Origin of the sequence: Marinobacter sp. ST-43 (genome assembly GCF_030541085.1) — a bacterium.
Lineage (GTDB): Bacteria > Pseudomonadota > Gammaproteobacteria > Pseudomonadales > Oleiphilaceae > Marinobacter > Marinobacter nauticus.
Window position 1 is genome coordinate 1 of the sequence record NZ_JASSVO010000024.1, and the last position, 47,151, is coordinate 47,151.

The 47,151-nt window shown below is 56.1% G+C and carries 40 protein-coding genes and 2 pseudogenes; 32 read left to right on the forward strand and 10 right to left on the reverse strand.

Translation table 11 applies throughout. The features are described 5' to 3' along the window. Window positions 1–198: 198 nt before the first annotated feature. Window positions 199–1,239, reverse strand: coding sequence for a cyclopropane-fatty-acyl-phospholipid synthase family protein (locus tag QPL98_RS17625; protein WP_278350034.1), 1,041 nt, complete (start codon window positions 1,237–1,239; stop codon window positions 199–201). A 185-nt stretch (window positions 1,240–1,424) separates the two neighbouring features. Here QPL98_RS17625 and QPL98_RS17630 point away from each other — a divergent pair, with 185 nt between their 5' ends. The 14 genes from QPL98_RS17630 to QPL98_RS17695 all read left to right on the forward strand — a co-directional run bounded on the left by QPL98_RS17630 (window position 1,425) and on the right by QPL98_RS17695 (window position 17,308). Continuing rightward, window positions 1,425–1,658, forward strand: coding sequence for a DUF2933 domain-containing protein (locus QPL98_RS17630; protein WP_303293695.1), 234 nt, complete (start codon window positions 1,425–1,427; stop codon window positions 1,656–1,658). A gap of 13 nt (window positions 1,659–1,671) precedes the next feature. Further along, on the forward strand, window positions 1,672–1,944 hold the full coding sequence (locus QPL98_RS17635) for a DUF5676 family membrane protein (protein WP_091854502.1): 273 nt from the start codon (window positions 1,672–1,674) through the stop codon (window positions 1,942–1,944). Between the two features lie 40 nt (window positions 1,945–1,984). Continuing rightward, complete coding sequence (locus QPL98_RS17640) at window positions 1,985–4,339, forward strand: cation-translocating P-type ATPase (RefSeq protein WP_303293696.1); 2,355 nt, start codon at window positions 1,985–1,987, stop codon at window positions 4,337–4,339. A gap of 169 nt (window positions 4,340–4,508) precedes the next feature. Beyond that, window positions 4,509–4,967 (forward strand): ATPase, encoded by a 459-nt coding sequence (locus QPL98_RS17645; RefSeq protein WP_303293697.1) that lies wholly within the window; start codon window positions 4,509–4,511, stop codon window positions 4,965–4,967. A 46-nt stretch (window positions 4,968–5,013) separates the two neighbouring features. Further along, window positions 5,014–6,528, forward strand: coding sequence for a thymidine phosphorylase family protein (locus QPL98_RS17650; protein WP_303293698.1), 1,515 nt, complete (start codon window positions 5,014–5,016; stop codon window positions 6,526–6,528). Then, complete coding sequence (locus QPL98_RS17655) at window positions 6,525–7,445, forward strand: ribose-phosphate diphosphokinase (protein ID WP_264995195.1); 921 nt, start codon at window positions 6,525–6,527, stop codon at window positions 7,443–7,445. Before QPL98_RS17650 ends, QPL98_RS17655 begins: the two co-directional genes overlap by 4 nt. Further along, entirely contained in the window at window positions 7,442–8,797 is a 1,356-nt protein-coding gene (locus QPL98_RS17660) for an MBL fold metallo-hydrolase RNA specificity domain-containing protein (protein ID WP_303293699.1), read from the forward strand. Before QPL98_RS17655 ends, QPL98_RS17660 begins: the two co-directional genes overlap by 4 nt. Before the next feature lie 175 nt (window positions 8,798–8,972). After that, entirely contained in the window at window positions 8,973–9,935 is a 963-nt protein-coding gene (locus QPL98_RS17665; RefSeq protein WP_199451730.1) for an HlyD family secretion protein, read from the forward strand. 6 nt (window positions 9,936–9,941) lie between these two features. Further along, on the forward strand, window positions 9,942–11,672 hold the full coding sequence (locus QPL98_RS17670) for an ATP-binding cassette domain-containing protein (protein ID WP_199451729.1): 1,731 nt from the start codon (window positions 9,942–9,944) through the stop codon (window positions 11,670–11,672). Beyond that, window positions 11,669–12,763 (forward strand): ABC transporter permease, encoded by a 1,095-nt coding sequence (locus tag QPL98_RS17675; RefSeq protein WP_008172528.1) that lies wholly within the window; start codon window positions 11,669–11,671, stop codon window positions 12,761–12,763. Before QPL98_RS17670 ends, QPL98_RS17675 begins: the two co-directional genes overlap by 4 nt. Continuing rightward, window positions 12,763–13,866 (forward strand): ABC transporter permease, encoded by a 1,104-nt coding sequence (locus QPL98_RS17680; RefSeq protein WP_199451728.1) that lies wholly within the window; start codon window positions 12,763–12,765, stop codon window positions 13,864–13,866. Before QPL98_RS17675 ends, QPL98_RS17680 begins: the two co-directional genes overlap by 1 nt. 6 nt (window positions 13,867–13,872) lie before the next feature. Then, the gene (locus QPL98_RS17685; RefSeq protein ID WP_175497454.1) at window positions 13,873–14,025 is read left to right on the forward strand and encodes an MBL fold metallo-hydrolase RNA specificity domain-containing protein; all 153 of its coding nucleotides are present in this window, start codon (window positions 13,873–13,875) and stop codon (window positions 14,023–14,025) included. A gap of 97 nt (window positions 14,026–14,122) precedes the next feature. Next, entirely contained in the window at window positions 14,123–16,498 is a 2,376-nt protein-coding gene (locus QPL98_RS17690) for a xylulose 5-phosphate 3-epimerase (protein WP_303293700.1), read from the forward strand. A gap of 141 nt (window positions 16,499–16,639) precedes the next feature. Beyond that, window positions 16,640–17,308: an isoprenylcysteine carboxylmethyltransferase family protein gene (locus QPL98_RS17695; protein WP_136631561.1), complete on the forward strand. Its 669-nt coding sequence runs from the start codon at window positions 16,640–16,642 to the stop codon at window positions 17,306–17,308. Between the two features lie 84 nt (window positions 17,309–17,392). Here the strand turns inward: QPL98_RS17695 and QPL98_RS17700 are convergent, their stop codons facing one another. Next, window positions 17,393–17,758, reverse strand: a complete 366-nt coding sequence (locus tag QPL98_RS17700) for a metalloregulator ArsR/SmtB family transcription factor (RefSeq protein ID WP_320108782.1) — start codon at window positions 17,756–17,758, stop codon at window positions 17,393–17,395. 138 nt (window positions 17,759–17,896) lie between these two features. On the opposite strand from QPL98_RS17700, the gene QPL98_RS17705 reads away from it, so the two are divergent. From QPL98_RS17705 to QPL98_RS17725, 5 genes are all read left to right on the forward strand, one after another. Continuing rightward, window positions 17,897–18,100 (forward strand): DUF2892 domain-containing protein, encoded by a 204-nt coding sequence (locus QPL98_RS17705; RefSeq protein WP_053113999.1) that lies wholly within the window; start codon window positions 17,897–17,899, stop codon window positions 18,098–18,100. Window positions 18,101–18,118: 18 nt separating this feature from the next. After that, entirely contained in the window at window positions 18,119–20,581 is a 2,463-nt protein-coding gene (locus tag QPL98_RS17710) for an RND family transporter (protein WP_303293701.1), read from the forward strand. After that, the gene (locus QPL98_RS17715; RefSeq protein ID WP_303293702.1) at window positions 20,578–21,426 is read left to right on the forward strand and encodes an outer membrane lipoprotein-sorting protein; all 849 of its coding nucleotides are present in this window, start codon (window positions 20,578–20,580) and stop codon (window positions 21,424–21,426) included. The genes QPL98_RS17710 and QPL98_RS17715 overlap by 4 nt, the downstream gene beginning before the upstream one ends. A 31-nt stretch (window positions 21,427–21,457) precedes the next feature. Beyond that, complete coding sequence (locus QPL98_RS17720) at window positions 21,458–22,867, forward strand: hypothetical protein (protein ID WP_303293703.1); 1,410 nt, start codon at window positions 21,458–21,460, stop codon at window positions 22,865–22,867. 75 nt (window positions 22,868–22,942) lie between these two features. Then, the gene (locus tag QPL98_RS17725; RefSeq protein ID WP_053114006.1) at window positions 22,943–23,329 is read left to right on the forward strand and encodes a DUF302 domain-containing protein; all 387 of its coding nucleotides are present in this window, start codon (window positions 22,943–22,945) and stop codon (window positions 23,327–23,329) included. Between the two features lie 111 nt (window positions 23,330–23,440). Here the strand turns inward: QPL98_RS17725 and QPL98_RS17730 are convergent, their stop codons facing one another. After that, on the reverse strand, window positions 23,441–24,556 hold the full coding sequence (locus QPL98_RS17730; protein WP_303293704.1) for a phosphatidylserine/phosphatidylglycerophosphate/cardiolipin synthase family protein: 1,116 nt from the start codon (window positions 24,554–24,556) through the stop codon (window positions 23,441–23,443). Between the two features lie 2 nt (window positions 24,557–24,558). After that, the gene (locus QPL98_RS17735) at window positions 24,559–25,599 is read right to left on the reverse strand and encodes a type II glyceraldehyde-3-phosphate dehydrogenase (protein WP_053114010.1); all 1,041 of its coding nucleotides are present in this window, start codon (window positions 25,597–25,599) and stop codon (window positions 24,559–24,561) included. Between the two features lie 374 nt (window positions 25,600–25,973). Here QPL98_RS17735 and QPL98_RS17740 point away from each other — a divergent pair, with 374 nt between their 5' ends. From QPL98_RS17740 to dmeF, 4 genes and pseudogenes are all read left to right on the forward strand, one after another. Continuing rightward, window positions 25,974–28,274 carry a copper-translocating P-type ATPase gene (locus QPL98_RS17740; RefSeq protein WP_303290815.1) on the forward strand — a complete coding sequence of 767 codons (2,301 nt, stop codon included), beginning with the start codon at window positions 25,974–25,976 and terminating at the stop codon, window positions 28,272–28,274. Between the two features lie 99 nt (window positions 28,275–28,373). Then, window positions 28,374–29,381 carry a hydroxyacid dehydrogenase gene (locus tag QPL98_RS17745; protein ID WP_091854530.1) on the forward strand — a complete coding sequence of 336 codons (1,008 nt, stop codon included), beginning with the start codon at window positions 28,374–28,376 and terminating at the stop codon, window positions 29,379–29,381. A 229-nt stretch (window positions 29,382–29,610) separates the two neighbouring features. After that, window positions 29,611–31,194, forward strand: a complete 1,584-nt coding sequence (locus tag QPL98_RS17750) for a BCCT family transporter (protein WP_008169995.1) — start codon at window positions 29,611–29,613, stop codon at window positions 31,192–31,194. Window positions 31,195–31,447: 253 nt separating this feature from the next. Beyond that, window positions 31,448–32,170 (forward strand): annotated as a pseudogene (gene dmeF / locus QPL98_RS17755) (CDF family Co(II)/Ni(II) efflux transporter DmeF); the annotation flags it as partial. 45 nt (window positions 32,171–32,215) lie between these two features. Here dmeF and QPL98_RS17760 read toward each other — a convergent pair. Further along, a pseudogene (locus tag QPL98_RS17760) lies at window positions 32,216–32,317 on the reverse strand (metal-sensing transcriptional repressor); the annotation flags it as partial. A gap of 80 nt (window positions 32,318–32,397) precedes the next feature. Between QPL98_RS17760 and QPL98_RS17765 the strand changes: the two are divergent. The 3 genes from QPL98_RS17765 to QPL98_RS17775 are packed head-to-tail and all read left to right on the forward strand — an operon-like array spanning window position 32,398 to window position 34,275. Further along, window positions 32,398–32,781, forward strand: coding sequence for a hypothetical protein (locus QPL98_RS17765; protein ID WP_273085705.1), 384 nt, complete (start codon window positions 32,398–32,400; stop codon window positions 32,779–32,781). 48 nt (window positions 32,782–32,829) lie between these two features. Next, on the forward strand, window positions 32,830–33,564 hold the full coding sequence (locus QPL98_RS17770) for a HupE/UreJ family protein (protein WP_303293705.1): 735 nt from the start codon (window positions 32,830–32,832) through the stop codon (window positions 33,562–33,564). 15 nt (window positions 33,565–33,579) lie between these two features. Then, the gene (locus QPL98_RS17775; RefSeq protein WP_303293706.1) at window positions 33,580–34,275 is read left to right on the forward strand and encodes a hypothetical protein; all 696 of its coding nucleotides are present in this window, start codon (window positions 33,580–33,582) and stop codon (window positions 34,273–34,275) included. A 156-nt stretch (window positions 34,276–34,431) separates the two neighbouring features. Here QPL98_RS17775 and QPL98_RS17780 read toward each other — a convergent pair whose 3' ends face one another. Next, a complete protein-coding gene (locus tag QPL98_RS17780; protein WP_228285604.1) occupies window positions 34,432–35,391 on the reverse strand; it encodes a hypothetical protein in 960 nt (319 codons plus the stop codon). 726 nt (window positions 35,392–36,117) lie between these two features. Between QPL98_RS17780 and QPL98_RS17785 the strand changes: the two genes are divergently transcribed. The 3 genes from QPL98_RS17785 to QPL98_RS17795 are packed head-to-tail and all read left to right on the forward strand — an operon-like array spanning window position 36,118 to window position 37,958. Beyond that, a complete protein-coding gene (locus QPL98_RS17785) occupies window positions 36,118–36,339 on the forward strand; it encodes a DUF2933 domain-containing protein (protein ID WP_081467492.1) in 222 nt (73 codons plus the stop codon). Next, window positions 36,332–36,982 (forward strand): isoprenylcysteine carboxylmethyltransferase family protein, encoded by a 651-nt coding sequence (locus tag QPL98_RS17790; RefSeq protein ID WP_058091979.1) that lies wholly within the window; start codon window positions 36,332–36,334, stop codon window positions 36,980–36,982. The genes QPL98_RS17785 and QPL98_RS17790 overlap by 8 nt, the downstream gene beginning before the upstream one ends. Before the next feature lie 43 nt (window positions 36,983–37,025). Further along, window positions 37,026–37,958, forward strand: coding sequence for a DMT family transporter (locus QPL98_RS17795; RefSeq protein ID WP_273046292.1), 933 nt, complete (start codon window positions 37,026–37,028; stop codon window positions 37,956–37,958). A gap of 360 nt (window positions 37,959–38,318) precedes the next feature. Here QPL98_RS17795 and QPL98_RS17800 read toward each other — a convergent pair whose 3' ends face one another. Beyond that, complete coding sequence (locus tag QPL98_RS17800; RefSeq protein ID WP_303293707.1) at window positions 38,319–38,528, reverse strand: hypothetical protein; 210 nt, start codon at window positions 38,526–38,528, stop codon at window positions 38,319–38,321. Between the two features lie 481 nt (window positions 38,529–39,009). On the opposite strand from QPL98_RS17800, the gene QPL98_RS17805 reads away from it, so the two are divergent. The 3 genes from QPL98_RS17805 to QPL98_RS17815 are packed head-to-tail and all read left to right on the forward strand — an operon-like array spanning window position 39,010 to window position 44,803. After that, a complete protein-coding gene (locus QPL98_RS17805; RefSeq protein ID WP_303293708.1) occupies window positions 39,010–40,329 on the forward strand; it encodes a TolC family protein in 1,320 nt (439 codons plus the stop codon). Window positions 40,330–40,334: 5 nt separating this feature from the next. Continuing rightward, window positions 40,335–41,681 carry an efflux RND transporter periplasmic adaptor subunit gene (locus QPL98_RS17810; RefSeq protein WP_199451538.1) on the forward strand — a complete coding sequence of 449 codons (1,347 nt, stop codon included), beginning with the start codon at window positions 40,335–40,337 and terminating at the stop codon, window positions 41,679–41,681. After that, on the forward strand, window positions 41,678–44,803 hold the full coding sequence (locus QPL98_RS17815; RefSeq protein ID WP_303293709.1) for an efflux RND transporter permease subunit: 3,126 nt from the start codon (window positions 41,678–41,680) through the stop codon (window positions 44,801–44,803). The genes QPL98_RS17810 and QPL98_RS17815 overlap by 4 nt, the downstream gene beginning before the upstream one ends. 434 nt (window positions 44,804–45,237) lie before the next feature. Here the strand turns inward: QPL98_RS17815 and QPL98_RS17820 are convergent, their stop codons facing one another. The 3 genes from QPL98_RS17820 to QPL98_RS17830 form a co-directional block, all read right to left on the reverse strand. After that, a complete protein-coding gene (locus tag QPL98_RS17820) occupies window positions 45,238–45,489 on the reverse strand; it encodes a hypothetical protein (RefSeq protein WP_228152694.1) in 252 nt (83 codons plus the stop codon). A gap of 293 nt (window positions 45,490–45,782) precedes the next feature. Further along, entirely contained in the window at window positions 45,783–45,842 is a 60-nt protein-coding gene (locus QPL98_RS17825) for a hypothetical protein (RefSeq protein ID WP_248185651.1), read from the reverse strand. Window positions 45,843–46,394: 552 nt separating this feature from the next. After that, the gene (locus QPL98_RS17830; RefSeq protein ID WP_303293710.1) at window positions 46,395–46,934 is read right to left on the reverse strand and encodes a hypothetical protein; all 540 of its coding nucleotides are present in this window, start codon (window positions 46,932–46,934) and stop codon (window positions 46,395–46,397) included. Between the last annotated feature and the right edge of the window lie 217 nt (window positions 46,935–47,151).

The window sequence follows — 47,151 nt, forward strand, 5'->3', positions numbered from 1 at the left end:
ATGGGGAAATCAGGCAGCCTGCCAGGGTGGCAGCTTTGCCGTGGAATCAGTGGCAGCTTTCGCGTGGAATGGGTGGCAGGCTTCGTCTGGAATCAGTGGCAACCTTGGTCTGGAATACGCAACAAGGAGGGGCGGAATCGATCGTTCATGGTTGTTTCCTTTTATCGATTAATGATTCCTGCAATCGACGGACACGCGTTAACCGGTTGTGGCATCGGTGCCTATCTCCAACACATTGTTATCAAGATATTGATGTGGTGGAATAATCAGGTTGGTGGGTGCCCGCAAAAAGTCGTTGCCGGAGCGATACCGCTCAAATCGCTCCTCGGCAATGGTAATGGTTTGTATCAGTGCCTTGCCGCCGGGTCTCAGATAATCGTGTACATCCTTCATGTAAGTGGGCCAATAGGTCTCGCCCACGTGTTCAAACATCCCGATTGATACCACGAAATCAAACGGACCCGACAGTTCCCGATAGTCCTGTAAACGCACCTCGGTATTTCCCTCCAGTCCGGCGGACCGGAGTCGTTGGCGGGCACAATCCGCCTGTTCGCTGGACAAGGTTGCCCCGGTTACATGGCACCCGTGTGCAGTTGCCACTTCCATAAAACCGCCCCAGCCACAGCCTATTTCCAGGATGCGGCTTCCCCGTTCCGGTGCCAGTCGCTGAAGGATCCGCTCATATTTCGCTTGCTGTGCCTCGTAAAGCGAGAGGGACTCGTTGCCACCAAACAGGGCGCAGGAGTAGGTCATGCTCTTATCCAGCCATAGCTGATAAAAATCGTTGCCTAAGTCGTAGTGCTCATGGACGTTTTCACGGCTGCGCTTAACCGTATTGGAAAACAACCGATGCTTGAACCAATGCCATAACCTGAGCCCCACGCTGGAGCGTAAAGCGCGGTCAAAAACGACTATGTTCACCGTGACAAGGCGCATTAGGGCAAGCAAATTGGGCGTGGACCATTTGCCTGCCATGTAGTCTTCTCCCAGTCCCACATCACCGTGGGTGATCAGACGATCAATGACATGCCACTGCAGGATTGTCATTTCTGCATGTACACCGTCTTGCTTCCCTTCATGGCACGTCTTTTCTCCATCTGGCCATGTAAGTGATAACGAGCCGAACTGAAGAGATCTCAGCGCCTTTCGAAAAAGATTGAGCTGAATGATGCTGCTTTTCCCCGCAGGCCTTTTTTGAGGCTCAAGGTGCATGCTTGCCGAGAAAGATTCGTTGCTCATGCCTTTCTCTCCTCAGAGTGTTCCTAGAAAACATGTGTCCAGTAAATTCAGTAACCGGCAAGTGCATGCGTCATCAATTTTAGGACATTGTTTCTAATTTGATCGAGATCAAGGTGTGCTCTGTTTCGGTCCGGTAATTCAGTTTGAATTCAGGCAGATGTGGTTAACTTGCGTCAGGAAATGCCATGCCCGGGCCTGAAGCAATGCAAAGGCAGCTGGTACAGCAGCAGGCTGGAGAGGTCTTTATGGAATGGTTGGCGGAAAACTGGTTCTCGGTGCTTATTGGCATCGTTTTCGTGGGCATGCATATGTTCGGTCACGGAGGACATGGTGGTCACGGCGGGGGCGGGCATGGTGGACATAGTGCGCCGGACAAGTCGGAAAACGACCCGGACAGACGTTCTGGCCATCGGCATTAACGGAGGACGGAACATGCTTGACACAAGACTGGTTACCTGGGCGTTGGGCCTCTTTGCGGCGGTCACCTTCATCGTTTGCGTGATCTATGGACTGGTGACGCCGCAAAGCCTGCACATGCACACGTTTCTCGAGCAGGTGCTGCCGGCGTTCAAGTGGCTGACCTGGTGGGGATTTCTGCTCGGATTGATTGAGAGTTTTCTATATGGCGCTTATGTCGGGCTGGTGTTCTGCCCGATCTTCAATTGGCTTCATCGCCATCTCGGTGTCGGGCGCGCGTCGGGCTGACGAAAGCTCCGGTCTGCAAATAAGGAAAGGGAAACAAGGAATGAAAAATACCGTTGTGGAGATCCGCGGCTTGCTATCGGCACTGAGTGCCCGGGGCGTAGAGAAACAGCTATTGAGATTGCCCGGCGTCAAGAAGGCCGAGGTCAACTATGTGGCCGGCAGCGCGACCGTCACCTATGATGAGGCGACGGTGGACCTTGAGGCTATCAAGGCCCGGATACACGAGTGCGGCTATCACTGTTCCGGAGAACAGTTGCCCAGGCACGTTTGCGACCCGGGGGACCCGCCGACCGAAGCCGGGGCTGTGTCCACGCCCGTCCACGATGGCCATGCCTCCCACACCGGCCACGACGATACGGCGCATCCTGCTGAACACGGCGAACATACTGGCGCAAAGGACGAGATGGCTCACGAGATGGGCCACGGCGGCAGCATGGACATGCAGGCAATGGTGCGCGACATGCGCAACCGTTTCTGGGTCTGCCTGATCTTCAGCCTCCCGATTTTCATTTATTCGCCCATGGGTGGGATGTTCGAACCACCGGTGCCACCCTTCGGACTGCGGCTAGACCTGTGGTTGCTATTACTGGCAAGCATCGCCGTGCTCTGGCCAAGCTGGCCGTTCTTTGTTGCCGCCTGGCGCGCGCTGAAAAACGGCGTGCTCAACATGGCTGTGCTGGTCGTTCTCTCGGTGGGTACTGGCTACCTGTTCAGCGTCGGTTCCACGCTCTTTTTCCCGGGTGTGCAGTTTTTCGAGGCGGTGGCGGTGCTGCTGGTGTTCATCCTGCTCGGCCATTGGCTGGAGATGCGCGCCCGTGCCGGTGCCTCCGACGCCATCCGCTCGCTGATGGATCTCGCGCCGCCCAAGGCCACGGTGTTGCGTGATGGCCAGGAACGGGAGGTTCCCACCGCTGAGGTTCTGAAGGACGACATCGTCGTGATCCGCCCCGGCAATAAGATTCCGGTGGACGGCGAGGTTCTAGAGGGCGAGTCCCAGGTGGATGAGTCCATGCTCACTGGCGAGTCCATGCCGGTGGAAAAAAAGCCCGGCGATAAGGTGATCGGCGCCACCATTAACAAGAGCGGCAGCTTCAGGTATCGCGCCACCAAGGTAGGTTCCGACACCGCGTTAGCGCAGATCGTCAAGCTGGTGCAGGAGGCGCAGAACTCCAAGGCCCCGGCGCAGCTGCTGGCGGACAAAGCGTCACAGTGGCTGGTGGTGATTGCCATCGTAATCGGCCTGCTCACCTTCGCCGTCTGGTTCTGGTGGATCGGCCAAAGCCTGCTGCTTGCCGTGACCCTGACTATCACCGTGTTCGTGATCGCCTGTCCGGACGCCCTGGGCCTTGCAACGCCCATGGCGGTGATGGTGGGCACCGGCCTCGGCGCCAGGAACGGCATCTTGTTCAAGAATGCCTCTGCACTTGAGGATGCCACCCGGCTGGATATTGTGGTCTTCGACAAGACCGGCACCCTGACCATGGGCGAGCCGCAGGTGGTCGAGGTGGTCGTGGTGGCGGGCAGCACCGAGGAGGCGGTCCTCGCACTGGCGGGGACGGTGGAGCAGGGCTCGGACCATCCTCTGGCCAAGGCGATACAAAGTAAGGCCGAAGGCTTGCAGCTCGATCCGCTGACCGGCTTCACCAACATCGAGGGCAAGGGCGCGCGGGCGGAGATTGGCAGCAAGACCGTGCTGCTCGGCAACCGCCGGCTGATGGACGAAGAGAAGGTCGACATGGCGAGCCTGAAGGACGAGGCCGCGCGTCTGCAGAGCGCGGGGCAGACCGTGGTGCACGTCGCCCAGGACGGGAAGCTGGTCGGCCTTATCGCCATTGCCGATGCGCCTCGCCCCACCGCTGCGGCGATGGTCAAGAAAATGCGGGAACGCGGGGTGGAGGTGGCGATGCTCACCGGCGACAACCAGGCCACCGCCGAGCGCATCGCCCGGGAGCTGGGCATCGGCACTGTGATCGCCGATGTACTGCCGGGGCAGAAGGCGGACAAGATCAAGGAGCTCCAGGCTCAGGGCAAGAAGGTTGGCATGGTGGGCGACGGTGTCAATGACGCCCCGGCACTGACCCAGGCGGAGGTGGGTTTCGCCATCGGTGCCGGCACCGATGTGGCCATTGAGAGCGCTGACGTGGTGCTGATGAAGAGCGACCCCTACGATGTGCTGGGAGCCATCGAGCTGTCGCGCGCTACCCTGCGCAAGATGCACCAGAACCTGTTCTGGGCGGTGGGCTATAACGTCATCGCCTTTCCCGCGGCGGCAGGCGTGTTCTATCCGTTGGTGATAAGCCCCGAGGTGGCGGCGCTCGCAATGTCTGGAAGCTCCGCTCTTGTTGCGGTAAATGCACTCCTGCTAAAGCGAACCCGACTGGACGGCTTAGGGTAGACGAACACTTCCAATTGGAAAAATTGATGTTCATCAAGCCCACGCTATTGAGCGACTCTTTTTGCATCTTTTGTTGGGGTTTTTCAGTGTGAATTCAGGCTTATGAGTTTAAGTGGTAGGTAATTGCTGTTTGCTGACATGATTAATGACAACAAGGGGGAACGGGTAAATGGACATCAAAACCTTTGGAGAACTTATTAGCTGGACACGGGATTTGCATGCTCATCTTGCAAGATGCCTGTCCGACTGCGCCACTAAGAATGAAGAAGAGCGAGCACAAGCGTTGCTGGACTATTTGGCGACCCATGAATCGGAAATGGAACGTATTGTGAACGAGTTCAAGTCGCAGGGCGATTCCAAAGCGTTGGAGACAACGGTCTACGACTACCTGTCTCACCATCCCATTAAGACCCACAGAACCTGCGATGAGCCCTACGCACAGCTGGATTTTGAGGGCATATGCAGAGAAGTATTCGATTTCCATGATCAGATAGAGGACCTTTATCGTACCATGGCCGACAAAGCCGAAATTCCCGAGGCGAAAGAATTACTGCAGTCGTTGCTAACCATGGAAGAGAACGAAGCTATGCGATTGGCCAGGCAGATAGGGCGTATGAACGACCTCTGATCAGAACACTGAAATTATTCTTCAACGCAGAAAAGGATGTTGATACATGGTGGCGTCTTCCAGTCAGTTACGGGTTTTCAAGATGGGTATCAATACTCATCAGGAGCCTGTCGTCTACATGCGTGATGATTGTGATGTGTGCCTTTCAGAAGGATTCTCCGCCAGTTCCAGGGTGGGAATTTCCTCACAGGGACGATCCATCATCGCAACTCTCAATATTTCGTCTGATGAAACGGTTCCCAAAGGGTATGCGGGGCTTTCAGATATCGCCATAGAGCGGCTCGGGGTGGCTCAGTCTGACCTGGTTTCAGTACATCATGCGCCCTATATCGAATCCTTGAGTCTGGTTCGTCGGAAAGTATTCGGACACAGCTTGCTTCCGGCTGAGATGGCTCGCATTGTCTCCGATATCTCCGCACACAAATACAGCGATGTCGAAATAGCCTGTTTCCTGAGCGCTTGTGCGGGTGGCAGATTAGGTTTCGATGAGATTGTTGCTTTGACCCAGGCGATGGTGAATTGCGGACAACAGCTCGATTGGCCAGGCGTGGATCGTGTGTTCGACAAACACTGTGTTGGAGGCCTGCCGGGCAACCGGACCACGCCGCTGGTTGTGTCGATCGTCAGCGCAGCAGGCTTAGTAATGCCTAAAACCTCCTCCCGTGCCATCACCTCACCGGCGGGAACAGCGGACACCATGGAAGCGCTGACCAATGTGAGGCTTGGGCTGAACGAGATTCGCCGTGTGGTCAGAGAAACCGGTGCCTGTCTCGCCTGGGGTGGGGCGATGAACCTCAGCCCGGCTGATGACCTGTTGATTCGCATCGAGAGAGCGCTGGACCTTGATGGTGAGGGCCAGCTCGTGGCCTCGGTGCTGTCCAAGAAGATTGCTGCCGGTTCCACCCATGCGGTGATTGACATTCCGGTGGGGGAGACGGCCAAGGTTCGAACGCCCGGCGATGCCGACCGGCTGGCCTCTCTTTTCACAAGCGTTGGGGCGGCCTGTGGGCTGAAGGTACGCTGCATCGCGACAGACGGCAGCAAGCCGGTTGGTGCAGGGATCGGGCCGACAGAGGAGGCCCGTGATGTTTTGGCCGTGTTGCAGGGAAAGCGGGGTGCGCCGGAGGATCTACGGAGCCGCGCCATCTTGCTGGCTGGCCATTTATTCGATCTGGCCGATGGTCTTGGCGTGAAAGAGGGGATGATCAAAGCAGAGCGATTACTTCAAGACGGCTCTGCCTGGGAGCAGTTCAAGCGCATAACAAAGGCTCAGGGGGGACTGAAGAGCTTAGGTGAAGCCCGTTTTCGGCGTCCAGTTCTGTCCTCGGAATCCGGAACAATCGTGTCTATCGACAACCGTCGGCTTGCCCGTGTCGCCAAGCTGGCAGGAGCGCCTGCCAGTTCTACCGCAGGACTACGGCTGCTGGTGAACGTCGGCGATATCGTCATTAAGGGAGAGCCTCTCTATGAGTTACTCAGTGACAGTCCGGGACAGCAGGATTATGCGCTGGCGTTTAACGATATGGGGCCGGCAATCTTCACTGTAAAGCGAGAGGAATGATTGTGGACATTATTGAAAAAAATGTGCTGTTTAGCCTCACCCCGCACCCATTACAGGAGAAGCTTTGTGATCAGCTTAACTTGGAGCCGGGAAGTTTGCAGGTGCGGAGGTTCCCTGATGGTGAGTCCTACTTACGTGTGCTCACATCAGTCAAAGGTGCGAACTGCGTAATATTGGCCGACCTAACGCATCCAGACACCAAATACCTTGCTCTCCTGTTTCTCTTTGAAACTCTCCGGGAACTCGGTGCCAGGTCGATTGGGTTGGTGGCGCCCTATCTTTGCTATATGCGCCAGGATCGACGCTTCGAAGAAGGGGAGGCGGTCACTTCCAGGGTGTTTGCCCAGTCTTTGTCTTTACATATCGACTGGCTGATCACCGTTGATCCACATTTGCACAGGTACCAGTCTCTTGACGAAATCTACAGCATACCCACGCAAGTTGTTCAGGGAGCACCGGCGCTGGCGGATTGGCTACGGGGGCAAAACGGTCTGTTGCTGGTAGGTCCGGACGCGGAAAGTGAGCAATGGGTATCAAGTATCGCGCAGGCCAGTAACCATCCTTATGTCATTGGCACCAAGCAGCGTCTGGGTGACCGGCGCGTTGAAGTCACCTTGCCGGATATCTCGGCGTATAACGGCCGGAAAGCCGTCATCATTGATGACGTTATTTCCAGCGGACGCACCATTGGCGAGTGTGTCAGGGCACTTAAGGCGCAAGGCACGGAGGCCATCCTGTGTGCGGCGGTGCATGGCATTTTTGCGGAGGCCTCGGACACCTACCTTCTGGGTACCGGCCTGCAGACGCTGGTGACCACCAACACGGTTCCACACAGCAGCAATGAGATCGATGTCAGCGAATTGCTGGTGCCGCCGGTCAGGCATTTTCTCAATCAGGTGGAGGGTGAGCGCCGATGAACATTACATTTCTGGGTGGCACGGAAACCGTGACCGGCTCCAAGTTCCTGGTTGAAACCGGCCAGACACGTGTATTGGTCGATTGCGGCCTGTTTCAGGGGTACAAGTGGCTGAGAAAGCGCAACCGGCAACCGTTGCCGCTCGATATTGCCTCGCTGGATGCCGTGCTTCTGACCCATGCCCATCTGGATCATTCAGGCTACATCCCCGTGTTGTACAAGCAGGGCTTCCGGGGGGCGGTTTATACCCATCATGCCACCCGAGAGCTATGCAGCATATTGCTGGCCGATAGCGGCCATCTTCAGGAAGAGGAGGCACATTACCTCGGCCGCCATAAGCTGAGCAGGCATGAGAATCCGGAGCCCCTGTATGATCAGGAGGATGCAGAAGCCTGCATGGAGCTGTTTCAGTCGGTGGACTTTCACCAAGTGATCCAGCTCGGTGATATACGCTTTCATCTGCGACCGGTCGGGCACATTCTCGGGGCGGCCTGTGTCATCATCGAGGCGGAAGGTAAACGCGTCGGTTTTTCCGGCGATGTGGGCCGCCTCAATGATATTTTCATGAGGCCACCTGCGCCTCTGCCAGCTCTGGACATGCTGTTGCTGGAGTCAACGTATGGCAATCGTCGCCACGACGATGCGGACCCGTTGTCGCAGTTGGCAGACATCGTTAATGAAACCGTCGACAAAGGGGGCAATATACTGATTCCGGCCTTTGCCGTGGGCAGAGCGCAGGTCTTGCAGCATATGCTCACCGACCTGATGAAGGCGGGACGAATTCCAAGGTTGCCAGTTTATCTGGATAGCCCCATGGCGATTGATGTTTCTGAGATTTACTGCCGCTACGAAGATCAGCATCGGTTGAGCAGTTCAGAATGCCACGAAATGTGCAGCACCGTTCACTATAGCCGCAGCGCCCAAGACTCCAAGGCGCTGGCTGACCAGGCCTACCCGCACGTAATTATTGCAGGCAGCGGTATGGCAACGGGCGGTCGCATTCTTCATCACTTCAAACGTCTCCTCGGCCAGCACCGTACAACCGTTATCTTTGCCGGTTATCAGGCAGGGGGGACACGAGGCGCTAAAATGGTTGATGGAGCGGAAAGGATCAAGATCCACGGCGACTGGATTCCGGTCAAGGCCCGGCTGGAGGTGTTGAGTGGGCTTTCCGGACATGGAGATTTCACAGAGATTGAACAGTGGCTGGCTCAAAGTGACTTAGCCCCCGAAACGCCGATCAACCTGATTCATGGAGACCCTGATGCGCTGGAGGCCATGAAGGATCACTTGCGTCAGAACACCCGGTTTGAGGTGGATGTGGCAGGCTACCAATCCATTTTGCGTCTTTGACGATGCCCTGACGGCCATCTTCGAGGGCGACCTGAATGAGCCGCTTAAGATCCGGCAACGACCTTGGTCTCGGCGGCTGCCGTGTGCTAGAGTGGGCGATCTCATTGGCTGGAGTGAGAGGCAGTGGCCCTGATCCCGGCTCCAACCTGAACAGTAATGTCATAAGGAGTGTTTGGTGAAATCCCAATCCTGGCTCTGGTCTCTGATAGCGGTGTTGGTGCTCGCCGGCGGTTCTTATGGGGTTTTTGTTCTGTTTGGGGAAGAGCCCTTGCCGCAGGGAATCGTCTATGGCAATGGCCATATCGAGGGGCGGGAAGTGCGGATCGCGGCCGAAGTGGCCGGTCGGGTCATCGAGCACCATCTCGCGGAAGGCAGCAAGGTTTCGGCTGGCGACACGGTAGCCGTGATCGACCCCGCCGATGCCAGAGACCGCCTGCGCTCGGCACAGGCCGAGCTGGCCTCGGCGCGGGAAGTCCGTGACGGCTTCGACAGCCAAATCACCACCTGGCGTCATCATCTCAAGAATGCCGAGAAACAACGGCAGCGGATCCGGGACTTGCGGTCCCGCAATCTGGCCAGCTCGAGTGATCTGGATCAGGCGGAAAATGCCGTCAGTGAGGCCCGGGGCCGACTTGAGTCTCTCCAGCGGCAGAAGGATGCCGCCGAAGAACAGGTGGCTGCAAGGGCGGCGCAGGTGGCACTGGCTGAATCGCAACTGGACAAAGCGGAGGTTGCCGCGCCGCTCTCCGGAACCATCCTGATCCGGGCGGTGGAGACGGGAGAGGTTGTCGATACCGGCCAGCCGCTGGCCACGATGGTGAATCTGCAGCAGCTCGAACTCAAGGTCTATGTCCCCGGTGATATCCTCAACCGGATCAGCTTGGGGGATCCCGCCAGAATCCGCGTGGACGGTTTGCCCGGGGACTTTTCCGCCAAAGTCGGCAGGATTGACGATTTCGCCCAGTTCACCCCCCGCGATGTCCACATGCCCGACGAGAGAGTTCGGATGGTCTATGGCGTTACCCTGGTGCTGGATAATCCGGCCGATGCTCTGAAACCGGGTATGCCGGCAGATGCCTGGATTCGCTGGGATCCGGGCGCCGAGTGGCCAGCGACCCTCTCGGTTCCGGCGCGCTGAGCCGTCATGTCTTCCCCGGAACCCATCGTCGCCAAAGGCCTTGGCCGCCAATTCGGAGACAATGTTGTCATCGAGCCACTGGATGTTTCCGTTGATCGCGGCCAACGAGTGGGCATTGTCGGTGCTGATGGCGCTGGCAAGACGACGCTGTTACAGATGTTGGCTGGCATCCTGGACCCCACTGTGGGGGAATGCCGGGTCCTGGGCTTCGATACCCGTCGTGAGGCCAAGCAGGTTGCTGCCAAGATTGGCTATATGTCCCAGGGATTTACGCTTTACGATCGACTCAGCGTCAAGGAAAACCTGAGCTTTGCCGCTCGCATCCGGGATGTGCCCGACGAACTCTATCGGGAGCGTTCAGAAAGGTTGCTATCCATGTCGGGGCTTGGCCGCTTTACTGACAGGCCCGCCGCCAAACTGTCCGGTGGCATGCAGAAAAAGTTGTCGCTATGTACCAATCTGGTCCATGAACCGGAGCTGCTGATCCTTGACGAACCGGGGCTCGGCGTCGACCCCCTGTCCCGGCGCCATCTCTGGACCATGCTCGACCGCTTCCGGTCGCAGGGCCTGACCATGGTTGTGGCTACCTCCTACATGGACGAGGCGGAGCGCTGCGACAGGATACTGCTGCTGGAACAGGGCCGCGTTCTTGCGGATGGGTCGCTGGAAGAGCTGCTGAGGCCCGCCGCCGGAAGGGTGTTCACTGTAAATGCTGGAGATACCGGACGAGGCTTGCGGGAGTTGTCCGGCATCCTGGCTCAAATTGACAGCGTCCATTCAGTGCAGTGGTTGCCGGATCACCTGCGACTGGTGATGAACGCGGACATCGCTGAAAACCAGCTCGCCGAGTTATTGCCCGAGGGAACCCACCTGGCGGCGGCCGAGCCCCGGCTCGAGGATCTGTTTGTGCTGCGGACGGACAGGAGGGCCGGCGAGCAGCAGTTTCCGGAATTGGCCCGGCAAGACAGGGGAAAAGAGGAAGGGCTGGTGGCCACCGGCCTGAGCGTCCGCTTCGGACATTTCAAGGCCGTTGACCGGGTGAGTTTCGAGGCGCCATCTGGCGAACTGCTTGCGTTGCTGGGGCCCAACGGGGCGGGCAAGACAACCCTGATCAGGGCCTTGTGCGGGCTGGTGGCCATCGATGAGGGCAACGCCCGGGTGGCCGGGGTGAGCTCCGGCGGGGGTAGCACCGCATTGCGCCGGCAAATTGGTTATATGTCACAACGGTTTTCACTCTATCTGGAACTGACCCCCTGGGAGAATCTCCGCTTCTTTGCCAATGCCTACGGCCTGGCCGGAGGCGCGGCGCGGGCTGCGATCGACTGGGCCAGGGAAGTAACGGGGCTGACAGATATTCCCGACAAGCTCACCGGTGATCTTTCAAGTGCCTTGCGCCAGCGTCTGGCGCTGGCCTGCAGCCTGCTTCACCGGCCCCGGGTCTTGTTCCTTGATGAGCCCACCTCGGGTGTCGATCCCGTCGCCCGGTACCGTTTCTGGCGGGTTATCCGTGAGCTGGCCGCCAGCGGTATGACCGTGCTGGTCACTACCCACTACCTGGAGGAAGCGGCCTATTGTGATCGTTTGGCGTTAATGCTGGACGGGCGGCTGCTTGCACACGGTAGCCGATCATCGCTGAATCATTCGCTCGGCCTCGAAGCCGACGCCACGGTGGAGATGCTCTTCACGGCGGCCATAGAACAGGCGGGAACGGCCAATTCCCGGGCGTTGGGACCATGAAGGCTCATCGGCTTGGAGCCCTCATCGTCAAGGAAAGTCGCGAGCTGATTCGCGACCCGGTTACCATTGCGTTGGCCGTGATCATGCCGCTGATCATGCTTTTTCTGTTCGGCTATGCGGTCAATCTGGATGTGGAACAGGTTGCCGTGGGCATTTACGATCTGGACAACACGCCGGCAAGCCGCGACCTGTCAGCCCGTTTCGACAGCTCGCGGTATTTTCAATTAGAGCAGAAAACGACCGATCTCCGCGATCTGGAGTCGGCACTGCAAAGCTCGACCATCAGCATGGGCGTGGTGATTCCAGCCGGCTTGGCCCGGCAACTGCTCAGAGGCGACGAGGCGCCTGTCCAGGTGATCGTGGACGGAGGCTATCCTGTTCTGGGTCGATTGGCATCGGCCTATGCCGAGGCGGTAATCGCAAATTTCCCCGCCCCGCGTCAGAGCGCCGTCCGGGTCCAGGCCAGGGTCTGGTTCAATCCCTCCCTGCGCAGCGTCAATTTCGTCATCCCCGGGTTATTTGCCGTGATCCTGATGGCGTTCCCACCCCTGCTGACCGCCCTGGCGATCGTGCGTGAGAAAGAGACCGGTACGATTGAGCAGATCTATGCATCGCCGGTCACCTCAACCGAGTTTGTTGTCGGCAAGCTGGTGCCCTACGGTCTGGTGGCTTTCCTGGAGATTCTTATGGTCATGGTGGTGGGGTTTGCCTGGTTTCAGGTCCCCATTGCCGGCAGCCCGATACTGCTGCTGACGTCCGCTTTCGTTTATGTGCTGACCACGGTGGGTATCGGCCTGTTGGTCTCATCCCTGGTCCGTACCCAGTTGGCGGCCATGTTGATAACGCTGATTGTCACCTTGATGCCGTCGTTTTTGTTTTCCGGTTTTCTGTTCCCTCTGTTCACCATGCCTCTTGCCCTGCAACTGTATAGCTGGCTTTTCCCTGCCGGTTATTTTATGGAAATCTCCCGGGGCATCGTACTGAAATCAGCCGGCCTTGAAGCCGTTCTGCCAAATCTGATGATGTTGATCGTCTATACGGTCCTGGTATTTGTCTTCGCGGCCTGGCGAATGAAGCAGAAGGTGGCCTGATGGGAATTGCCTTATTTGGTTTGTTGCGCAAGGAGCTCGTGCAGTTCTTTCGTGACCGGTTGATACTGACCCTGATACTTTGGCTTTACACCATTGAAGTCGTCATCTGTGCCGTTGCGCTCAGTTTTGATGTAAGCCACCTGCCCCTGGCGGTGGTGGACGAGGATCGCAGCGCCTTGAGTCGCTCGTTGATCCAGAAATTTGCGGTGAGCGAAACCTTCGACCTGAAATTTCAGGAAACCCGTGTGGCAACCGCCACTGACCTCCTGGAGAAAGGTGATGCCACCATGGTGTTGGTCGTTCCCGCCGGGTTCGAAGGTGCTCTTCTCGCTGGCAAGAGTGCTCAGCTCCAGTTGCTCCAGGACGGCACCAATTCCAACATTGCCGCCAATGCCGTCAATGATGCTCTGCAGATCGTCCAGCGCCAGGAGCGCGAAGCGCTCCCTGCTGCCGGGAAGAAGGGGGTCGCGGTACCCCTGATCCGTATCTGGTATAACCCCGATCTGACAACATCGGGTTTTATCGTGTTATCGATGATTGCTCTGGCCGGTATGATGGTGGGCGTTATTCACCCGGCCGCCTCTATTGTCCGGGAAAAGGAGCGAGGCACTATCGAGCAGCTGCTGGTGACGCCCATTTCCACCCTGGAACTGTTCCTGGCCAAGGTCACACCCACGCTGATCATGGGCGTACTGTCCATCTTTCCGAGTTTGGTGATTGTCAGAGTCTTTGATGTGCCCCTTCAGGGCAGTCTGCTTTTATTTCTGGTGCTGACCGCCATCTTTTTGCTCAGTGCGATTGCGCTGGGCGTACTGATTGCCGCCTACAGCCGGACCCTTCAGCAGGCGTTGCTGCTCTCCTTTTTCGGACTTTTCCCGCTGATGTTCCTGTCGGGCAGTTTGACACCGGTAGAAACCATGCCGCCTTTCCTGCAAAGCCTCTCCCTGCTGAGTCCACTGCGTTATTACATGGATATCATCGTCGGTATTTTCCTCAAAGGCGCCGGCCTGGCGGTTCTCTGGGATGAGGCTCTCGCCTTGCTGGTAATCGGTGTCACGCTGTTTATTTTCTCCCTTTGGGTCTTTCGACGCCGGGTACAATGAGATCGGTTGGGTGAGTGCCTGACGTTTGTCGCTACCGAAACGCCGATCAACTTGATTCATGGAGACCCTGATGCGCTGGAGGCCATGAAGGATCACTTGCGTCAGAACACCCGGTTTGAGGTGGATGTGGCAGGCTACCAATCCATTTTGCGTCTTTGATGTGAGACCGGGCAAATACCCGGGGTGATCCGGATATTTACGGCGAGGATTTCTAGTAGGCCACCATTAACGTCAGTAGAGTTATCAGGGAGAGATCATGAACGGCTATTCCATTGAGGATTCACATCGAATCCAGCAGCGTGCTGCCCAATACCGGCAGCGTTACCCCCAGTTTGCCAACTGGGCAAAAGGGCGCGGGGTGATCGAACATACCGATTTGACCCAGGTGCGCGTGTTCGACCTGTGCCAGGAACTCGTTTGTGCCGGGCGTTATGACTCGCTCGACGATGCCCTGATTATTTTCGAGGCTGCAGACACCCTCACCAACGCGGCCATGTGGCTGGTAGCCCACATGACCTATGCCAGCAGAGTGGACCTGTCCGGACAGCCGCTGGCGGCGGATGACTTCAAGGAAAATCCTCAGGGGCATACCGGTGGTTCGCTGAACATGGTGCCTGCCTATCTTGGCTACATTACTGCCAACACACTGGCGGGGCTGACCCGTAGCTGGCTGATGGGGCAGGGGCACTGTGTGGCGGCTATCGAAAGCGTCAACATACTGCTCGGCAATCTGCATCCAGAACAGCAGGCTCGGTACACGCTCGACGAGGTGGGGCTGTCCCGGCTGGTGAGCGACTTTTACAGCTACGCCGTCACTCCGGATGGCACACCGGGGGTTCCCCTGGGCAGTCACGTCAACCCCCACACTGCCGGCGGGCTGATCGAGGGCGGATATCTGGGCTTCGCTGAACTGCAATACACCCACATGCCGCTGCCGGGGGAGCGTCTGGTCGCGTTTCTCAGTGATGGGGCATTTGAGGAGCAGCGGGGCAGCGACTGGGCAAGCCGCTGGTGGCGAGCCGAGGACTGTGGCCTGGTGACCCCGGTGATGATTGCTAACGGGCGCCGCATTGATCAACGGTCAACCATTTTTCTGCAAGGGGGGGCGGACTGGTTCCGGCAGCACCTGGAGCTCAATGGCTTTTACCCCATACTCATTGATGGCCGCGATCCTGCGGCCTTTATCTGGGGCATCTTCGAGGCCGAATCGAGGCTTCAGGCGTGCAGCGAACAGGTCAGCGCCGGCCACATGAGGTACCCTGTAAAGCTCCCCTATCTGATTGCCGAGACGGTCAAAGGCTATGGTTTCTATGGTGCTGGCTCAAACGCGGCGCATGGTACCCCGCTTCCGGCAATACCGAGATTTGATGAGGTCTCGCGCAGGCACTTTAACGAATCCATTGCCCGTTTGTTTGTGCCCGAGATCGAGATTCACGGCGCCCGCGACGTGCTGGCAACTCACCGGGCAGACGATCGGCCTGCGGAAAAGGATCATCCGCTGAGCTGTCGTGACGTCAAGCTGCAAACTGTGCCCGAACCGGTCTGGTTGCAAACGGCGGTATCAGAGTCGCCCATGGTGGCGATTGATCGGCAGTTTGTTGCCCTTGTAAAGGCCAACCCGGCGCTTCGTATTCGCCTGGGGAACCCGGATGAATTGCGTAGTAATCAGATGAACCAGTCGCTTGACCTTCTGAAGCATCGCACCCTGACGCCCGAGCCCGGCCTTGCGGAATCCCTTCACGGCTCGGTAATCACAGCCCTGAATGAGGAGGCCGTTGTCAGCGCCGCTCTGGGTAATAAGGGAGGTATGAATCTGGTGGTGTCCTACGAAGCGTTTGCCATGAAAATGATTGGCGCTCTTCGGCAGGAAATTATTTTTGCGCGACACCAGAAAAGTCTCGGTCGGCCCGCCCGATGGTTATCCGTGCCGGTCATTGCGACGTCGCACCTCTGGGAAAACGGCAAGAACGAGCAGTCTCATCAGGACCCGGCCTTCGGCGAAGTCCTGATGGGAGAAATGAGTGACACTGCCCGCGTTGTCTATCCTCCCGACTGCAATAGTGCTGTGGCGTGCCTTAACGAGTGTTTTCGAACCCAGGGGCAGTTCTGGGCCATGACGGTTCCCAAGGCAAAACTGCCTGCCGTTTTTGACGGCCGTCAGGCTGTGCAATTGCTCCGGGATGGTGCCATCGCTCTTGGTGAAGCCGGTGATGTGCAGTTGATCGCTGTCGGCGCCTATCAACTCCGGGTTTGCCTTGAGGTTGCCGAAGCGCTGGCTCAGAGAGGGCTTTCGAGTGGTGTGGTCTGCCTTCTCGAGCCCGGTCGATTCCGGAGTCCCCGGGATCCAATCGAGTCAGGACATCAGTCTGGTACTTCTTACAGGGCCGAGCTGTTTCCCCACGATACAAAACTCAGAGTGTTCGTCTGCCATATGCGCCCAGAGGCCTTGCTGGGACTCTGCCGTCCTCTCGATCTCGGGCCCGACCGGACGCTGGCGTTTGGCTATGAAAACCATGGTGGCACCCTGGATACATCGGGGCTGCTGCAGGCCAACAAATGTGATGCCCATTCGATAGTGCAGGCGATCCTGTCAAAAAGTGGCTCCTCAGGCGCTGATAAGGCGACATTGTAGCGATGGAGCGCGAGGATCGACTTACAACAGTCTTTACGGGGAAAAGTAAAGCGTTGGTGATCACCGTACTGATTCTCACACTAAAACAATCCGGGCGGCAACCGATTCAGCTAGCCGCCCCACATACAGGTCAATCATGCTATGAATGAATCGTTCAATCACGCTGGGGCCTGGGGCATCACACTGATCGTTATCGTTCTGGTGTCCTGGTTCTTTTACCGTTATTTCGCGCCGAAAAACTGGCGGGAATGGGCCGGCGCCGGAGTGGTGCAGGCCTTCATCATTGCGCTTTATGCGGAAATGTACGGTTTTCCGCTCACTATTTATCTGTTGGTGCGTTTTTTTGGCCTCGACAGTGAGTATGTCAGCGCCAGCTTGTGGTCGACCCTGGTAGGGCTGGGCGAAACCGGGATGTTGGTCTCAATGTTGCTCGGCTATGCGCTCGCGTTCACCGGGATCGGCCTCTTTATTCAGGGGTGGCGTCAGGTCCACAAGGCGCGAGGTGAAAACCGTTTGGTGAAAGACGGCTTGTATGCGTATGTGCGGCATCCGCAGTATACGGGGCTATTCATCGCTCTGTTTGGAGAAGGTGTGGTGCACTGGCCGACGCTGTTCTCGGTCGGCCTTTTTCCGGTGATCGTGCTTGTCTACACATGGCTGGCTCGGCGTGAGGAACGGCAGGTGCTCAAGGAGTTCGGTGAGGAGTACCGTGCCTACCAGCGGCAGGTGCCGATGTTCATCCCCCGCTGGGGGCGGTGGCGGCAGCTCGCCGCTGCGTCACATAACGGCAGCGATGATGAGGCAGCGTGATGTATTTCTTACTGCGAATTCTCATGCCTACATGGATAGATGCACCCCATATTACCGTAAGCCTGCGATGGATAATTCCGGGCCCTAGAATGTTTCGTTATCGCAGAACAGTTCATATAGAAGCTCAATGATACGGCGCGCTTTGTCTCCCGCCAGAGAATAGCGCATGGTTCGTCCGTCACGGCGCACATTGACCAGGCCATCTTTGCGCAGTAGAGCAAGTTGTTGGGAAACTGCCGCTTGGCGCATATCCAGTGTATCGGCGAGTTCGCTCACCGCCCGCTCGCCTTCCACTAGTTGGCAGAGGATCATTAATCTGCTCTTTCCGGAGAGTGCTTTTAACAAGTTAGTAGCGTGATCAGCCGCTTCTGACATCTGGTTGCCATTCATATATTCATAGCTCTGAATTCGTGAATATGTTAGTTTTTCCGAAACATACTTGGTCAACAAGTTAAGCGTTGCTTGTCCTCTGGCAAATTTCGGCTTCCTTATAGTTAGTCGCCAAGCAGACAACCCAAATACCGTGTAATTTCGACGGGGCGCGCAATCTGTTGGATCTAGAGCGCGTTAGTATAACAGGAGAGAGATATGTCCATTGATCGTCTTGTACTCGCCTTCGCAGGATCTTTCATTCTTGTAAGTCTGGCTCTCTCCCAGCTCCACTCGCCTTACTGGCTGTGGTTCACCGCGTTTGTGGGCGCCAACATGCTGCAGGCTGCCTTCAGCGGATTCTGCCCTCTGGCGAAGATCCTCAAGGCCCTGGGCAAGAAGCCCGGCGCCGCCTTCGATTGACGCACGGAGGCACTGTAAATGTCTGAAAACACCGAGAGTTCGTGGCTACAGTTCGCCACTGACCGTCCTCGACTGACCGTTTGGGCCATGGTGGTTGCCACGCTGGCGCTGGTGGCGCTGGCGGCGCTGCCAAGCGTCTGGCCCGAGCGGTTCGGTCTGCTTAATCCGCTGACCATCGATACCGACCCCGAGAACATGCTCTCTTCCGACGAACCCGTGCGCGTTTTCCACGACGACATGAAGGAGCAATTCTCGCTTTATGACATGGTCGTGGTGGGTGTGGTCAACGAAAGCAACCCTGACGGGGTATTCAATGTCGGTTCGCTGCGGCGCATCTATGAGCTGACGGAGTATGCCAGTACGCTCAGGTGGCCCGATCCGGACAACCCGGGCCGGCAGGAGGGCGTGGTTGAGGAGGATATGCTCGCGCTCTCGCGGGTCGACAACATTGAGCAAGAGGGGGTCGGCTCGGTTCGTTTCAGCTGGCTCATGCCAGAGCCGCCGGATACCCGCAACCAGGCGCTCGCTATTCTTGAGCGGGCGCAACGCATTCCGCTGTTCGACAATACCCTGGTCAGCGCCGATGGTAAGGCAGTCGCCCTTTACCTGCCGCTGACCAGCAAGGACATGAGTTACCGGGTCCGCGAAGCCCTGCTTGACAAAGTCGCTGGCTGGAAGGATACCGGCGATCAGGTCTACATCACCGGGCTGCCCGTGGCGGAGGACACGTTCGGTGTGCAGATGTTCTATCAGATGGCGATCTCGGCGCCACTGGCAATGCTGGTCATCTTCCTGGCGATGTGGTGGTTCTTCCGCCACATCCGGCTCATTACCTCGGCGATGATCGTGGCGATGGTGGCGGCCGCGAGCACCATGGCGCTGCTGGTGATCAGCGGCAGCACCGTCCACATCATGAGCTCGATGATCCCCGTATTCATCATGCCCATTGCGGTGCTGGACGCGGTGCATATCCTCTCGGAATTCTTCGATCGCTATCCCCTGCATCGTGACCGCCACCGGGCCATCCGGGAGGTTATGGGGATACTGTTCAAACCGATGCTGTTCACCACCCTGACGACGATGGCGGGGTTTGCCTCACTGGCACTCACCCCGATCCCGCCCGTTCAGGTGTTCGGCATCTTTATCGCGATTGGTGTGTTCCTGGCCTGGTTGTGCACGGTGACCTTCATTCCGGCTTACATCATGCTGATGCCGGAGCGGCGGCTCACCGGCTTCGGTCACGCCGCCGGGGACCCGGACCAGGATACGGTCATGGGGCGCTGGCTGCGTCGCCTCGGCGAGGGCGTGGTCAGCCACGCCAGGGCGGTGCTGGTGATTACCATGGTCGTGGTGGTGGCCGCCGGTTATGGCATCAGCCTGATCCGCATCAACGATAACCCGGTCAAGTGGTTCGAGCCCGAGCACCCCATCCGGGTGGCAGACCGGGTGCTCAACGAACATTTCGGCGGCACCTACATGGCCTATCTGGCGCTGGTTCCGGAGGGGGATAACGCGGCCCAGGACAACCAGATCTTCAAACGCCCCGAAGTCCTGCGCTACATCGCCAGGTTGCAGCAGCGGCTGGGCGAGACCGGCGTGGTCGGCAAGTCCAACTCCGTCGCCGATCTGGTCAAAACCGTTCACCGCGAACTGCTGGGCGGCGATGACGGAGCCTTTCGCATTCCGGACAGTCCGGCGGCGGTTGCGCAGACCCTGCTCACCTACCAGAATGGCCACCGCCCCCAGGATCTCTGGCACTTCGTTACCCCCGACTACCGCCGTGCCAGCATCTGGGTTCAGCTTACCAGTGGCGACAACCGGGATATGAGCCGGGTGGTTCAGGCGCTCGACGACTTCATCGCGGCCAACCCTCCGCCTGCGTCGATCCAGGCACGCTGGTTTGGTCTTAACTACATCAATGTGGTCTGGCAGGACAAAATGGTCAGCGGCATGGCCATGGCCCTGTTCGGCAGTTTCGTGGTCGTGCTCCTGCTGATGGCCTTATTGTTCCGCTCTTTGCTCTGGGGACTGTTGTGCATGATTCCCCTGACTGTGACCATCGGGGCCATCTACGGTCTGATCGGTATCATCGGCAAGAACTACGATATGCCGGTCGCCGTGCTGAGCGCCCTGAGTCTGGGACTCGCCGTGGACTACGCCATCCACTTCCTGGCCCGCGCCCGCGCCACCCAAGCTGAGACAGGCTCCTGGCGTCGCTCGGTGGCGCCGATGTTCGGCGAGCCGGCACGAGCAATAACCCGCAACGCCATCGTGCTTGGCGTTGGTTTCCTGCCGCTGCTGGCTGCACCGCTCGTGCCCTACCAGACGGTGGGGGTATTTATCGCGGCCATTCTGTTGACCGCCGGCCTGAGCACACTGCTGATCCTGCCGGCACTGGTAACCCTGCTGCAACGATGGCTGTTTCCCGGTGCCCGCAGGGCCGCCCCGAATCCGCAAAACCAAGAGGAAGGCGTGCAATGAGTAGATACTGGCCTGTTACCCTGTTCCAAAAGCTGGCCCTGGTGGTGATCGCGCTGGGCATCACGCCCATTGCCCTGGCCCAGGATGCCGGCGCTGCGCCCTCGGTGGAGCGCATTGTCAACCGGGCCAATATGGTCTCCTACTTCCAGGGGCGTGATGGCCGCGCCAGGGTCGCCATGACCATCACCGACCGCCAGGGGCGTATCCGAAGTCGCGAGCTTACCATTTTGCGGCGGGACGGCCCGGAGACAGATGCCATTGAGGGGAGTGCCTACCGTGGCGAGCAGAAGTACTATGTTTATTTCCGGCGGCCGGCGGATGTGAGCCAGATGACGTTGCTGGTGTGGAAACACCAGGACCGGGACGACGACCGCTGGCTGTACCTGCCGGCGCTGGATCTGGTTAAGCGAATTGCCGCCTCCGACAAACGCACCAGCTTCGTCGGCTCGGATTTCTTTTACGAGGATATCTCCGGGCGCAGTATTGATGCCGACAGCCATGAGCTGATCGAGACCACAGACAATTACTACGTAGTGCGCAACACACCCAAGCGGCCCGGGGAGGTTGAGTTCGCCTACTACGATGTCTATATCCACAAGCAGTCGTTCCTGCCGGTTCGCACCGAGTATGTCGACGACAGTGGCAACCTCTACCGGCGTTACACCGCGCTGGCGGTGGAGAAGGTGCAGGGTTACCCCACGGTCGTCAAGGCGAGGATGGAGAACCTGCGCAGCGGCGGCACCACGGAGCTGACCTACACTGGCATTGACTATGACCTGGGCCTGCCGGAAGACGTGTTTTCGGAGCGCTACCTGCGCCGGGCACCAAAGGAGTACTTGCAGTGACCACCGGTGCACTGAGAGCAGGAGGGCGTGGATGAACACCAGAAGCCTGCTCTGGGGTATGTTGCTGGCGGGCAGCGTTCTCGGTGGGGCGCCCGGGGCGCTATGGGCGGCCGCGCCCGAGCTGCCGGAGGGGCTGGGTGCGCCAGCCAGTGATACCGCAGAACCGGCCCTGCCAGCGGGCCTCGGGGGTGAGACCGGAGCAGAACAGACCACCGACCGACCGGCTTCGGCGGCGCTGCCATTTCGTCTGCGCGGCTTCTGGGAGGCCCGCGGCGGAACCCGGCTGGGCGATGATCCTCACCAGCGCGATCTGTCCATCGCCGAAACCCGGTTGCAGCTCGAGGCGGAGAAGTATTTCAAGGGAGTAACGCTGCGCCTTACCGGCGATTTTCTCTATGACGACCTGGACGATGATCGGTCGGTGGACCTGGAATCGGGTGAGGGCGCGTTCGACCTGCGTGAGGCCAGCCTGGTGTTTTCGCCGAGCGCGGACACCGATGTCAAGCTGGGGCGCCAGATACTAACCTGGGGAACCGGCGACCTGGTGTTCATCAACGATCTGTTTCCCAAGGACTGGGTCTCGTTTTTTATCGGCCGCGATGTGGAGTACCTCAAGGCGCCCTCGGACGCGCTGAAGGTCTCGGCTTTTTCCAGCTGGGCCAATCTTGACCTTGTCTACACCCCCCGGTTTGACGCTGATCGCTTCATCGACGGCCGCCGTCTCTCTTTCTTCAACACAGGGCAAGGGCGGCTGACCGGGCGCAATGCGGTTGTACTGGCGGACCGCCCGGCGGACGCGTTCGAAGACGACGAGTGGGCCGCCCGGCTGTACCGTAACCTTGGCGCCTACGAGGTCGCGCTCTACGGCTACGACGGCTTCTGGAAGAGCCCGGCCGGGGCCGAGCCGGCCAGCGGTCGGGCCAGGTTTCCTCCGCTGTCGGTGCTCGGCGCCAGCCTGCGCGGGCCGGTGGGGCCGGGCATCGGCAACGTCGAGCTGGGCTATTACGATTCCCGCGCCGACCGCGATGGCGACGATCCCACGGTGCGCAACAGCGAGCTGCGCCTGCTGCTCGGCTATGAGCAGGAAATTGCCCGTAACCTGACCCTGGGCCTGCAATACTACCTTGAGCGCATGGGCGAGTTTGAGGCCTACCGGCGGGCCTTGCCCCCTGGTGCCCCGGTGCGGGACGAGAATCGCCACGTCCTCACCCAGCGGCTGACATGGCTGACACACAGCCAGAATCTGGAGTGGTCGTTGTTCCTGTTCTACTCGCCCTCGGACCGGGACGCGTACCTGCGCCCCCGGGTGGGCTATCAGGTTGATGACCATCTCTCTGTTGAAGCCGGCGGAAACCTGTTTTTCGGCGCCCAGGAGGAAACCTTCTTCGGTCAGTTTGAGGACAACAATAACCTGTATCTGGGGGTACGCTATGGGTTCTGAAAAGGTTAGATGTTGATATCGAAGGGCTGGCTACTGTAGGCCTTACTCGGTTTACCTAAAGAAAAGGAGATGTATATGTCTTACACAATGAATCGCGTAATTCAGAATGTGGATTTCGAGACCGTGGATGAGCGAACCCGTAAGGCCCTGGCCGATCAGGGATTCGGGGTTTTGACGGAGATAGACGTCAAGGCCACCATGAAAAAGAAACTGGACAAGGACATGCTCGCCTACCGAATTCTCGGTGCCTGCAATCCGGCCATGGCCTGGGAAGCGATTGGCGTGGAACCCCGGGTAGGCGCTATGTTGCCGTGCAATGTCATACTGCGCGAGACCCCGGAGGGCGTTGAAGTCAGTGCGGTTGATCCCGTGTTATCCATGACAGCGATCGAAAATGGGCAACTCAAGCATATTGCGGGTGAGGTGAGAGATAGGCTGTCGGAGATTATCAAGGCGGTATGACTCGACTCGCACCAAAGCACTCGCTGCGTCCTTAATCATTGCCGCACCGGGTGGCTGGGCCCCTGGTTCGGCATACCAGGCAAGTTGAGCCCCGATCTAAGTCGGCCCACGTCAAAGCCACTTGCGTAGCAACAGGCCAAGCGTGTCATACACGCCTTTCATGAAGCCGCGGTGTTTCCAGGCGATGCCAGTGATTTCACTGGCATCCTGCAAGTCAGTTACGAACTCGTTTCTTAACTGGCCATTCAAGGCTTCGTTTGTGGAAATCAGCGTCAGTTCATAGTTAATAAACAAACTTCTGTAGTCGAAGTTCGCGGTCCCTATGCTGCCCCAGGCATCGTCAACGAGCAGTACTTTGGAATGCAATAGCCGGGGTGTGTACTCGAATATGCGAACGCCGTGTTCCAGCAGTTCCCCGTAAATGGCGCGGGCAGCCCATTGTGCGGGGGTCGAGTCGGTCTTTTCGGTGGTCAGGATCCGCACATCGACTCCCCGGCGGGCCGCGAGAGCAAGTTGTTTGCGTAATCCCCGGTCCGGTACGAAATAGGGCGTCGCCAGCCAGATTTTGTCGGATGCTCCGGCCAGTTGGTCTTTGATGGAGCACCGCAGCTGGATGCGGCAGGCGCGTGTGGTATTGGGAGTGATCCGGCTGTCACCGATGGTATGACTCTGTGGGCTCCAGTCAGGGTGACCGCACCAGAAGGCGTCAAACAGAGCGTCAGCCTCCGCCGCCAGAGGCCCCTCGAAGCACACATGCACGTCGCGCCAACGCTTTGGGCCGTAATAGCGCCTCGAGCCTTCGCGATGAATGTTGAAGCCGCCGAGATACGCTGTTTTGCCGTCAATGACCAGCAGCTTGCGATGGTCGCGACGGTTGTAACGCATCGGTTGCCGCCAGCTCCAGCGGTGAAAGCGCTGTAGACGGACGCCGGCGGCCCTGAGCTGGCGCCGGTGCAGCCGCGTAAGGACGCCACTTGAGCCCAGCGCATCAACGTGAATTCGCACGTCGAGGCCGTGGCGGGACTGCTTCATCAGTTCATCGAGCAGTTCAGTCCCCACCTCGTCCGCCGCGAGGATATACGAAGCAAGAAAGATACGCTGGGTGGCAGCACGGACCGAGCGAATCATCTCCGCATAGAGTTCGTCTCCCTCACCGAACAGCCTGAACACACCCTTCACGGCCCCGCCCTCGGGTTCACAGGCGACGTCGCCGGGGTTGCCGTCCATATCTATAACCCCAAAGAGCCGATACCCAGGCTGTCGTTGGTGTCTCTGATCGACGTTTCCGCATCGGGTTCGGCCCCGGTCAGTGCGCGTATGGCATCGATGGTTTCCGGAACAACAATCGCCTGGTTGTCGACCATATAGGCATAAAACAGCTCATTGCCCTGCACTTTGAGCATGTCTTCCCAAAGCGCGACTTCATACAGGCTGTCGTGAGGTCGGCCAAGGTCGGCCATCAACTCCTTGACGCTGTTGATCGCGCTTAGCCCGTCGCTGTTCCGGAGGAAAACAATGCGGGAGGAGGTGCGGAACGCATCGAGCACTTCGTCCTTGCTCGCCTCACGTGTCAGTTGAACGGACCAGTAGTGCAGGTGGGCCAGTGTCTCCGGAACCTTGACCGCCATGGTTACCACATCCAGGTCCGGGTCGACACTTTGGGCATCCGGGCCCTGGTGACTGGGAATCTCCGGCTCTGGCACGACGGTATTCATGATCCCGCCCTGGTGGCTCTCCCAGGGATCGGTGGCCCGGCGCAGAAGGGTTCCCCGTGCCCGGTCCAGCAAGCCGTGGCGTTTGAGCGCTGACAGGGTACGAATGATCGACGTCGTGTTGCACGATACGACGCGCGTGCAGTCACGGCCGACAGCGCTGGCGTAGTTGGCCTCGGCAACGAATGAATGGCCCGTGCTTTGATGTTTCTCGCCGCCATGAACGATGAACCTGATACCGAGCCGCCGGTAGGTTTCGATGTTCTTGCTGGCCAGGTGTTTCGGTGTACAGTCCACCACGATGTCCGCGGCTTCAAGTAAGTCATCCAGTGTGCCGGAAACATCAAGCCCGGCTGCGCCCATGGCAACGGCGTGCTCTTCAGTCGCGCCGTACAGGGCATACCCTCTACTCAGCGCGGCCCTCACTCGCCAGTCCTGCGCGACATCAGCTACGCCAGCCACAGCCATGTCTTTTTGTACCGCAACGGCTTGCGCTACCCGTTTGCCGATAACGCCATAACCGTTGACCGCGACGCGAATAATTCTCTGACCGACCATCTTTTGTATCTCCAGCTTCTGAAAAGGGGCGAGCGAACTGTTATGTTGCTTAAGTGACCAGATTATAGACAAAGACTGAATTTCAGCTGAAAGTCCGGTTTGACGTGTACCTCAGGGCAATAGCTTTACCGAAAAGTTGATGGTGATCAAAAAAATGCAAAGCGCAGAAGTGCTTTTCAGGTTCAGTTCAGCCGGGTGTAGTGGAATGGGGTGCAGTAGAGGGCAACTACATTGCTTATGACCAGGTCGAACCTTGAGAGGCTCGAATGGTATGAAACCATCGAAAGGATGATCGGAAGATGTCTGCCAAAGAAAATAGTTCTGCTATCAAAGATAGTGCTGGGAAGGAGTCGGAGGGCCAGTATACCTGCCCGATGCATCCGGAGGTCATATCTGATGAGCCTGGGAATTGCCCGAAATGCGGGATGCACCTTGTGCCTCTGGAAAACAATAAAGTGAGTTCTCATTCAGATCACTCTCACCATTGTTCTGGAGATCATGAAAAACCGTCAGGCGACGATCGAACATATGACCGTGTACCACCCGGGTATTCGGGGGTGGTTTACACTTGTCCCATGCACCCTCAAGTCCGACAGACAAAGCCCGGGGCATGTCCTCTGTGCGGTATGGGACTGGAGCAGGAATCGGCCACCGCGGAAGATGAGGGGCCCAACCCGGAGTTGGTGGACTTTTCTCATCGGCTCTGGGTTGCCCTGGCATTTTCAGTGCCCTTGCTGATTTTGACCATGACTCCCTATATCGGTGTCATGGCGGTTCGCGACTTCTTCGGTGAGCGTTTGTCACTCTGGATTGAACTGGTGCTTGCTACTCCTGTAATCCTATGGTCCGGCTGGCCCTTCTTTGCTCGCGGTTACATCTCGTTTCGGACAATGAACCTGAATATGTTCAGCCTGATCGGCATGGGAGTTGGGGCGGCCTATATCTTCAGCATCGTAGCGGTCCTTGTGCCAGGGATCTTCCCGGAAGGCTTCCGGGATTCTGGAGGAAACGTCGGCGTTTATTTTGAGGCGGCAGCCGTTATCGTCACGCTGGTCCTGCTGGGCCAGGTGATGGAACTGAGGGCCCGTGAGGGCACCGGTAAAGCCATACGTGCGTTGCTGGATATGGCCGCCAAAACGGCGCGCCTGATCCGGCCCGATGGAACCGAAACAGAGGTTGCTCTGGAGGATGTGAAGGTCGGTGATCACCTGCGTGTTCGGCCCGGTGATAAGGTGCCCGTTGACGGCGTGGTTGTTGAAGGTCGCTCTTCCATTGATGAGTCGATGATTTCCGGGGAGCCAGTTCCGGTAGAGAAGGTGGAAGGAGACAAGGTCACCGGGGCCACCATCAACGGTACCGGAAGCCTTGTTATGGAGGCGACCCGGGTTGGCGCGGATACTACGCTCAGTCAAATCGTCGAGATGGTTGCCAATGCCCAGCGCAGCCGCGCGCCTATCCAGAAGTTTGCCGATATGGTGGCCGGCAAGTTCGTACCAGCGGTTATTGCCGTGGCGGCCCTGTCCTTTGTGGCGTGGGCCATCTGGGGGCCGGCGCCAGCTTTGTCGTATGCGCTCGTGTCTGCGGTTGCGGTGCTTATCATCGCTTGCCCTTGCGCATTGGGGTTGGCTACGCCTATGTCGATCATGACGGCTACGGGGCGCGGTGCCCAGTTAGGTGTGCTGATCAAGAACGCCGAAGCGCTGGAGCGTTTTGCCAAGGTGGACACCTTGATTGTGGATAAAACTGGTACCTTGACCGAAGGTAAGCCCAGACTAGTGGCGGTGCTGCCGGAATCGGATCATGACGAGACCGAGGTCCTCAGGCTTGCGGCCACACTGGAGAAAGGGTCAGAGCATCCGCTCGCTGAAGCCATCGTTTCAGGCGCCGAGGCACGTAACGTGATGCTTGGAAAGGCCGATGACTTTGAAGCCGTTACAGGCAAGGGGGTCAAGGGTGTTGTGGATGGCAAGCCAGTGGCTTTGGGCAATGCCAAACTACTGGAAGAGCTGGGCTTGGACGGTGGCCATCTGATGGAGGTTGCCAATAGCAGACGCGATGAAGGCGAAACGGTCATGTTTGTGGTGCTTAACGGCGCCGTTGCAGGCCTTGTCAGCGTAGCCGACCCGGTCAAGGAAACGACACCCGCTGCGCTCAAGGCCCTCCACGCCGCTGGCTTCCGCATAATTATGGCAACTGGCGACAATGAGCGCACGGCAAAGGCGGTGGCGGGTAAACTCGGTATCGATGAGATTCGTGCCGATGTGCTGCCAGAGGACAAGGCCAGCATCATTCGCGAACTTCAGAGCCAGGGGCGCAAGGTAGCGATGGCAGGGGACGGCGTGAATGACGCACCCGCCCTGGCCCAGGCCGATGTTGGTATTGCAATGGGAACCGGCGCGGATGTCGCCATTGAGAGCGCGGGCTTTACCTTGGTTAAGGGTAACCTCGATGGCATTGTCCGCGCCAGACGGTTGTCCCAGGCGACGATGCGAAATATCAAGCAGAACCTGTTTTTTGCCTTGGTCTACAACGGTGCGGGTGTGCCGGTGGCTGCTGGTGTGCTCTACCCATTCTTTGGCATCCTGATAGGACCTATCTTTGCCGCTTTTGCAATGAGTGCGTCCTCGTTGTCAGTGGTGATGAACTCCCTGCGTTTGCGTCGAGAGAAAGTCTAGGCGCGAAACGACCATATCGATGACCTCTCACTGGTAGCCCTATCCTGTGGCTCTCAGTGCTGAGGTCGGAGTAAAAATGAGTTTGGCCAGGGAAAGCTAATGAAAATTGTGTTCTTTGAGGCAGAGAAGTGGGAGTGCGATATTTTGCAGCATGCCTGCTGCAATCATGAGGTTGTCTTCACGGACGAGGAACTCGGAATAGACAACGTTGGGTTATACAGGGACGCCGATATCATCTCACCCTTCGTTCATTCAGCCCTGGATCGTTCGGTACTTGAGTGCTTTGAGCATCTGAAATTTGTCGCTACCCGGTCGACGGGATACGACCATATCGATTTGGAGTATTGCACCAGAAATGCGATTCCAGTCAGCAATGTGCCCGTCTACGGTGACCAGACTGTTGCGGAGCATGTTTTTGCGCTGCTCCTTGCCATTAGCCACAAGATTCCAGAGGCGATCAATCGCACTCGCAAGGGGGATTTTTCGCAGAAAGGCCTGCAGGGATTCGATCTGCAAGGCAAAACCCTTGGAGTGATCGGTACCGGTGCTATCGGTAAGCGTGTTGTGGAAATCGCGCAAGGGTTTCGTCTGAACGTTCTTGCCTGCGATCCCAAGCCGGATTACGTATTCGCGGACCGATATAACGTGTCTTACGTCGATTTGGATGGTCTTCTTGAGCAGTCCGATGTTGTGACGCTGCACGTTCCTGGCAGTAAATCGGCCAAGCATCTTCTGTCGGACAGGGAGTTCGCCCGGATGAAGCGCGGGGTTGTCCTGATTAATACCGCTCGCGGCTCCATTGTTGATACCCAGGCTTTGCTGCACGCGCTGGCGGATGGGAAGGTGTCGGCTGCCGGTCTTGATGTACTGCCGGATGAGCCCTCCATCAGGGAAGAGGTGGAATTGATCCGCTCTTTTTTTGACAAGGAACATGATCTGGAAACGCTGTTTGCCAACCATGTTCTTCAGCACATGAGAAACGTCATCGTCACCCCCCACAGTGCGTTCAATACGAAAGAGGCTGTCGAAAGAATCCTCAAGACCACTGGCGAAAACATTGTTGGCTTCATCGAGGGTGCCCCCCGCAATCTTGTGAATAAACACTGAGCCAGGATGGTTTTTTATGCCGATGCTCTATACCTATTTGATCTGGGGTGTGTTGTTGGTGCTGCTGTCGGGATTGGTTCTTGTTGTTACCTGCAATAAGAAGATGCTGAGGATGAGCCTTGGTACCGCTCCCCTGGGGTCGTGAATTCAGATAATAACTGCAGCATTTTTCGTAATTTATACGAGCATCGCTATTGGCAGACCAGGACATAATAAAAGGCTAATCATCATGTGGAACGAAAAAGGCAATAGCCATCTCCAACAACCCATCTTGCCGTCACTATTCAGCATTGGCGCCATTGGTTTGACCCTCGCTGGCGCGCTGATCTGGCAGTCTGAGTTTGCGTATGCGCTTGATTATGTTTCCTCGTACGTGGATGGTCTGCTGCGCTGGTGGTATGTGGCACTGGTTGCGTTTCTGACGGCATTTGTTATTTGGCTAGGGCTGGGGCGTTACAAGAACGTGCGCCTTGGTAAAGACTACGAACAACCGGAATACCGGCTTTTTCCCTGGTTGGCGATGCTGTTTGCGGCCGGCACGGGTGTGGGGCTGCTGTTCTGGAGCATCGCCGAGCCAATCATGCACTTTCAGGGTAACCCTTTTACTTCGGAGGGCTTTACTCCCTCCGCTGCGTCTACTGCAATTCAATTGTCGTTTTTCCACTGGGGTCTGAACGGATGGGCTATTTTTGCGTTGGTCGCGATTGCATTCGGATACTTCAGCTATCGCCATGATCTCCCGCTCGCGCCTCGATCAGCGCTGTACCCGTTTATTGGTGAAAGAATCTTTGGCTTTTGGGGGCACGTCGTTGACGCGCTCGCTGTTTTTGCGACTGTATTTGGTCTGGCGACGACGCTGGGGCTGGGAGCCCGTCAGACTGGCACGGGGCTCAAGTGGCTTTTCTCCGTGGAGGCGTCTCTTTGGGTGGAGCTGTCGGTGGTCGCCGTGGTTACTGTAATCGCGACGATTTCGGTGGTTTCTGGGGTCAGGCGGGGCGTGAAAATATTGAGTGAGGTAAATCTTTGGCTAACGCTGATTTTACTCGCCGCCTTTATGATTATTGGCCCCTTTGATTACATGGCAGGGTTGTTGGTGCAGGAAATTGGCGGTTACCTGGATAGTCTATTGATCATGACATTCTATGTTGGCGCCAATGAACCGGGAAATTGGCAATCGACCTGGACGGTGTTTTTCTGGGGCTGGTGGCTGGCCTGGTCACCTTTTGTCGGGTTGTTTATCGCCCGGATATCCCGCGGCCGAACCCTGAGAGAGTTTGTTTTCGGGGTTCTTCTCTTACCAACGCTGGTGACTTTTGTATGGATCTCGGTGATGGGGGGCGCTGCACTCCACAGCGAGCTATTCGGGGGTGGCGGAATTGTTGAGGCGGTCAATAAAGACATCGCCTATGCACTTTTCGCGACCATTGAGCACCTGCAGACGACTGACTCAATTAAATTTTTGATGGGTCTGGTGGCAACGCTCCTTATCAGCATCTACTTTATAACGTCTGCTGACTCCGGCGCATTGGTGGTCAATATCATTTTATCAGGAGGGCAGCTTGAGCCTCCCAAGGCGTCGAGAGCAGGCTGGGCCATTGGCAACGGAGTATTGACCGCGGTATTGCTAGTGGCGGGAGGTATTGCCGTCCTCCAGGATGCGGTCATCCTCGCGGCCCTGCCATTCTCGCTGGTTATCGTTGCTATGACAGCTGGCCTGTTGAAGGCGCTGCATCATGAGCCGCTGACGGCACCCCGGGAGGGTTGTAAGCAACACCGGGCCGCTGAGCCATGGACCGGATCGGATAAGGCATGACTGCCCCCCTGCAAAGCTCACAACCAGGTTCAGCGACATGACCCCTGGCCCCGTGAGCGCAGGGCTGATGAGGTCTTCCAGATCGTAAGCCATGTTGGAAAGCGATAGCACCTTGGTTTACTCGTCTTCATCGGGGGGAGGGTGAGAGTATGCCGAATTGGACACTGCCCCCTCTGTCAAGGTTGTTGAAGCCATCTGGCTACAGTAGCATTCTCATGCCATCCCCCCAGGGGGGATAGGTCAAAAGCTGGTTTTGATCCTGGCCGGGATCGTTTATGGCTCAATGGCTTTGCTGGCTGATGGCCTGTACATGGGTTCGCACGCGGTGGCTCTGGGTATTGCCGCCTTCGCCTATGCGTATGCCAGGAAAAACGCGGGCAGCGCCAGGTTCTCTTTCGGGACGGGGAAGGTCAATGCGCTGGGCGGCTTTACCGGCGCGATTCTGCTGGCTGTCTTTGCGCTCTACATGGTCATCGAGAGCGTCGGGCGTTTTATTCAGCCCGTCCCCATTTCTTTCGATGGGGCTATTTTTGTGGCCATCATTGGCCTGGTGGTCAACGGGGTGTCAGCCTGGATACTGGGGGATGCAGGCCATGATCATGGTCACAGTCACGGCCATGATCACGGTCACCACCATCATCACCATGACCACAACCGCCGTGCGGCCTACCTTCATGTACTTGCGGATGCGCTGACGTCAGTCCTTGCTATTGTTGCCCTTCTGGCGGGTAAATATGCCGGGTGGAACTGGATGGACCCGATGATGGGGATTATCGGTGCGATTCTGGTAACCCGTTGGTCCTGGCATCTGCTGAAAGAGACCTCAAAGGTCCTCCTCGACGAGCAGCATCAGGACATGGAGGAAACCGTCAGACAGGCCGTCGAAGACGACGATGCCAAAGTCAGTGATCTGCATGTGTGGGCGATAGGCCCAAACATTCATGCGGCTATTGTCTCAGTCGTCTCGCATCAGCCCGAGTCGCCTACAGTCTATAAAAAGCGCATTCAGGCACACTGCCAGTCCCTGGTCAATCATGCCAATCACGCTTTCAAGATGGCCGTTTGCCCGCTTCAGACGTTTGATAATGTTCGGGTGAGATTGATGCGTGTGATCATTTACCATGTTTAATTCCTATCCCCCACGGGGGGATGGTATCCTCCGTTCTCGTTGAAATCCAACCACAGACTCGACGCAGTAGATTGATGATTTCGGCCATTCACCCGAGAAAACTGCTTCCAACGCTCGTCATACTCCTTGCATTGGCGGGCCTGTCACTGTCGGTGATTGGCGAGTCATTCTCTCATGGTGTGGCCAACTTGGCAGGCGACTGGGAATCGCAGTTTGACGGCCAAGCGAGCAGTCATGGTGCGCATGGACACACCCATGATTTTGACGAAGAGCCAGAGACATCATCAGTGCATCATGATGCTGGCAATCATACCCACGAGACAGTGGACCAGCTAAGGGTTCCCCTTATTTCCCAAAGCCTGACCGTTCTCCGGCAGCCCGTGCCCTTTGCCGATGATTTCCCCCGCAGCTTGCGCTATCGGCTCGAACGCCCTCCAAAAGCACTCCTTCCTGCTTGATTCTTGCCGCTTAGGCGGCCCGAGAAAACACATTCGATTGGAGTCTTTATGTTGTCAAACTTGACAGGCCGATGCCGTGGTGTGTCCTCAACGAGCACAGGTAATCGCCTACTCTGGATATTTCTGACTTTGGGCTTGCTGGGGCTGAGTACCGACGTACTCGCCCATGCCGTGGCTCAGGGCGACAAGGGGTACATCCAGGAAATTACCGGGATAAACCTTATTTCGTTCATCTACCTGGGGGCCAAACACATGGTCACCGGCTATGACCACCTGCTGTTCCTGCTGGGTGTCATCTTCTTCCTCTACCAGATGAAGCACATCGCGATCTACGTGAGCCTGTTTGCCCTCGGGCATTCCACCACAATGTTGCTGGGGGTGTACTTCAACGTGGGCATCAACAGCTACCTCATTGATGCGATTATCGGTCTGTCCATCGTCTACAAGGCGCTGGACAACATCGGTGCCTATCAGCGGTGGTTTGGCTTCCAGCCCAACACCAAGGCCGCCACGTTGATTTTCGGGTTCTTCCATGGTTTCGGCCTGTCTACCAAGATCATCGAATACGACATCTCGCCGGACGGCCTGATTCCGAACCTCCTCGCCTTCAACGTGGGTGTGGAAATCGGACAGCTCATCGCCCTGGCCATGATCCTCATTGCTATCAGCTTCTGGCGAAAAACCGACGGCTTTTTCCGCCATGCCTACACCGCCAACGTGGCCATGATGAGTGCAGGTTTTCTGCTCTTTGGCTATCAGCTTACCGGTTACTTTGTCGCCTGATTCTGGAGATTTTTTATGTACAACACCGATATACCCAACCGTGAAGAACTGCCCAGCACTGCCAAACTGGTTCGATCCACCATCATTGCCGCTTTTGTGGCGCTGGTTCTGCTGGCTACCGTGGTCATGCCCGCCGAGTACGCCCTGGACCCAACCGGCGCAGGTCGCCTTTTGGGCCTGACTGAAATGGGTGAGATCAAGGAGCAGCTCGCCGAAGAGGCTGCTGCTGACCAAGCTGCTCAGATGGTTGCTGTTCAATCCTCAACTGAGCGAGAGGCCCCGGAAGTCAAAGAACCTGTCGTGGCTGAAGCCGTTAAGGAGCCAGCTCCCTCGCCTGAAGCAGAAGTTGCACCTGCCGAGCCAGAACCTGCGCCTGCACCAGAAGTTGTGGAACCGCAGTGGCAGGATGAAGTGCGCGTGGTTCTCACACCGGGAGAAGGCACAGAGTTCAAACTTACTATGGAGGAAGGCGCTACAGCCCGATTCTCCTGGGTATCAGAGGGTGGCCCGATCAACTTCGATACCCATGGTGATGGAAGTGGTCAGTCAATTTCCTACGAAAAAGGTCGGGGCGTGCCTGAAGACGAGGGCGAGTTGGAAGCAGCCTTTACCGGCAATCACGGCTGGTTCTTCAGAAATCGGAACGACAACGACATCACTCTGGTACTGCGTACCGGAGGAGACTACGGGCAGTTTAAAAAGATGTTGTGACGTTCACCAACGAATAAGCGCCGAGGGGTCTCCGGGCCTATGCTTTCATAGGTCCGGACCGTGCTTAAGTAACTTAATGTTCTACAGTTCGCTAAACCAAAAATCTGGAATTCTTCATTAATGCGATCAAATATTGGCTCATTGAAAAGGTAATAATCACACCTGAAAAACCGGAGCGAATCCACCTCCGGGGGTACGAAAATTGGTTGTCTGGCCTTGGTATATCCTCGCCGCAACCAGCATACTTTTGCCGGCGTAGGTATACAGCCGAATGTCGACTTTTCGGGTGACCACTGCATCGTCAATTCTCAGGGTTCGTTCTCCAGCGGGGACAAGGTCCTGGGCGATGTAGCCACCATTCAGGATGTTCTCGAAAACGCGCCGGGTTAGTTTGTCGCCCCGGTAGACGCCTTTGCTGCCATGGCCGGCAACCGGCTTGAAGAACAGATGACGTCGCGCACTCCACAACTCAGCCGCGTCGTTCCTCGAAACCTGCCTGGTTTTCGGCACGGCTCTCTCCAGGTAGCCTGCATCGGCCTCATTGAGCCCCCAGTCTCGAAGGGAGTGGGGTGCGGATAGCAGGGCCAGGTTTCGCTTGTCAGCCAGCACAGCGTGCACATGGGGATTAGGCGTTACCACCACGGCGCCATCCAGATAGGCATGCCTTAATGCCGCATGGGGCGCGGCGTCCAATGCGAAGTCCACCAGACGGTTGTAGACCATATCAATGGGCTTACCGCGGGCTGTCAGCGTACCGCCGGCATACTGAAGCTCCTGTGGATCGAGTATCAATGTATCAATTCCTTTGGCTCGGAGAATCTGTTGGGCCAACTGGAATTCGGGGAACATAAATTGTGTCTTTGGGGCATCGTCTACTATGGCCAGGCAACTGGGCCCGAAATTGTCGTGCTGGCTTTGCCACTCCTGTTTGAACATTGAGAACACCGCGTCCTCGAATCCGTCGAGCGGCTGCTGGGGTGTTGTGGGTTGTTGAGATGGGTCGCAGCAATTGCGCTGGGCTCTCGACAAGACAAGGTTCAGGAAGGCGCCACCGGCGTTGGTGTTGATTTCGATCAGCCGGGGGCCGTCGGGACCCATGTGAAAATCATAGCCCATGAACGCCCCGATGGGCCCTGGATTGAACTGTGCGATTTCCGGTGCCCAGGAAAGTACTCGTTCTCGGTACGAGGGAAGCTCTGAGGCCGCTTCAATCGACTGAACGATCCTCTCCATCTCCGCTATGTCGGCTCGGGGTACGAAAACCGGTGTGTTTGAAAAAAGGTGATCGAACTCCGGGAGCGTTGACAGTTCGCTTCCAGCATCTGAAAGCTGGTTGTGGAGGCTCTTGTTGAGGGCTATTCGGTCAAGAGTGATGCAGTAGCATTGGCGGTTGAGTTCGTTGGCCCGGCTGTTTGCTATTCGTCTGTTCTCATAAATAGGTTCCGGCATCTGGAGTCCGTCATTCGAGGTTTGCAATGGTTGAAACGGCTTACTTAATGCTCGAAGAATCTATCTTGCATTTGTGATTTGCGTCAAATAGATCCACATCTTGTGTCTGTTTTCAGGTCTGTTTTCAGGTCTGTTTCAGTTCCGCGTGTTGAACTACTGCTAGGTAAATTGGTGCTTGCCATCTATCTTCGACTCTCACAATGGGCGGCGATCTCTCCCGTCGATGGCAGCCTTTTGATCACCAGTCGGGCCGAAGCCAAGCTCTGGGTGCTTGATCCGGGCTCTCTGGAGATTATCGATGACGTTTCTTTGGACGGGATAGGTCACCAAATATCGCTAGAGGCATACTAGCCAGTAAGCCCCACTGACAAGCTTTTCCCAAAGGGAATCTATATGGATAAGCGTTTCAAGATTACGTTGGCAATTTTTGCGGTCATCGCTTTGGTTTTGCTCTGGGGCGAACATAAGGTTCACCTTCTGGGTGCTTTGCCGTGGTTAATCCTTCTGGCATGCCCGTTTATTCATATGTTTATGCATGGAGGGCATGGGAATCACGGTGGCCATAATCACCACGATCAACCGGAAGGCAAGAGTGGAGGCCAACGCGATGACTGATGCTTCGTCCGATTACGGTCTTTGGGGACTGGTGGTTCTAAACTCGGTGATCTTTATTTTCTTCGCTTTCAGTTTTTTTAAGCCACAGACCCAACGAGACTGGCGATCCTTCGGCGCGTTCAGCGCGTTTCTCGTGGCATTATTCACTGAGATGTATGGGTTCCCGTTGACACTCTATTTTCTATCCGGTTGGCTTCAGACTCAATACCCCGATGTAAATTGGCTTGCCCACGATAGCGGGCACCTGCTTGAAATGCTTTTTGGTTGGCAGGGTTCTCCCCATTTCGGCCCCTTCCACTTGTTGAGTACGGTGTTTATTGGTGGAGGTTTTTACTTGATTGCCGCCGGGTGGCGAACCTTGTACGCGGCGCAAAAAGAGCGAAAGCTGGCTACGACAGGTCTCTATTCGTATGTTCGGCATCCACAGTATGTCGGCTTTGTCTTGATAATGTTTGGCTTCCTGCTGCAGTGGCCGACTCTGTTAACCCTGGCGATGTTCCCGGTTTTGCTCTGGATGTATTCACGGTTATCGATCAGTGAGGAACGGGAAGCCGAAGAAACGTTCGGGGAAGCCTGGAGACACTATGCAGACAACACTCCCAGGTTTTTGCCGCGATTGCGCGGATTGGGGCGGCAAGCTTGAACAAAAGCTCTACTCATTTGATGGGTAGATAAAGGAGCCGTTGGTGAACCAATCACTTTCGATACGTGCAGTCGCTGGGATGGTTCTTGTCGCCTTTCTTTGGGCGATCTGCTTTCCTTTTATTGTGGTGGGGTTGCCGGACGCGCCACCTTTGCTTTTTGCCGCTTTACGCGCATTGTTGGCAGGGTTGTGTCTGATTCTGATCGCTTTTACAAAAGATGGTCGGCCCAGTTATTCGCTTCGCCAGCTTCTAATGCTGGCCGTAATTGGCCTCAGTTACACGGGTATGGGGCTTGGAGGGATGTTTCTCGGTGCTGGCAAGCTGGGACCGGGGCTTGCAACGGTTCTGGCCAATGCGCAACCACTGTTTGCGGCGGTTCTTTCGTTTTTTATCGTTCGAGAGGTGGTGACCGGGCGTGTGTTTGTGGGCCTTTTGATTGGTTTTATTGGTGTTGTGGTGCTAGCGATGCCAGAGATGGAGTTTGGTAACGCCAGATTTTCAGGGGCCGTCTATGTTCTTGGTGGAGCCATCGGAACCGCCATTGGAAATGTGCTGCTTAAATACCAGGCCGGCAGCGATGATATCTATTGGTCAATGGGCATCCAGCTTGTCATAGGCTCAGTGTTTCTGGGAATAGCATCCGTGAGCCTGGGCGAGGGCTTCGAGATTGATTGGACTTGGTCATTTACGACGGCCATGTTCGTTCTGGCCATTCCGGCAACGGCAATGATGGTTGTGCTCTGGTATGCCTTGCTCGCCAGCGCGCCCTTGAACAGCCTCAATTCGTTTACCTTTTTAACGCCTGTTTTCGGTCTCGCTATCGGAATGCTTTTGTTCGGCGAAACTTTCACATCACTGGAGATGACCGGGATAGGAATCACAATTGTTGGCTTGGTGATCGTTGTTAAAGCGCCTGGGAAAACAGATGGCGGTTCCGCTGTCGGGGAAGAGGCAAAGGTGATCCGTAGCTCATAGTAGAAAAGGGAGTAGTCAATGAGAGTCTGGATTAGTGTTCTCCTTTTGTTAAATAAACGGATTACCCAGACGGGGCACTAGCGGTTGAAGTTTGCACAGTTTCAGGAGTTAATTCGCATAAACTTACCCTGGGTAAATTTCAACCAGCTCAATTTCCAATTTCGATTTAGCTAACCAACAGAATCGTCGTCAAGGCTCAAGTGAAACATACATATATTAACTCATGAGGCTTATTCTGCAGTAATGAATTTTGTATCAAGTTTCCGGCCAAAAATAGTATGGCCAGTCACGAAAATACGACTGGCCACGTTTTTTCCCGAGAAGCAAGCTTCGCTTATAGCCCTACCTGCCTTGAGCGTACTAGGACTCACTTGAATCTGCTATTCCCGCCTCCTTCATCTGCTTGTGTAATTTTTGATGTTTCAGGCAGAGTTCTTGCCTGTCACCGGTTTCCACGGTCTTGTTCGGATAGCTCCTTGCCTCGTTAATCCTGTCGGCTAAGCCAGAATCGGCGTAGGCAAAGGAACTAAACAGTGCTGTCATTGCTATGGCTGTAATGATGCTCTTCATGACGAACTCCTTGATTTGTTGCTCCAGGCCCATGCAACTGGGCCTCTAGTAGATACCGCTGATGCCCACCAGCGGTATTTCTGTTATCATTTGCTGTACGTTACCTTCTGCTCCATTTGTTTCTTCTCTAAAGCACGATGGTAGGCTCGTCCTTCTTCACTTATCATCTGTCTTCGCGCCTCCATTCCAACTTCTGACAATCCATAGCGTGTCATTTCTTTGTGGAGTCGCTGCTGCGGCGAATACTATTAATGATTTCATAGTTTCACCTCCTGTTTGGTTGATGGTTTCATTAGATCATTAGTTCCTGAAACCTGACTGAAAAAACAAAAAAAGTTTATTAACGATTTGATAACTTTTGTTAGTGATAAAAATAGTTGAGCCAGATCAATATAAAATTTGTGCGCACTTAATTTCAGCTTCGTTTCAGCTTTGAGATCTAATATAAGCGCTCTTATATGCTTTCCACGGAGATCTCAAGTTGTCCATCCGCACCTTTTTTACTAAGCAGACTATTTTGGGTGTGTTGCTGTTTAGCAGCATTTCTGCGTGGGCCCAGCCCAGACTGGAGCTCATGAGTGTCATCGAAGCAGCAACTGAAAACGATCCCTGGCTTGGCCAAAGCTCTTATAAACAAAATGCGTTGATGGAGGAGGCTGTTGCTGAGGGCGCGCTTCCCGATCCCCGGGTAACGATCGGCGCGGCAAATCTACCTCTAGACACATTTGATACCAGACAAGAGCCCATGACCCAGGGAACGATTGGCTTTACACAGCGAATTCCTCGTGGAGATAGCCGCCGCTTGGCTAGCGCAAAGAAAGAAGAGATGGCCGGTGTGCAGCCTTACCTCCGCCAAAATCGCCGTGCGCAGGTCACCGAAACGGCGACCCACCTATGGCTCGATCTGTGGAAATCCCAGGAAAGCATCCGCCTCATTGAAGAAAATCGGGGATTATTCGAGCAATTGGCGGATGTTGCTGAAGCTGGATATACCTCCGCGACAATGGGCTCCAGACAACAAGATGTTATTCGTGCTTCGCTGGAGTTGACTCGCCTTGAAGATAGACTGACCGACTTGCACACCCAGTTGGCTTCCAGCAGGGAAGCTCTTGGTGAATGGATCGGTTCCAGTCAGGCCCAGTTCTTGGTCACTGAAAACATTCCTCCTCGGCTATTGGAAGACGTTTCCAGCGGCTGGTCTGAGACGACCGTGGAGTCTGTCATCCGTCACCCGTCGATTCGCGCCACAGATCAACTGATTGATGTGCAGGCCATTGACGTAGATCTTGCCAGGGAAGCCTACAAACCAGAGTGGTCGGTCTTCGCACAATATGGTTATCGGGATAAGGCTCCGAACGGCCAGGACAGGGCAGACCTGTTTTCGATTGGTATTGGTTTTGACCTGCCGATATTCACAGGAAACCGGCAAGATCGACGGCTCAGTGCTTCCTCAGCCAGGCTGGAAGCCGAAAGGACGGATCGGGTTCTGAGAATCCGGTCGCTCCAGGCAAAGGCGCGCGCGGCGCTAGCCCGCATCGAGCGGTTGGATGATCGAATTGACCTGTATCAGCAAACGCTCCTACCTCAGATGGAAGAGCAGGCCAGCGCCGCGCTGACCGCCTATAACAATGACGACGGTGATTTTGCTGAGGCGGTACGTGCACGGATTTCGGAACTCAATGCCCAGGTCGAATTGATCCAGATGATGGCCGAGCGAGCCAAAACTCTGGCAAGTTTCCGTTATCTGACCACGGACGCCTCCAATATTTCTTCCTCTTCAATGACTCATTACCAGGATTGATCATCATGGCTAATTTCGTTCGCCCATTGGGCTTTGTATTGCTCGGCGGGATTGCTGGCGTGGGTGCCGCCTATTGGCTGGCACCGGAAATTTTGTCCGATCCGACAGTGGAGGCGGCCGGTGGCGAGACAAAGGAGCCGCTTTACTGGGTCGCACCCATGGACCCTAACTTTAAAAGCGACAAACCCGGAAAATCACCTATGGGGATGGATCTGATTCCAGTGTTCGAGGATGCCGGGTCGGCTGACGATCCGGTCGGTACCGTTCGTATTTCCCCTGCAGTGGTAAACAACTTAGGAGTTCGCACCGAGTCCGTCATCCAGGGGCGTTTGCCCAATACCATAACTACCGTGGGCTACGTCCAATATAACGAAGACGAGATGGCGCACGTACACCCCAGAGTAGAGGGCTGGATCGAAGCGCTCTACGTGAAAGCTGAGGGGGAACCAGTCGAAAAAGGCAAGCCTCTGTATACTCTCTATTCACCCACATTGGTCAATGCTCAGGAGGAGTTGCTCGTGGCACTGAACCGGGGGAATCAGCGACTGATCAATGCCGCTGAGGAACGGTTGGTTGCGCTGAACGTGCCGGCCAGCCTGATACGGCAACTGCGCCAGACGAGAAACGTACAGAGAACGATGACCGTATACGCCCCAAGCTCCGGCGTTATCGACAACCTGAACGTTCGCGAGGGCATGTTCATAAAGCCCGGAGACCGGGTTTTGTCGATTGCTGCACTGGATGAAGTCTGGGTGATTGGCGAGATATTTGAAAGCCAGCTCTCGGCAGTGGAAGGCGATAGCCGGGTGGTGATGACTCTGGATTACATGCCCGGGCGCCAGTGGCGCGGAAAAGTGGATTATGTGTATCCCGAGGTTAATCCGAAGACGCGGACGGCCCGGGTCCGGATGCGGTTTGACAATTCCGACGGAGCTTTGCTGCCCGGCATGTTTGCTCGCCTGGAGGTCCAGGGGGATCGTGGGCAAAGACGCCTGTTGGTGCCACGTGAATCGATCATCCGCACTGGACAAAGCGACCGTCTGGTGGTGGCGCTGGAACAGGGTGCCTTCAAGTCCGTCAACGTCACGGTAGGGCGGATTGGCGACAAGTACGCAGAAATACTGGAAGGCATTAAGCCTGGCGATACCGTGGTGACCTCTGCGCAGTTCCTGATCGATTCCGAGTCCAGCAAGACTTCGGATTTCCAGCGAATGTCGGCATCAGGCAGCAACGCCATGGATTTACAGATGGATCATTCGGGGCACGTCATGGATCCGGAGAAAGCGGAGCCCAAGATCGAACCTGAGGCGATGGACCATAGTTCCATGAATCATGGCGGAGGCGAATCATGATCGCTGCCATCATTCACTGGTCTGTTCGTAATCGATTTCTGGTATTGCTGGCCACCTTGCTTATTACAGGGCTTGGCCTTTACTCACTGAACAAGACGCCGGTAGATGCGCTGCCGGATCTTTCGGATGTGCAGGTCATCATCAAAACCAGCTTCCCGGGGCAGGCTCCGCAGGTGGTAGAAGACCAGGTGACCTATCCACTGACCACCGCCATGCTGTCGGTCCCGGGGGCCAAAACCGTCCGTGGCTACTCGTTCTTCGGGGACTCCTACGTGTATGTGATCTTCGATGAAGATACCGACATGTACTGGGCTCGCTCCCGGGTGCTGGAGTACCTCTCCCAGGTGGCCCCCAGCCTTCCGGACTCGGCCCGCCCGCAACTGGGGCCGGACGCAACCGGGGTTGGCTGGGTTTACCTTTATGCCCTGGTGGATCGCACCGGGAACAATGATCTGAGCCAACTGCGCAGCCTGCAGGACTGGTTTCTGAAATACGAACTGCAAACAGTTCCCGGTGTGTCCGAAGTGGCCGCGCTTGGTGGCATGGTGAAGCAGTATCAGGTCAAGGTCAGCCCGGAAAAGCTCAGGGCGTTTGGCATTCCTCTGGCTCACATCCAGAACGCTATCAAAAGAGGCAACCAGGAAGTAGGGGCCTCCGTCATCGAGATGGCCGAGGCGGAATACATGGTGCGCACGTCTGGCTACACCCAGTCCCGTGAGGATCTGTTGTCAATTCCACTGGGTCTCGATGACAACGGCACCCCTGTGCTCCTGAAAGACGTGGCCAGTGTTGAGGTCGGGCCGCAGATGCGGCGCGGGGTGGCCGAGCTGAACGGCGAAGGCGAAACCGTGGGTGGCATTGTAGTGATGCGCTTCGGTGAAAACGCCCAGGCAACGATTAACGGCGTAAAAGCCAAATTAGAGGAACTGAAATCAAGCCTGCCTGAAGGCGTGGAAGTGGTGACGGTTTACGATCGCTCCGGACTGATCGAGAGGGCGGTTAATAACCTTGGCTTCAAGCTGCTTGAAGAGTTTCTGGTGGTGGGCCTTGTGTGCATGATCTTTCTGTTCCACGTGCGCTCGTCGCTGGTGGCGATTCTCAGCCTTCCCGTGGGTATTCTGGCGGCCTTTATCGTCATGCACTGGCAGGGTATCAACGCCAATATCATGTCCCTCGGAGGGATTGCCATCGCCATCGGCGCCATGATCGACGGCGCCATCGTGATGATCGAGAACATGCACAAGCACATGGAGCGGACACCGCTCACGCCCGAGAACCGTTGGGAGGTTGTTGCCAGGTCAGCCTCGGAGGTTGGTCCAGCATTGTTTTTCTCGCTTCTGATTATTACGGTCAGTTTTGTGCCGGTGTTTGCCCTGGAAGCGCAGGAAGGACGGATGTTTGCCCCGCTGGCTTTCACGAAGACCTATGCCATGGCAGCCAGTGCGGCTCTGGCGGTGACGCTGGTTCCGGTGCTCATGGGCTATTTTATCCGTGGCAAGGTGCTGCCGGAACACAAGAATCCCGTGAACCGTCTGCTGGTCGGTGCGTATATGCCGGTCCTGAAGTTGGTCCTTCGATTCCCGAAAACCACTGTTATGGCTGCACTGCTGGCACTGGCTGTGGGGCTTTGGCCGGCGACCAAGATCGGGAGTGAGTTCATTCCACCGCTGGATGAAGGCGATCTGATGTACATGCCGACCACTTATCCCGGGATCTCAATCGGTAAAGCCCGCCAACTATTGCAGCAGACCGACAAGTTAATTGCGACCGTCCCGGAAGTTAAAACCGTATTCGGTAAAGTAGGACGAGCAGACACCGCAACTGATCCGGCGCCGTTAACCATGATCGAGACGTTCATCCAGCTCAAGCCGAGGGATCAATGGCGGGAAGGCATGACCACCGAAAAGCTGAAGCAGGAGCTCAATACTCTGATTCGGTTCCCGGGGGTAACCAATGCCTGGGTTATGCCGATCATCACGCGCATCGATATGCTGGCAACGGGTATTAAAACGCCGGTGGGCATCAAGATTGCCGGTCCGGACCTTACCGTCATCCAGAACATCGGTAAACGCCTTGAGGAAGTCATGGTCGACATCCCCGGTACAGCCTCCGTTTACTCTGAGCGAGTCGCTGGGGGCCGCTACATCAAGGTGGATATTGATCGTGAGCGTGCCGCTCGTTATGGGCTGAATATCGCTGATGTTCAGCAGGTAGTGGCCTCCGCTATTGGTGGAATCAACGTTTCCAGAACCATCGAGGGACTTGAGCGGTATCCCATTAATCTTCGTTATCCGGAAGACTACCGGGATTCTCCAGAGAAGCTGGAGCAGTTGCCCATCGTTACGTCAACGGGGCAAAGGATTGCGCTTGCCGATGTCGCCGATATCCGGGTAGAAGATGGTCCTCCCGCCATCAAAAGTGAAAACGCCCGCCTCAATGGCTGGACCTTCGTGGATATTGAAGGGGTTGATGTCGGCACCTATGTGGAGCAGGCCATGGCTACCGTTAACGAGGAGCTCGATCTGCCTGCGGGCTATTCGGTTACCTGGTCTGGCCAGTATGAGTACATGCTGCGTGCCAAGGAAAAGTTGACCTACGTGGTGCCGCTGACGCTGGCTATCATTATCATTCTGCTGTTCCTGAACTTCCGTCGTTTTGCGGAAGTGGGCATCATCATGGGTACGCTGCCGTTTGCCATGATTGGTGCAATCTGGCTGATGTATCTGCTGGGCTATAACTTCTCCGTTGCGGTCGGTGTAGGTTTCATTGCGCTGGCCGGCGTTGCCGTGGAGATTGGTGTCATCATGCTGGTGTATTTGAACCAGTCCTACGACGCAATGCTGGAAACGTGTGAGCAGAAAGGCCTGAAACCCAAGCGAGAGACCCTGCGCCACGCAGTCCTGCACGGGGCCGGTTTGCGGGTGCGCCCGATCATGATGACAGCAGCCGCCATTATCGGCGGGCTGGTACCTATCATGATCGGTACTGGCACGGGTTCGGAAGTCATGGGGCGCATAGCTGCACCGATGGTCGGTGGGATGATCTCTGCTGTTATTTTGGCGCTGTTGGTGATACCGGTAGGTTACTATCTCTGGAAATGCAGGAGTATTTCCGAAGGGTAAAGAAAACTAGACCTCGCCACATTGCTTTCGAGAATCTGGCGAGGTCTGATGATGCAGCGGTGTCTGGGTAATGTTGTTATAAAGCAAGAGCCTGGGTATGGAGTCCCGGGCAGATACTCTGGCAACATATTTCCCGGGGGAGGTTTCCTGCCCTCTAAAAGGCCGAGAACAGCAGCGATGGGGTAGGCCCAAATTTGATGGGGTTCAATCATGTCTCGCATGGAGTCCTCGTGCCTTTGTGGTTCGCCATTCGTTTGGAATCTGCATGATCAGGTATGTCACATAGCGCGCCGGTTAACTATGTTTATAGGTATTTGCCCCCTCGTGCTTGTAGTCAGGGTGTTCAAATTCCAGTGTTGAATGAGTTACGCTGAACTCTTTCTCCAAAGCCTGTTTTATCCCGTCCTTGATTTTCTCAAGTTCATTCCACGCACTCATCTCGACAACCACACGGGCGTCGAGCGAGGCATCATGCTCACCCACCTGCCAAAAATGTACGGGGTGAAGTCGATAACTCCTTCTAAGTCTGATACTGCCCCAATGACGGAATCTGTGCCGATATCCTCGGGACTCCCCAGCATGAGTGTTCTGATGGTCCCGCCAATTTCTGTCAGGTCCAGGTAGAGAATATAGCTGGCCATGCCAATGGTGATTGCGGAATCAACCCAGCGCATGTCGTAGAGCAAGATAAGAGCTCCGCCTATAACACTGCTATTGACGCAAACGCATCAGACAAGTTGTGTAAAACAACGCATGAATATTAACGCTGCCCTTCTGCATTGAGTAGGTCAGCAGCGCGCTCAACGCGTCCATTATCAGTGCAACAATGTAAGTCAGACTACCCAACACCCCTTGAGTTCCAGCGGATCTGGGAACCGCATGACACCCTCGTATGTCAGGTAGGGCCCTATCATGATCAAGGTGGTGTATTTAACAGCGCAACACCTACCTTTATTCGCCCGTAGCCGAAGGTCAGCTTTTATTCAGCCGGGCGACGCGCAATCTTACGGGCCGCGAACGCGATAATCAGCGATGCCATGTCCCAGAAGTTATGTATAGCATCGGCAATCAGCGCCAAACTGCCGGCAAAGTCCTTTCCGCGATCTGGACGAGAGTCAGGATGCCGTTTGCCCAGATGGCTACTGCAACCCGTTTATGCTTGGTTTCAGGGGGAATGTGAACTAGCTGTATACTGAAAAAGTGTGCTTTCCCTCATATAGGTTTCGAAGTAATGCGGGAAGAAGCGTTAATTGGTTGCTTCCAATGTTCGCATTGCGAGCATTCATGCCTAATGACAGCATTTCCCGAGCCATTATCGCGAATCCGCTAAAGCCGGGGTAGACCATTTGAACGCGATGGTGATTGAGGGAGATCACCATTGCGCCTTGAGCTACCAGAAGTCGCTTCATCGACATCGAAGTGGATCGGTCAAAGGGTATCGTTGTCGTCCCTCTTTTTTTCGTCATCTGCCATGTCTTTCTCCACTAACCCAAAGATTTTATAAAGTATCAGGAAGCCGGTGGAAAGAATCAGAATTACGGCCAGAAGGGCAATCATTGGATGTATCATCGGGCATTCTCCTGGAAATTCATCAAATCCATGCGCTACTGAGTATGTCTGCTAGCTCTTCACCTGATGAGCAAGCGTTGGTTTCTGGCTGTTCACTAATCATTTTCGCATTCAGACCTTCATTTGGAGCGGTGTCGTAAAATGTCGATTGGTTTGGGGATTCATTATCAAACCGGTCGCTGGTTCCTGCGTTTCGGGCATCGCTCTCTGATCTATCGTCAGGTACAGCTATTTCGGCTAGCTCTGAACTTATTTCATCTGCGTCAAGGACACCAGGGCTATCACCGGTTGCCGAAGTTGTAGCTGAACCAGTCGCAAGCGCGTTTTGGCTTCTGCTCAGAGAATTATCTTTGGACGAGAGTCTGTTCACAATCCACGTCAGGCCTATGGCAATGGCTGCGATCTCAACGGCGACATTGAGAAACTCCTGAGACCGCTCCTGCAGAACGGTGAAGGTTCCACTTAGGCCGTTGATGAGCGACATTAGCAATAACTCAAGTATGAAAAACGTTGCGCGTACGGCAGACAGGATTACTACTGACTTCCAGATTGTTTTGACCATCAGATCTGCTCCATCGGGATATGATTGAGCTAGACTTACGGACGTGGCGGTATTTGGAAAAGCAAGTTTTAGATGTTCGGGTGACCATAGAGTTAGGGAGGCTCTGAATAAGTCTCAAAATCAGCGATAATACGGTCATCGTCAACTGCACAGGATTCGTTGCCACCATGGATCAGATCACCTTCTCCGAAGCCGAGTACCAGACCAAGAAGCGTAA

Coding starts and splice junctions, on each gene's coding strand:
- QPL98_RS17625 (WP_278350034.1), bottom strand. CDS start 1,239: ATGAGCAACGAATCTTTCTCGGCAAGCATGCACCTTGAGCCTCAAAAA.
- QPL98_RS17630 (WP_303293695.1), top strand. CDS start 1,425: ATGCCCGGGCCTGAAGCAATGCAAAGGCAGCTGGTACAGCAGCAGGCT.
- QPL98_RS17635 (WP_091854502.1), top strand. CDS start 1,672: ATGCTTGACACAAGACTGGTTACCTGGGCGTTGGGCCTCTTTGCGGCG.
- QPL98_RS17640 (WP_303293696.1), top strand. CDS start 1,985: ATGAAAAATACCGTTGTGGAGATCCGCGGCTTGCTATCGGCACTGAGT.
- QPL98_RS17645 (WP_303293697.1), top strand. CDS start 4,509: ATGGACATCAAAACCTTTGGAGAACTTATTAGCTGGACACGGGATTTG.
- QPL98_RS17650 (WP_303293698.1), top strand. CDS start 5,014: ATGGTGGCGTCTTCCAGTCAGTTACGGGTTTTCAAGATGGGTATCAAT.
- QPL98_RS17655 (WP_264995195.1), top strand. CDS start 6,525: ATGATTGTGGACATTATTGAAAAAAATGTGCTGTTTAGCCTCACCCCG.
- QPL98_RS17660 (WP_303293699.1), top strand. CDS start 7,442: ATGAACATTACATTTCTGGGTGGCACGGAAACCGTGACCGGCTCCAAG.
- QPL98_RS17670 (WP_199451729.1), top strand. CDS start 9,942: ATGTCTTCCCCGGAACCCATCGTCGCCAAAGGCCTTGGCCGCCAATTC.
- QPL98_RS17675 (WP_008172528.1), top strand. CDS start 11,669: ATGAAGGCTCATCGGCTTGGAGCCCTCATCGTCAAGGAAAGTCGCGAG.
- QPL98_RS17680 (WP_199451728.1), top strand. CDS start 12,763: ATGGGAATTGCCTTATTTGGTTTGTTGCGCAAGGAGCTCGTGCAGTTC.
- QPL98_RS17690 (WP_303293700.1), top strand. CDS start 14,123: ATGAACGGCTATTCCATTGAGGATTCACATCGAATCCAGCAGCGTGCT.
- QPL98_RS17695 (WP_136631561.1), top strand. CDS start 16,640: ATGAATGAATCGTTCAATCACGCTGGGGCCTGGGGCATCACACTGATC.
- QPL98_RS17705 (WP_053113999.1), top strand. CDS start 17,897: ATGTCCATTGATCGTCTTGTACTCGCCTTCGCAGGATCTTTCATTCTT.
- QPL98_RS17710 (WP_303293701.1), top strand. CDS start 18,119: ATGTCTGAAAACACCGAGAGTTCGTGGCTACAGTTCGCCACTGACCGT.
- QPL98_RS17715 (WP_303293702.1), top strand. CDS start 20,578: ATGAGTAGATACTGGCCTGTTACCCTGTTCCAAAAGCTGGCCCTGGTG.
- QPL98_RS17720 (WP_303293703.1), top strand. CDS start 21,458: ATGAACACCAGAAGCCTGCTCTGGGGTATGTTGCTGGCGGGCAGCGTT.
- QPL98_RS17725 (WP_053114006.1), top strand. CDS start 22,943: ATGTCTTACACAATGAATCGCGTAATTCAGAATGTGGATTTCGAGACC.
- QPL98_RS17730 (WP_303293704.1), bottom strand. CDS start 24,556: ATGGACGGCAACCCCGGCGACGTCGCCTGTGAACCCGAGGGCGGGGCC.
- QPL98_RS17735 (WP_053114010.1), bottom strand. CDS start 25,599: ATGGTCGGTCAGAGAATTATTCGCGTCGCGGTCAACGGTTATGGCGTT.
- QPL98_RS17740 (WP_303290815.1), top strand. CDS start 25,974: ATGCATCCGGAGGTCATATCTGATGAGCCTGGGAATTGCCCGAAATGC.
- QPL98_RS17745 (WP_091854530.1), top strand. CDS start 28,374: ATGAAAATTGTGTTCTTTGAGGCAGAGAAGTGGGAGTGCGATATTTTG.
- QPL98_RS17750 (WP_008169995.1), top strand. CDS start 29,611: ATGTGGAACGAAAAAGGCAATAGCCATCTCCAACAACCCATCTTGCCG.
- QPL98_RS17765 (WP_273085705.1), top strand. CDS start 32,398: ATGATTTCGGCCATTCACCCGAGAAAACTGCTTCCAACGCTCGTCATA.
- QPL98_RS17770 (WP_303293705.1), top strand. CDS start 32,830: ATGTTGTCAAACTTGACAGGCCGATGCCGTGGTGTGTCCTCAACGAGC.
- QPL98_RS17775 (WP_303293706.1), top strand. CDS start 33,580: ATGTACAACACCGATATACCCAACCGTGAAGAACTGCCCAGCACTGCC.
- QPL98_RS17780 (WP_228285604.1), bottom strand. CDS start 35,391: ATGGGCTATGATTTTCACATGGGTCCCGACGGCCCCCGGCTGATCGAA.
- QPL98_RS17785 (WP_081467492.1), top strand. CDS start 36,118: ATGGATAAGCGTTTCAAGATTACGTTGGCAATTTTTGCGGTCATCGCT.
- QPL98_RS17790 (WP_058091979.1), top strand. CDS start 36,332: ATGACTGATGCTTCGTCCGATTACGGTCTTTGGGGACTGGTGGTTCTA.
- QPL98_RS17800 (WP_303293707.1), bottom strand. CDS start 38,528: ATGAAGAGCATCATTACAGCCATAGCAATGACAGCACTGTTTAGTTCC.
- QPL98_RS17810 (WP_199451538.1), top strand. CDS start 40,335: ATGGCTAATTTCGTTCGCCCATTGGGCTTTGTATTGCTCGGCGGGATT.
- QPL98_RS17815 (WP_303293709.1), top strand. CDS start 41,678: ATGATCGCTGCCATCATTCACTGGTCTGTTCGTAATCGATTTCTGGTA.
- QPL98_RS17830 (WP_303293710.1), bottom strand. CDS start 46,934: ATGGTCAAAACAATCTGGAAGTCAGTAGTAATCCTGTCTGCCGTACGC.